Genomic DNA, 57,671 nt, shown 5'->3' on the forward strand with positions numbered 1-57,671 from the left:
ATTGATGCGTCTCAGCGCCCCTTTCAGCTTGCGCAGATGCAGCTTGTCGTGCTCGATGCGGTTCAGCTCCAGACGGCGGGCCTCCTCGATGCTGGCACGATCAATTTCATCGGCCATCTCGTTGGTATCGGTGGCGATGGCCTGGCTGGCTTGGGAGTTGAGACGCTCTTCGAGCTCGAGGATTTGTCGCTCGATCTGACCCTTGTAAAAGGCCAGTTGGTCTTCAGTCATGAAATCACACATAGGGTTTGCTACCAGTCAGTTTCCCAATTTTTCCCATTTATGGGGGCTGTCGGCCCGCAGACCAAGCCCCTGTAGTCCGATTTGCACCAAATCCATGCAGGAGAGTGCAAATCAGGGCGGGCCTTGTACCAAAAAAATGCGGGTATGCAAAGCAAATAGGATAAGGATTGTGCGCCCTTGCAAAGAAATGGGCCCGTTCCGACAGGGGTTGACTGAGTATCGAGCAGGTTCTGTCCAGCCTTGGCATCGGGCTTGCAGTGGGCTTATCGTGGTACAGGGTGTTTAGTATTTGGTGCCGACTTGGTCATTATATCGGCCGTTGTTTATAGTTTTTTAAACACCACCGCTTGACAATGGCCTTTGTCACGGGCTTTTATGGTGAGGTCGATTACATTTTCTTAACAAGGGTGTTCCTTATATTAGACACCCTTGCCTATGACAACCGTAGAGTCGGGGTTTAACATGGACAGTATCAAGGGCTGGATGGAGAGCAATCGCATCACGGAAGTGGAGTGCCTGTTCCCGGATTTCACCGGCAATGCCCGAGGCAAGATCATTCCAGCCAACAAGTTTCTGCGCGAAGGGGGCATGCGGCTGCCCGAGGTCATCTTCACCCAGACGGTGACCGGCGAGTACCCGGATGACGACAGCATGATTGACCCGCTGGAGCGGGACATGCAGCTCTATCCCGATCCCAACACCATTCGTTTCGTGCCCTGGGCACTGGAGCCCACGGCTCAGGTGATCCACGACTGTTTCGACATCAATGGCAAGCTGATCGACATAGCGCCGCGCTCCGTGCTGCGCCGGGTCTTGTCATTTTACGAGAAGCAGGGCTGGAAGCCGGTGGTGGCCCCCGAGCTCGAATTCTATCTGGTCAAGCGCAACGAAGACCCCGACTATCCGCTGGTGCCGCCGGTGGGCCGCAACGGCCGCCCCGAGACGGCGCGCCAGTCGTTCAGCATAGATGCGGTCAACGAATTCGATCCCATCTTCGAGGACATGTACGACTACTGCGAGGCCCAGGAGCTGGAGGTGGACACCCTGATCCACGAGTCCGGCGCCGCCCAGATGGAGATCAACTTCCTGCACGGTGACGCCATCGATCTCGCCGACCAGGTGTTCCTGTTCAAGCGCACCATGCGGGAGGCGGCCCACCGCCACGGCATCTATGCCACCTTCATGGCCAAGCCCATGAGCGATGAGCCGGGCTCCGCCATGCACATCCACCAGAGCCTGGAAGACGCCGAGGGGCGCAACCTGTTTGGCACCAGCGAAGGGGGCAACTCCGAGCAGTTCATGCACTTCATCGCCGGCCTGCAGAAGTACACCCCGGCGGTGACCGCCCTGCTGGCGCCGAACGTCAACTCCTACCGCCGCCTCACCTTCGGCGAGAGCGCGCCGCGCAACGTGCAGTGGGGCGTGGAAAACCGTACCTGCGGCCTGCGGGTGCCCTTCTCCGAGCCGAGCGCGCGCCGGGTCGAGAACCGCTTCGCCGGTGCCGACGCCAACCCCTATCTGGCGCTGGCCGCCACCCTGGCCTGCGGCTACCTCGGCATGCTGGAGAAGCTGGAGCCGATGCAGGAGATGAAGGCGAGTGCCTATGACCTGCCCTACAGCCTGCCCCGCTCCCTGGAGGAGTCGCTCAGCCATCTGGAGCAGTGCGAGCCCATCAAGGACATGCTGGGGGAGCGTTTCATCCGCGCCTTCGTCGCGGTCAAGCGCAAGGAGTACGAGACCTACTTCGGGGTGATCAGCCGCTGGGAACGGGAATTCCTGCTGCTGAACGTCTGACCCGTCTCGGGAGGGGCGCAGATCCCTCCCGTCACTCTCAAAGCAAGATGGCACTGGCTCGTGAGGGGCCGCCGATGGCGCCCGCTCGCGGCCGCACCGTGCCCGTGGGCCAGCCCATGGATGCCTGCACGACGATCGCTTAAATCGAAGGAACCGAGGAGCAAGCAATGAAGCAGACCACCCGCGAGTGGCAACAGCTGGATGCCAGCCACCACCTGCATCCCTTCACCGACTTTCAGGCCCTGAACAAGAAGGGCAGCCGCATCATCACCAAGGCCGAGGGGGTCTATCTGGAAGACTCCGACGGGCGCCGCATCCTGGACGGGATGGCGGGCCTGTGGTGCGTCAACCTGGGTTATGGCCGCCAGGAGCTGGTGGATGCCGCCACCAGACAGATGCAGCAACTGCCCTATTACAACCTCTTCTTCCAGACCAGCCATCCCCCCGCCGCCGAACTGGCGACCCTGCTGGCCGAGATCACGCCCCCCCATCTCAACCACGTCTTCTTCACCGGCTCGGGCTCGGAGTGCAACGACACCGTGCTGCGCATGGTGCGTCACTACTGGGCCAGCAAGGGGCAGCCCGACAAGCAGGTGATCATCAGCCGTCACAACGCCTATCACGGCTCCACGGTGGCGGGCGCCAGTCTGGGGGGCATGAAGGGCATGCATGCCCAGGGTGGCCTGCCCATTCCCGGCATAGTCCACATCGATCAGCCCTATCACTTCGGCGAGGGGGAGGGCATGAGCGCCCACGAGTTCGGCCTGGCCCGTGCCCGCCAGCTGGAAGAGAAGATCCTGGAACTGGGGGTGGACAAGGTGGCGGCCTTCATCGGCGAGCCTATCCAGGGGGCCGGCGGCGTCATCATTCCGCCCGACAGCTACTGGCCCGAGATCCAGCGCATCTGCGACAAGTACGGCATCCTGCTCATCGCCGACGAGGTGATCTGCGGTTTCGGTCGCACCGGCCACTGGTTCGCCAGCGAAGGGTTCGGCATCAAGCCTGACCTCATGTGTCTGGCCAAGGGCATCACCTCTGGCTACCTGCCGATGGGGGCCGTGATGGTGGGGGACAGGGTCGCCAAAGTGCTGGTGGAAGAGGGGGGTGAGTTCAACCACGGCTTCACCTATTCCGGTCATCCGGTGGCCTGCGCCGTGGCCATTGCCAACATCCAGCTTATGCAAAGTGAGAGCATAGTTAAGCGCGTTCATGATAGTATCGGCCCCTATTTGCAGCGCCGCTGGAGCGAGCTTGCCGATCACCCGCTGGTGGGAGAAACCCGGGCTAAAGGCCTGGTCGCCGCGCTGGAAATAGTCCAGGACAAACAGACTAAACGTCGTTTCCCGGCCGAACTGCACGCCGGGATGACCTGTCGGGAGTTCTGTTTTAACAATGGCTTGGTGATGAGGGCTGTCGGCGATACCATGATCATATCGCCCCCCTTGGTGATCACCGAGGAACAGGTGGATGAATTGGTCAAACTGGCCAGGCTCAGTCTGGATCTGACGGCTGCAAAGCTGCAGGAATAGGCTGAAACCGGGCAGATTGGCTTACGCATACAATTTGCTTAGGAGACAAGGACTATGTCTTTTAAAAAGGGAATGATGGCTGCTTCCGTGGCGCTGGTCATGATGAGTACCGGGGCGATGGCCGACGAGAAGGTGCTGCACGTCTACAACTGGAGCGATTACATAGCGCCGGATACCCTGGAAAACTTCCAGAAGGAGACGGGCATCAAGGTGGTGTACGACGTGTTCGACAGCAACGAGGTGCTGGAAGCCAAGTTGCTGGCGGGCAGTTCGGGTTATGACATAGTCGTGCCGTCCAACCCCTTCCTGGCCAAGCAGATCAAGGCAGGCGTCTTCCAGAAGCTGGACAAGTCCAAACTCTCCAACTGGCAGAACATGGATGTCGATCTGCTCAAGGCGCTCGAACCGAGCGATCCGGGCAACCAGTACTCCATCCCTTACCTGTGGGGCACCATTGGCTACGCCTACAACGCCGAGAAGGTGAAGGCCGTGCTGGGTGCCGATGCGCCTGTGGATTCCTGGGATCTGGTGTTCAAGCCGGAGAACATGGCCAAGTTGAAGGAGTGCGGTGTCTCCTTCCTCGACTCGCCGACCGAAATGCTGCCGGCCGCCCTGCAATACTTGGGCTTCAAGCCGGATAGCCAGAAGCCGGACGAGTTGAAGAAGGCAGAGGAGCTGTTCCTCTCCATCCGCCCCTATACCGCCTACTTCCACTCCTCCAAGTACATCTCGGATCTGGCCAACGGCAACCTCTGCGTGGCGGTGGGTTACTCAGGTGACCTGCAGCAGTCCAAGGCACGTGCCGCCGAGGCCAAGAACGGTGTCAGCCTGACTTACACCATTCCGAAAGAGGGGGCTGGCAGCTTCTTCGACATGATCGCCATCCCGGCGGATGCCAAGAACGTCGAGGCAGCCCACACCTTCATCAACTATCTGATGAAGCCGGAAGTGATCGCGAACATCACCAACGTGGTGCAGTTCCCGAACGGCAACAAGGCCGCCACCCCGCTGGTGGACGAGGCGATCCGTACCGATCCGGGCATCTACCCGACGGCGGACACCCTCAAGAAGATCTACACCTTCCCGGATCTGCCGGCCAAGGTGCAGCGTCTGATGACCCGCAGCTGGACCAAGATCAAATCAGGTAAGTAAGTGACGAGTACCCCTCCCGGTCCGCAGTTCGGCCGGGAGGGTGGTGACCACCCGACAGGTTGGACGGCGCGTATGGATGCGCGACTGGCAAAATCACACAAATGAGGACTGATACGTGCACATGACCAAGATGGCAACGCTGGCCCTGACCCTGGGGTTTGCAAATCTGACCCAGGCAGCCCCTGTGGTTCATTTTTACAACTGGTCCGATTATATCGGCGAGACCACCCTCAGTGACTTTCAGCAGAAGACCGGGATCAAGACCGTCTACGACGTGTTTGACTCCAACGAGACCCTGGAGGGCAAGCTGCTGACCGGACGAACCGGTTACGATCTGGTCGTGCCTTCCAACAATTTCCTGGCCAAGCAGATCCAGGCGGGGGCCTTCCAGAAGCTGGATCCCGCCCTGCTGCCCAATCTGGCCAACCTGGATCCCCTGCTGCTCAAGCAGCTCGACAAGGTGGATCCGGGTCATCAGTACGCCGTGCCCTATCTGTGGGGCACCAACGGCATCGGCTACAACGTCGACAAGGTGAAGGCGGTGCTCGGGGTCGACAAGATTGACTCCTGGGCCGTCATCTTCGAGCCGGAAAACATGAAGAAGCTCTCCCAGTGCGGGGTGGCCTTCCTCGACTCGGCGGACGAGATGATCCCGGCGGCCCTGAACTACCTCGGCCTCAACCCCAACAGCCACGACCCTGCGGATCTCAAGCGTGCCGAAGAGCAGTTGCTCAAGGTGCGCCCCTATGTGACCTACTTCCACTCCTCCAAGTACATAGGCGATCTCGCCAATGGCGACATCTGTGTGGCGGCGGGTTTCTCCGGCGACATACTGCAGGCGGCGGCCCGGGCCGACGAGGCGGGCAAGGGAGTCAAGATTGCCTACAGCATCCCCAAGGAGGGGGGCAATCTGTGGTTCGACATGATGGCGATCCCCTCCGATGCCACCAACGTCAAAGAGGCTCACGCCCTGATCAACTACATTCTCGAGCCGCAAGTGATCGCCAAGGTGAGCGACTACGTGGGCTACGCGAACCCGAACATCAAGGCGGGAGAGTTCATGGACAAGGCCGTGCGCGATGACGAGTCAGTCTATCCCCCCCAGGCGGTGCTGGAGCGTCTGTATGTGCAGGAAGCACATCCCCGCTCGGTGCAGCGCCTGATCACCCGGAGTTGGACCAAGATCAAGTCCGGAACCTAACCTTGGCGCCCATCCCGGGGCGCCAGATTGTATTGATGGATCGGCCCCGGCCGGTATCACCTTTGGGAGTTTGGTAATGGCGATAGCCTCCAGTGCCTACAAGAAAGCCCTCGAGGGCAGCCAGCAGCGTAAAGAAGTGCTGGTCAAAATAGACAGGGTAAGCAAGCAGTTCGACGAAACGCTGGCGGTCGACAACGTGTCTCTCAACATCCACAAGGGCGAGATCTTCGCCCTGCTGGGTGGGTCAGGCTCCGGCAAGTCCACCTTGCTGCGGATGCTGGCCGGGTTCGAGCGCCCCACCGAAGGGCGGCTGTTCCTGGATGGGGTCGACATTACCGACATGCCGCCTTATGAGCGTCCCATCAACATGATGTTCCAGTCCTATGCCCTGTTTCCTCACATGACGGTGGCGCAGAACATCGCCTTCGGCCTCAAGCAGGATGGCCTGCCCAAGGCAGAGGTCGACGCCCGGGTGGAGGAGATGCTCAAGCTGGTGCAGATGACCCAGTATGCCCGTCGCAAGCCGCATCAGCTCTCCGGTGGTCAGCGCCAGCGGGTTGCCCTGGCCCGGTCGCTGGCCAAGCGCCCCAAGCTGCTGCTGCTCGATGAGCCCATGGGGGCGCTGGACAAGAAGCTGCGCTCCAAGATGCAGCTGGAGCTGGTGGAGATCATCGAGCGAGTCGGCGTAACCTGCGTCATGGTGACCCACGATCAGGAAGAGGCCATGACCATGGCGGAACGGATCGCCATCATGCACCTGGGTTGCATCGAGCAGATCGGCAGCCCGATGGACATCTACGAGACCCCGGCCAGCCGGCTGGTGTGCGAGTTCATCGGCAACGTCAACCTGTTTGACGGCCTGCTGGTGGAAGATGAGCAGGACCACGCTACCATCGCCTGCGCGGATCTGGAGCAGCCCATCTACGTGGGCCACGGCATCAGCTCCCGCGCCGAGAACAAGAAGGTGACCTACGCCCTGCGGCCGGAAAAATTGCTGATGAGCCTGCACAAGCCGGAGGAGATCGAGCATCCGGACTTCAACTGGACCAAGGGTGAGGTCTATGACATCGCCTATCTGGGCGGCCACTCGGTTTATCACATCCAGCTGCCCTCGGGCAAAATCGTTCAGGCTTTCATCGCCAATGCCGAACGCCACGGCAAGCGGCCAACCTGGGATGACCAGGTGTTCCTCTATTGGGAAGATGACAGCGGCGTGGTGCTGCAATCATGAAGGCATTGAGACGACTCAAGCAGATGGGGGGGCGCCAGCTGGTGATCGGCATCCCCTTCTTCTGGCTGTTCCTGTTCTTCCTGCTGCCCTTCGTCATAGTGGTGAAGATCAGCTTCGCCGAAGCGGATGTGGCGATACCGCCCTACACCGACGTGGTGAGCTGGGCAGACAATCAGCTCACCATTCTGCTCAACATGGGCAACTACCTGCTGCTGCAGGAGGATGAGCTCTATATCGCGGCCTATCTGGGCTCCCTCAAGATGGCCTTCATCAGCACCCTGCTGTGTCTGTTGATCGGCTATCCCATGGCCTACTCCATCGCGCGGGCCAACAAGGAGACCCAGACCGTTCTGCTGTTGCTCATCATGATGCCGACCTGGACCGCGATCCTGATCCGGGTCTACGCCTGGATGGGCATCCTCAGCAACAACGGCCTGCTCAACAGTTTCCTGCTGGGGATAGGGGTGATAGACGAGCCGCTGCAGATCCTCAACACCAACCTGGCGGTCTATATCGGCATCGTGTACTCCTACCTGCCGTTCATGGTGCTGCCGCTCTACGCCAACCTGGTCAAGCATGACCAGAGTCTGCTGGAGGCGGCCTCCGATCTCGGCGCCCGCAATCTGACCCGGTTCTGGCAGATCACAGTGCCCCTCTCCAAGAACGGCATCATCGCCGGTTGCATGCTGGTCTTCATCCCCGTGGTGGGCGAGTTCGTCATCCCCGAGATGCTGGGCGGCCCCGAGACCCTGATGATCGGCAAGGTGCTGTGGCAGGAGTTCTTCAACAACCGCGACTGGCCGGTGGCGTCCGCCCTGGCGGTGGTGATGCTGGCGGTGCTGATCATTCCGATCATCCTGTTCAACCGCAACCAGGCCAAAGAGCTGGAGGGCAAGGTATGAAAACTGGACTGTTGATTGTCCCCGAGCCATCCCTGTTCAACCATAACCAGGCCAAAGAGCTGGAGGGTAAGGTATGAAGACGGCGCTGTTGATTGTCCCCGTACCATCCCTGTTCAACTACCACCAGGCGAAGGAAGTGGAGGGGAAAGTATGAGGCGCTTTGGTTTTGCCAAGCTTATGCTCTGGCTGGGGCTGCTGTTCATCTACCTGCCCATGATCATCATGGTCATCTACTCCTTCAACGCCTCCAAGCTGGTGACGGTATGGGGCGGCTGGTCCCTGAAGTGGTACTTCGGCCTGCTCGACAACAAGCAGTTGATTGGCTCAGTGTTCCGCTCCCTGGAGATCGCTCTCTACACCGCCATCGCCGCGGTGGCGCTGGGGACAGTGGCCGCCTTCGTGCTGACCCGGATCCCGCACTTCCGTGGCCGCACCCTGTTTGGCGGCATGGTGACGGCGCCCCTGGTGATGCCGGAGGTGATAACGGGTCTGTCGCTGCTGCTGCTGTTCGTGGCCATGGCCCAACTGGTGGGCTGGCCCGCCGAGCGGGGCATGTTGACCATCTGGATTGCCCACACCACCTTCTGTACCGCCTACGTGGCGATCGTGGTGTCGGCGCGGCTGCGGGAGCTGGATCTCTCCATCGAGGAGGCGGCCATGGATCTTGGCGCCAAACCCTGGAAGGTGTTCTTCCTCATCACCATTCCCATGATAGCCCCGTCGCTGGCGGCGGGGGGCATGATGTCGTTCGCCCTGTCGCTGGATGATCTGGTGCTGGCGAGCTTCGTCTCGGGTCCGGGTTCCACTACCCTGCCGATGGAGGTGTTCTCGGCGGTGCGCCTCGGGGTGAAACCCGAGATCAACGCGGTGGCCAGCCTGATCCTGCTGTCGGTGTCGCTGTTCACCTTCGGCAGCTGGTACCTGATGGCGAGGGCGGAGAAACGCCGCCGTGCCGAGATTGCCATGACCACCCAGATGCAGGCCGTCGCCTGACCCCGGGGCTGTTGAGGCCGTCACGCGGCTTGCGCCGACGGCTCAACAGCCCCTAAGATCCGCATTCTCTCATCCGTCAGGAGCATGGAATGCGGATCTCCCTCTTTATCGGCCAGAGCGCCGAGATGAATGCCGAACTCACCCCCGGACTCGTCAGTGCCATCGACAAGCATGAGGCAGGGCATCCCCTGTGGTGCAGCTTCTCGGGCCTGGAGGGCGATGAGCAGAGCGACAAACGCCATCACGGTGGCCCGGATCGCGCCCTGCACTACTATCCCGCGGATCACTACCCCTGGTGGAAGAGCTGGCAAACCGCGCTGGGCCTGCCTGCCCCCCGCACCCCTTGGCAGCCGGCGGCCTTTGGCGAAAACCTCTCCGGTCTCGGCTTGACCGAGGCGCAGGCCTGCATCGGCGACGTCTATCGCCTCGGCGAGGCGCTCATCCAGATCAGCCAGCCGAGATCTCCCTGCTTCAAGCTCAATCAACGCTTTGGCTACTCACACCTCTCCCAGGTGATGCAGCTCAGCGGCCGCTGCGGCTGGTTGCTGCGGGTGCTGGAGGAGGGGCGCGTGGCCCCGGTGGAGGAACTGCTGCTGATGGACAGGCCCTATCCCGAGCTGACGGTGAAGCGCACCGCCGACATCCTGTTCAACCAGGCCCGCCACGAAGGGGACCTGCAACTGCTGCTGGACAACCCGGCACTCTCTCCCAACTGGCGCCAGCATGCGGCTCACTGGCTGGAGCACGGGGTCGTTGCCGATTGGAGTCGGCGTCTGCTGGGACCGGCCGAGTTTCAGCTGCCGCCAAAGGCGTAACTTAGCACCTGGACGAGCCCGGCGCTCCGTATCGCCATGAAACGCTGGATTATTGAGCGTAAAGCCCTTTTTTTACGGCAGATGCAAAAAAAGGCTTGTGTCATGTCGGGGCTTTCGGTAAATTCTCGCCCCGCAGACATCGGTGTGTAGCGCAGCTTGGTAGCGCACTTCGTTCGGGACGAAGGGGTCGGAGGTTCGAATCCTCTCACACCGACCACATTAGAAAAGGCCGCTCATTGAGCGGCCTTTTCGCATTTGGATTTTACCTTTGCCGTTCTCGGCAGACGGGGCAGGAGCGGCATACGGGGTCGATTGTCTGGTGCTGAATGTCGCCCATTAAAAGGGCCACCGCTCGGTGGCCCTACAGGTGGAGTCTGATCCTGACTCCGGCACTCTAGATTGTGGCAATCTCGTTGTGGGTCTTGTCGATGGTGCCCTCCTTGCGCCCTGGGCGCATGATCAGATATGCCAGTGTTGATGCCGCAATGCCTTGAAGCCGTGCTGAGTTTGCAGAGCCGCATGCTTGGGGTACTCACTAATGAAATGTGCTATTCCCTCCATCAGTTGTGACCGCAGAGAAGACACGGGCTCGTGCCAGGCCTGCAGGCAGAGATGACCGGGGATCAGCTGCTCTCGATACGCTTCCAGCAGCTGTTCTGGCCAGGGCTCGATATGGGAATCATGACGCAGTAAATAATGGGCGGCGGGTTCACGGGCATAGATGAACTGAACTTGGGCCAGGTCGCGTTGGCTTAGCGTTTGGCTGCCGATATGGCAAGTCAGATATTTCCCCGTCTTCAGATTCAGGAAGTGACCGCGTTGCCGACAGGCAATGATGCGATACCAAGGCAGGGGTGAACAGAGAGAATACCCCTTCAGCTCCTGTTCCAACCAGTGACGGCACTCGGGCGTCTGCACTTCTTCGCGCATGGACTCGAGCTGTGTCAACAAGGCTCTGGATGGTTGGGTAGCCAGCATCGCGCTCATCGTCTGCAATCCTCCCTCTGCACACAATCCCGACTTCCAGTATGGACCCTGACCGGTGGAGGGGGTAACAATTCTAATGATTAAAATCAGCTTAGAAGCGCACTTTTTATGCAATAAAGGCCATTAGCCGACCAGGTAGGTGCCGGTACCAAAGGCGATATGAGTCCCTTCTTCGTTGTGCAGTTCCATGCGGGCAACGGCCACCTTGCTGCCCGCCCGTATGATGTGGGCGGTGGCGATAAACTCGTTGCCGCGACCGGGGCGCAGGTAGTCCACCCTCAGGTCTATGGTGCCGAGGCGGGAGAAGCGCTCCTTGAGGTAGCTGGGGGAGAAGTCCTCCAGCTCGTCGATGCAGGAGGCGGCGACTATCATGCCGCCCGCCACGTCCAGCAGGCTGGCGGTGACGCCGCCGTGCAGTATGTTGTGAAAGGGGTTGCCGATCAGCTTGTCATCCATCTTGATGCGCAGCTCCACCTTCTCGAAGTCATAGTGGGTCACCTGCATGCCGATGAGCTTGTTGAACGGCATCTTCTCGGCGAACAGGTTGGCAATGCCACTGAGCGCCATTTTCTTCAGCATGTGTTTCATTCTCTGATACCGATCCCTGTCATCAAAGCCGAGTAAAAACTCCAGCCAGTCTGCAACACTTCCTTAACAGTCGCAATGGCAGGTTTATTGTGGGCGGCGGCTGCTTTAGAATGGCGACCCCAAAGGAGAGCCCATGACCGCCATTGCCGACACCTTGCCCGATCCCCCCCTTGCCCTGCTGCAGGCGGTCTTCGGCTACCAGCAATTTCGGCCGGGCCAGCTCGAGATCATCGAACAGATAGTGGCGGGGCGCGATGCCCTGGTGCTCAAGCCCACCGGTGGCGGCAAGTCGCTCTGTTACCAGATCCCGGCCCTGCTGCGGCCCGGTCTCGGGGTGGTGGTCTCCCCCCTTATCTCGCTGATGAAGGATCAGGTGGACAGCCTGCGCGCCAACGGCGTGGCGGCTGTCTACATCAACTCGGCCCTGAGCCGGGAGGAGATGATCCAGAACTTTGCCGCCATGCGTCGCGGCGAGATCAAGCTGGTCTATGTCTCCCCCGAACGGCTGCTGCAGCACGAGTTTCTGGATCGGCTGGCAGAGCTGCCCCTCGGGCTGTTCGCCATCGACGAGGCCCACTGCGTCTCCCAGTGGGGCCACGATTTTCGGCCCGAATACGCGGCGCTGGGGCGGCTCAAGCAGTGGTTCCCCCAGGTGCCCGTGGTGGCGCTCACCGCCACCGCCGACGAGGCGACCCGCAGCGACATGCTGCACCGGTTGGAACTCAATGATCCCTTTATCCACACCGCCAGCTTCGACAGGCCCAACATCCGCTACAGCCTGGTGGAGAAGTTCAAGGGGGCCGAGCAGCTGCTGCGCTACGTGCAGAGCCAGAAGGGCAACTGCGGCATCGTCTATTGCTCCAGCCGCAACCGGGTGGAGGAGGTGGCAGAGCGGCTCTCCCGCCACGGCTGCAAGGCATCGCCCTATCATGCGGGCCTGCCGCTGGATCAGCGGCTGCGCACCCAGGATGCTTTCCTCAAGGACGACGTCGAGATAGTGGTGGCGACGGTGGCGTTTGGCATGGGCATCGACAAGCCCAACGTGCGTTTCGTGGTGCACTACGACATCCCGAAGAACATCGAATCCTACTATCAGGAGACCGGCCGAGCCGGCCGTGACGGCACCCCCGCCGAGGCGCTGCTGCTCTACGATCCCGCCGACATAGGCCGGGTGCGGCGCCTGCTCGACAACATAGAAAACCCCCAGCAGTTGCAGGTGGAGCAGTACAAGCTCAACGTGATGGCGGCCTTCGCCGAGGCGCAGACCTGCCGCCGTCAGGTGCTGCTCAACTATTTTGGCGAGTACAACGACAAGCCGTGCGGCAACTGCGACATCTGCCTGGATCCCCCCAAGAGCTATGACGGCACCGAAGATGCCCAGAAGGCGCTCTCCTGCGTCTGGCGGGTGGGGCAGAACTTCGGGGTGGGTTATGTGGTGGAGGTGCTCAGGGGCTCGCTCAACCAGCGCATCAAGGATCACGGCCACGACAAGCTGTCGACCTACGGCATCGGCAAGGATCAGAGCCACGAATACTGGATGAGCGTGATCCGCCAGCTGATCCACAAGGGGTTGCTGACCCAGAACATCACCCGCAACCTGGTGTTGCAGCTGACCGAGGCGGCCCGCCCCGTGCTGCGCGGCGAGACGACGCTGGCCCTGGCGGTGCCGCGGCTGCAGCCCATCTCCAGCCGCAAGGAGAAGCGCAGCGGCCTGCTCGACAACGCCAACTACGATAAGCGGTTGTTCAAGGAGCTGCGCGGTCTGCGCAAGCAGATTGCCGAGGATGAAGAGGTGCCGCCCTACGTGGTGTTCAACGACGCTACCTTGGTGGAGATGGCCCAGCTGATGCCGATGACCGAGGACGAGATGCTGGCTATCAACGGTGTCGGTCACCGCAAGCTGGAACGCTTCGGTGAGGCCTTTATGAACCTTATCATCGAGTATTGCCGGCGCTAGGAGCACAACAGGGGTGGAGGTCGATGCCGAGATGCTGACGGTCATCGGCGTCGGTCACCGCAAGCTGGAACGCTTCGGTGAGGCCTTTATGGACCTTATCATCGAGTATTGCCGCCGGTAGGGTCGATTAGCGCAGCGTAATCGACCGCATCGGGGATAGGGCGTCGTCGGGCTACTTCAGGCTGGCGTAATAGGCCGCCAGGTTCTCCATGTCCGCCTCGGTCAGCATCGCCATGAAGGGTGCCATCAATGGCTCGGTGCGGCTGCCCTCCTTGAAGGCTTTCATCTGTTTCAGCAGATAGGCAGCGTTCTGTCCGGCCAGATGAGGATAGACGGGGACACTCGCCTTGCCATCCACCCCATGACAGGCGGCGCAGACAGTCGCCTTGGCCTTGCCCGCGTCGATGTCGGCGGCCTTGACCTGATGTCCCCAGGCCAGTGCCAGCAGCGGCAGGGCATATATCCATTTTTGCATTGTTTTCTCCGTGAAATGAAATAGCGCGATCGCCTGTTAGCCTGTGCGGGCAGACGGCGGTATAAAGAGTGACACGAGCATACGCAGGGACGAATCACGCCACCATGAAGTTGATCAACACTTTCGCCACCGAACTGCCCTGGGCCTGCGAGCCCGTGGCCCCTCAGCCCCTGCGTGAGCCCAGGCTGCTGCACCTTAATCAGGGGCTGCTGCGGGAGCTGGGGCTCGGTGAGGTGAGCGAGGCAGACTGGCTCGCCTGCTGCGGACTGGGGCAGCCGTTGCCGGGCATGCAGCCGGTGGCCCAGGTCTATGCGGGCCATCAGTTTGGCGGCTACAGCCCGCGTCTGGGGGATGGCCGCGCCCTGCTGCTGGGGGAGCAGCTGGCGCCGGATGGCCAGCGCTGGGATCTGCACCTGAAGGGGGCGGGCAAGACGCCGTTTTCCCGCTTCGGCGACGGCCGCGCCGTGCTGCGCTCCAGCATCCGCGAATACCTCGCCTCAGAGGCGCTCCATGCCCTCGGCATCCCGACCACCCGGGCCCTGGTGCTGGTGGGCAGTGACGAACCCGTCTACCGGGAGCAGGTCGAGAGCGGGGCGACAGTGCTGCGCACAGCGCCTAGCCACCTGCGCTTCGGCCACTTCGAGTATTTCGCCTGGAGCGGTCAGGGGGAGAAGATCCCGGCTCTTATCGACTATGCGCTGCGTCACCACTTCCCCGAACTGGAAAGCGGTGCCGAGCTGTTCGCCGAGGTGGTGCGGCGCACCGCGCGCCTCATCGCCAAGTGGCAGGCGGCGGGCTTCTGTCACGGGGTGATGAACACAGACAACATGTCCCTGCTCGGACTGACCCTGGATTACGGCCCCTACGGCTTTATCGATGCCTATGTGCCCGACTTTGTCTGCAACCACTCGGATCCGGGGGGTCGCTACGCCCTGGATCAGCAGCCGGCGGTGGGCTACTGGAACTTGCAGAAGCTGGCTCAGGCGCTGGCGGATCAGGTGGATGGCGACGCCCTGGCGGCATCCCTGGCCCAGTACGAGCATCAGCTGATGCTGCACTACTCCGAGCTGATGCGTGAAAAACTGGGGCTGGAAAGCTGGGAGGATGAGGACCCTGCCCTGTTCCGCCAGCTGTTCCAGTTGCTGGCGGCGCATCGGGTGGACTATCACCTCTTCCTGCGCCGTCTGGGTGAGCTGACGTCTCAGGGGGAGTGGCCCGCCTCCCTGCTGGCGCTGCTGCCGGATCCCGCCCCCTGGCAGGGATGGCTCGACGCCTATCGACAGCGGCTCATTCGGGAGGGTAGCCAGGATGGGGCGCGCAAGGCGCGGATGGATGCCGTCAATCCCAAGTACGTGCTGCGCAATGCCCTGGCCCAGCAGGCGATAGACGCCGCCGAAACGGGGAACATGGCGCCGTTCGAGCGGCTGTTTGCCGCCCTGCAGCCCCCCTTTGACGAGCAGCCGGAATACGAGGATCTGGCGACCCCGGTGCCCCAGTGGTATTGCGGTGGCGAGCTCTCTTGCAGCAGTTGAGGAACAACAGATGAACTGGCGTGTCATGCAGACAGATCGGGAGGCAGGGGTGGTGTTGCTGGCCTGCCCGGGCCTTGACTGGGACAACTTCCCGGCTCTTGCCGAGGAGCTGGTCGAGGGGTGGGAGCTTATACCGCTCGAGCGGGAGTGGGGAGCGGATCGCCACAGCTGGCTGCTGGAGTTCGAAGGCAGCCGGTTGCGGCTGGAGTATGAGCAGCACAGCGGCTGCTGGCTGGAGGCGGCGCACCCGGACGACAGGGAGGTGGTGCTCTGGCTCGGCCGTCAGCACTCAGCCGTCTCATAGCATAAGGATTGAACTATCCGCGTCGGGGCGTATAATCTCGCCCCTCAATTATCGCCATGGTGGCGGTATGGGTTCCCTAACCCCATTAACCAAAAAGGTCACAATATGAATCTGACCCCTGCTCAGCACCAGACGGCGCTGGTGCGTCTCTCTTTGTTCCACATCCTGATCATCGCCAGCAGCAACTACCTGGTGCAGCTGCCGATCACCATCTTTGGCTTCCACACCACCTGGGGTGCCTTCAGTTTCCCGTTCATCTTCCTGGCCACCGATCTGACGGTGCGGATCTTCGGCGCCGGACTGGCCCGCAAGATCATCCAGACCGTGATGCTGCCGGCCCTGGCCGTTTCCTATGTGCTCTCCGTGCTCTTCTTCGAGGGCAGTTATCAGGGCATGGGCAACCTGGCGGAGTTCAATCTCTTCGTGGCGCGCATCGCCCTGGCCAGCTTTATGGCCTATCTGGTGGGCCAGTTCATGGACGTGGTGGTGTTCAACCGCCTGCGGCTGCTAAGGGCCTGGTGGGTGGCACCGGCCGCCTCGACCCTGTTCGGCAATCTGGTGGATACCATCGCCTTCTTCAGCATCGCCTTCTGGCGCAGCACGGATCCCTTCATGGCCGAGCACTGGGTCGAGATCGCGACCGTGGATTACGTATTCAAGCTGCTGATAAGCCTGGGATTGTTCGTGCCACTCTACGGCGTGCTGCTGCGCTATCTCAGCCGCAAGCTGGTGGGGGAGGCCGGCCTGGCCAGTCTGCAAACGGCCACACGACAAGCCTGACGAGATTGACCACCCGCGCGGTGGTCATTTTTTTGCACTTTTTACAAATAAGGCTTGCACAGTTAAATGAGAATGATTATTGTTACCTTGTTTTCCGGGAAAGACTTCATTCGTTCCAACGTGATGGACTTCTTGTGAAGGCACGACATTGCTCACATTGCTTCCAGTTAAGGGGCCAGTTGTTTACTGGCCCTCTTTTTTTGTCTGTTTTTCAGCAAGTTGCAGCCATAAAAAATGGGAGCCAAGGCTCCCATCTTCAGTCTGTGTCTGCTTATTCGATGTCGAGCGCATCGGGGGAGAGGATCACCCCTGTGGTGTCGGCGTAGAGGTGATCGTCCGGCAGGAAGGTGACACCGCCGAAGTTGACCGGCAGATCCGTCTCTCCCACATCCTTGTGGTCGGCACCGACCGGGATGGCGGCCAGGGCCTGGATGCCGATGTCGAGATCTTCCAAGATGTCGACCTCGCGCACGCAGCCGTAGCAGACGATGCCTTCCCACTCGTTTTCCGCCGCCGTGGTGGCGATCTCGCTGTCGATCAGGGCCCGACGCATGGAGCCGCCGCCGTCGATCAGCAACACGCGGCCGACGCCGTTCTCTTTGACGACTTCACGGATGAGACCGTTCGATTCGAAGCATTTGACCGTGGTGATGACGCCGCCGAAAGAGGCACGGCCGCCGAAGGAGCAGAGCATGGGTTCGAGTACATCCACCATGTCCTGATAGATGTCGCACAGTTCTGAAGTGTTGTATTCCATTGTGTCAGATCCACCGCTGGAAACAGGTGGATCCAGTATAAGGAGTGGGGTCGGCATTTCAACGACTATTCCTTGCCCGGAGGCGGGAATCCCCGTTTTTGTCGCGGTGGCGCCCCCCGAATTCCTATGTGGGACAAAGACCTGCATCCTGGATGGCGCGCGTCGGAACCACCAGATTGCCGGGCATCCTGGTGGCGAGCATCGGAAGTTAGAGCAGGAACAGGGTCGCGAGACCGAGGAAGATAAAGAAGCCGCCGGTGTCTGTGATGGCGGTGATCATCACGCTGGCCCCCACCGCCGGGTCTCGCCCCAGCCGACTCATGGTCATGGGGATGATGACCCCCATCAGGGCCGCCACCAGCAGATTCAGCACCATGGCGAGCGTCATGACGGCGCCCAGGGCCGCATCCTGATAGAGGAAGTAGGTAGCGACCCCCATGGTGCCGCCCCACACCAGGCCGTTGATCAGAGCCACTCCCAGCTCCCGCCACAGCAGGAAGGAGACGTTGCCTGGCTGGATGTGCTGCAGCGCCAGGGCCCGCACTATCATGGTGATGGTCTGGTTGCCTGTGTTGCCGCCAATCCCCGCGACTATGGGCATCAGGGCCGCCAGCGCCACCAGCTGCGAGATGCTGTGCTCGAACAGGCCTATGACCCTGGAGGCCACGAAGGCGGTGCAGAGGTTGAGGGCGAGCCAGGCCCAGCGGGTCTTGACCGCCTTGGCGACAGGGGCGAACACGTCTTCTTCCTCGCTGATCCCCCCCATGCGGCGCAGATCGGTGTCGCTCTCCTCATAGACCAGGTCCACCACTTCGGCGACGGTGAGCCGTCCCATCAGCTTGCCCTTGCCATCCACCACGGCGGCGGAGACGAGATCGTCCCGCTCAAAGGTACGAGCCGCCGCCTCGTCGTTGTCTTCCGGATCGAAGGTGACGGGGTTCTTCTCCATCACGTCTTCCACCCTGGTATCCGGCTTGTGCAGCAGCACTGTGGTGAGGGGCAGCTCCCCCTGCAACCGGTTGCGCCTGTCGGTGACGAACAGCTTGTCGGTGTTGGCGGGGATCTTGCCGAGCTGGCGCAGATAGCGCTGCACCGTCGCCAGGCTTATGTCGGCCCGCACCGTGATCAGCTCGAAGTCCATCATGGCGCCGACAGTGTGCTTGCCGTAGCGGATCACCTCCCGCACCCGGTCGCGCTGGTCGGGGGCCATGGAGGTGAGCAGCCGACCCATCAGATTGCGGGGCAGGTATTGGCCGAGGTAGATCTGATCGTCGATGTCCAGGGTGCGCAGGGCGTGCAGCAGCGCCTTGTCGCTCATGCCGCTGATGAGGCTGTCCCACACCGTCTCCGACGCCTCCACCAGGATCTGGCCGTGGCGCTCCGGGTCAACCTGCTGCCACAGCACCTGGCGCTCGTCCGGCGGCAGAGACTCCAGGGCATCGGCGACGTCGGCGGCCGGCAGGCTGTTGACCAGACGCGTCAACTCGCTGGTCTGATTCCGCAGCTCGGCGTCCTGCACCCCTTGGGGATCGAGCAGGCTGTCGGTGAGGGCATCGTCGGCCAGCAGCAGGGTAAGGATGCGGGCTCTGTCGTGTTCACGCTGTTTGGCGCTGTTCTTGGGGGGGAGAGACATGCAGCAAGATTCCTGAATTCGGTTGGCCGGATGGCCTTGCTACATAGGATACCAAATTCAAAACAAGAGGTTATGACAGTAAATGCAGGATAAAGAAACGCCACCCCAAGGTGGCGCTTTCAATATTGGCGTTGGGCGCAGTCTCAGGCCGATGCCGCGATCCGCGCTGCGTCATTGCCCTGGCCGAACCAGGCGAGCTTGTCCGCCAGCGTCACCACTGAACCCACCATGATAAGGGCTGGGCTCTCGACCCCGACCGCCAGCTCGGGTAACTGGTCGAGGGTGCCGCGAATGACCCGCTGGCTCGGCTGGGTGCCGCGTTCGATCAGCGCCACCGGGGTGTCGCCCCCCTTGCCGTGGGCCAGCAGTTGCTCACGGATCACGGCGCAAGACGAAAGCCCCATATAGAACACCAGGGTCTGTTTGTCCTTGGCCAGCAGGGGCCAGTCGAGATCCCGGGCGCCCCCTTTGCCGTGGGCGGTGACGAAGCGCACGCTCTGGGCGTGATCTCTGTGGGTCAGCGGAATGCCGGCGTAGGCGGCGCAGCCGCTCGCCGCCGTGATCCCCGGCACCACCTGAAAGCCGATGCCAGTACCAACGAGCGTCTCCAGCTCCTCGCCGCCACGGCCGAAGATGAAGGGGTCACCTCCCTTCAGCCGCACCACCCGCTGGCCCTTCTTCGCCTCCTCCAGCAAGAGCTGGTTGATGCCCTCCTGCGGCACGCAGTGGTGGCCCGCCTGCTTGCCGACGAAGATGCGCTTGGCATCCCGACGCACCAGCGCCATCACCTCGTCGGAAACCAGCCGGTCATAGACCACCACGTCCGCCTGCTGCATCTGGCGCAGGGCGTGCAGGGTGAGCAGGCCCGGATCGCCGGGGCCAGCACCGACCAGCACGACTTCGCCGTGAGCCTTGCTCTCCTCGGCAAACAGGCTGTCGGCCAGCTGATTGGCCGAGGCGCCATCCCCCCGCGCCAGCGCCTGCCCGAGCCGATCCGCCCCGAGCAGCCGTTCCCAGAAGCGGCGCCGCTCGCCCATGGTGGCGAAGCGGGCCTTGACCCGCTCCCGCAGGCCACCGGCGAAGGCCGCTACGGCACCCAGATGCTGGGGCAGCAGGGCTTCCAGTTTTTCCCGCAGCAAGCGGGCCAGCACAGGCGCCTTGCCGCCGGAGGAGATGGCCACCATCAGCGGCGAGCGATCGATGATCGACGGCATGATGAAGCTGGAGCGTTTCGGGTCATCCACCACGTTGGCGAAGATCCGCGCCTGATTGGCGCTCTGGTAAACCAGCGCATTCACCTCGCGCCGATCGGTGGCGGCCACCACCAGCCACTTGCCCGCCAGTTGTTCCGATGCAAATTCACCGGCCAGCCACTCGATGCTGCCGTTGGTAGCCAGTTCCGCCAGCTCGGGGTCGAGCTCGGGCGCGACCACTGTGAGCTGGGCACCGGCATCCAGCAGCAGGCGCGCCTTGCGCTCTGCTACCTCGCCGCCGCCGACCAGCAGCACGGGTTTGTTGTCGAGTCGGCAAAAGATGGGCAAGTAGTCCATGGGGCCTCCGGATCAGGCGGTTTGGGTCTGGCTGGCAGTGGAGGTGGTCTCGCTCACCGCGACCGGGCGCTCAGCCTTGGGGGTGGCATACCAGTAGCCGAGGCCCATGAAGAGGGCGCCGGAGACGGTGTTGCCGAGGGTCACCCACAGCAGGTTGTGGCCGATGCCGCCCAGGGTGTAGGCCTCGGAGTGGGCGCCAAACCAGGAGAGAGCGAACAGGGTCATGTTGGCGATGGAGTGCTCGTAGCCGGAGGCGATAAAGGCCAGCAGGCACCACCAGATGGCGATGAACTTGGCGGCACCCTCGGTGCGCAGCGCCATCCAGATGGCGAGGCAGACCAGCCAGTTGCAGAGGATCCCCTTCATAAACAGGGTCAGCGCCGGTGCCTGGGTCTTGGCCAGCGCGACCTTGTGCGCCAGGCTGCCCGCGTCCGGCAGCAGGCTGCCGCCGTAGGAGTAGATCAGCGCCACTGCTATGGAGCCGAGCAGGTTGCCGGCCCAGGTCTGCGGCAGGATGCGCAGCAGGTCGGCCATGGCGATCTTGCCCGTCTTCACCCCGAAGGTGAGGAACATGGTGTGGCCGGTGAACAGCTCGGAGCCGGCGATGACAACTAAGGTGAGGGCTATGCCGAAGGTGGCCCCCATCACCAGCGGCCGGATGGCGGGATCCACCAGATTGCCGAGGGTGAAGATGAGTATGATGCCGAGGCCCACATAGGCCCCCGCCATGGCGGAGCTGAGCCAGAAGCCGAGCTTGTCGCTGCGCTCGAAGCGGTTGATGCGGGCCGCGTTGGCGGCGCACTTGTTGATGGTGTCTGTATACATGCTGGTTCTCTTTAAGCGGGCCGCCCGCGGGCAGCTCTGACTGTTTTTTCAACCCCTCCCTGCCTCCCCCTTGCTAAGGGGGAGGTGCTTTTTGCTCCCTCCCCTTTCGAAGGGGAGGGCCGGGGTGGGGTCTTATGTTAGACGGCGACCCAGACCTGCTGGTCGCGCACTTCGACGGCATAGCCCTGCACGGACATGGCCGCATTCTCGAGGCAGTGGCCGTCGCGCAGACGGAAGTGCTGCTTCTTGAGCGGGCTGGCGACCCAGAGCTCATCCTCGTGTTCACCTACGATGCCGCGCGACAGCACGTTGGCGGCGAAGAAGGGGTCCCGGTTGTCGATGGCGAACACCTCGGCGGCCACGCTCGGGCGGAACAGGGCAATCTGGCGCCCTTCCAGCAAGGCGCATACACCGGTTCCCGGCTGGATGTCGTTGAGTTGGCAGGCGAATTTCATGATTGAACCTCCACATCGAGCGAAACAGGCATATTCTGGCGACCTTCAATGAGTGCACAGACGCCGGTTCCCGGTAGGATTTCGTTGAGTTGGCAGGCTAATTTCATCATTTGGTCTCCACCTCGATCTGGTAGACGGGGATGCGCTCAGCCGGGGTGGCCGGTCTGTGCTGATCGCGCTCGGTGACAAACTGGACGTCCGGGTCGCGCTTGTCACTGTTGATGAAGTGGCTGAAGCGTTTGAGGGCTTCCTCTTCGTTGAGGGTGCGCGACCATTCGCACTCGTAGCTGTCGATCAGGGTCTGGATATCGCGCTCCAGCGTCTCGGCCAGTCCCAGCTTGTCGTCGACTATCACCTCGCGCAGGTAGTCGACGCCCCCTTCCAGATTGCCGAGCCAGACCGAGGTGCGCTGCAGTTTGTCGGCGCTGGTGACGTAGAACATCATAAAGCGGTCGATCAGCTTGATCAGGGTCTCGCGGTCCAGGTCCGAGGCGAGCAGGTCGGCGTGGCGCGGTTTCATGCCGCCGTTGCCGCCCACATAGAGGTTCCAGCCCGCGTCGGTGGCTATGATGCCGACGTCCTTGCCCTGGGCTTCCGCGCATTCGCGGGTACAGCCGGAGACACCGAACTTCATCTTGTGGGGGGTGCGAATGCCTTTGTAGCGGTTCTCGAGGAAGACCCCGAGGCCGACGCTGTCCTGCACGCCGAAGCGGCACCAGGTGCTGCCGACGCAGGTCTTGGCCATGCGCAGCGCCTTGGCGTAGGCCTGACCTGTCTCGAAACCGGCCGCCAGCAGTTTGCGCCAGATGGCGGGCAGATCATCCTTCTGGGCCCCGAACAGGCCGATGCGCTGGGCGCCGGTGATCTTGGTGTAGAGCTTGTAGTCGCGGGCCACTTCGGCCACCGCCAGCAAGCCTTCCGGGGTCACTTCACCACCGGCCATGCGCGGGATGACGGAGTAGCTGCCGTCCTTTTGCATGTTGCCGAGGAAGATGTCATTGGTGTCCTGCAGCTGGGTATTGAGCGGGCTCAGCACATAGTCGTTCCAGCAGGAGGCGAGGATGGAGCCGACGGTCGGTTTGCACACCTCGCAGCCATGGCCTTGACCGTGTTTGGCCAGCAGCTCCTCGAAGCTCTTGATCCCCTCCACCTTGACCAGGTGGAACAGCTCCTGACGGGAATGGGGGAAGTGGCCACAGAGGTGGTTGTTGACCTCGATGCCCTGCTTCACCAGCTCGGCGTTGAGCACCTGGCTGATGAGGGGCACGCAGCCGCCGCAGCCGGTACCGGCCTTGGTGTGCTGCTTGATGGCTGCCAGGGTGGTGTGACCCTCGGCCACGGCCTGGGCGATGTCGCCCTTGGAGACGTCGAAGCAGGAGCAGATCTGGGCGCTTGCGGGCAGGGCGTCCACTCCCAGGGTCGGCTTGGCCCCGGCGTAGGCGGGCAGGATCAGGGTATCCGGGTGGCTCGGCAGCGGCATGGCGTTGAGCATCAGCTGCAGCAGGTTGCCGTAGTCATCCACGTCACCCACCAGCACGGCGCCGAGCAGACGGCTGTTGTCTTCGCTCACCACTATCTTCTTGTAGACGCCGGCCTGGTCATCCTGGAACACATAGCTGTGGCTGCCAGGGGTGCGGCCGTGGGCATCTCCAATGGAGCCGACGGAGACGCCGAGCAGCTTGAGCTTGGCGCTCATGTCCGCCCCTTCGAAACGGCTGTCGCCGCCGAGCAGATGGTCGACGGTGATCTGGGCCATCTTGTAGCCGGGCGCCACCAGGCCGAAGAAGCGGCCCTGCCAGGCGGCGCATTCGCCGATGGCGTAGATGTCGGGGTCGGAGGTGAGGCAGTGATCGTCGACAGCTACGCCGCCACGCTCGGCTATGGCCAGTTCGCAATAATGGCCGAGGGTGTCCTGCGGGCGTATGCCGGTGGAGAAGACCACCACGTCTACTTCCAGTTGGCTGCCGTCGGCGAAGGCGAGGCGGTGTGTGGCCTCCTTGCCGCCGTGCATCAGGATCTCGCTGGTGCTCTTGCTGGTGTGCACCTGCACCCCCATGGATTCAATCTTGCGGCGCAGCAGCTGGCCGCCCTGACCGTCGAGCTGCTCGGCCATCAGCACAGGGGCAAACTCCACCACGTGGGTCTCGAGACCCAGTGCCTTGAGGGCGCCGGCGGCTTCGAGGCCAAGCAGACCGCCCCCGATCACCACCCCGCTCTTGCCGCTCCTGGCGGCGCTGCGAATGGCTTTCAGATCCTCTATGGTGCGGTAGACGAAGCACTCGTGGTGCTGGCTGCCCTGGATGGGCGGCACCCAGGGGTAGGAGCCGGTGGCCAGCACCAGCTTGTCGTACCCGACCACAGTGCCCTTGTTGGAGTGCACCTCGCGGTTGGCCCTGTCGATTTTTTTCACCGCTTCGCCGAGCAGCAGGCGGATGCCGTGCTTGTCGTAGAAGCCGGGTTTGACGAGGGAGAGATCTTCGCTGGTGTGGTGGGAGAAGTAGGAGGAGAGATGGACGCGATCGTAGGCGGGACGGGGTTCTGCACCGAAGACGGTGATCTCGAACCGGTCCGGATCGGCCCGCTCGATCAGCTCTTCGATGAAGCGGTGCCCCACCATGCCGTTGCCCACAACGACCAGTCTGACTTTGCTCATAGTTGCCTCAAGTTTGGAGTAATAAAACATCATTCTGAGGCTAGGCTACCGAGTCGGCGGGGGCGGTCGATTGATGCAAATCAAGTGTCTATTTATATATCTCCTCAGGGGTAATTCGAGGAAATTCAAACTTATACATAAATGGGTATACCAGTTGATGGTTTCCGTGCCCGGCGCGGCCCCGGTTGAGTTCCGGCCTGGCGGGCAAGAGGCCGACCCCTGGCAGGGGCCGGGTCATCAGGCGATATGGCGGCGGAACATGGCCAGCGCCAGGGAGAGGGTGACACCGGCGATGGCGAGCAGGGGCCAGAGCAGGGGCCAGGCCGCCGACCAGCCGAGATCCTTGAGGAAGACCCCCTTGAGTAGCAGGATGAAGTGGCTGAGGGGATCCACGGCCGCCAGCCACTGGAACAACAGCGGCATGTTCTCGATGGGGGAGACATAACCCGAGAGGATCACCGCTGGCACCATGAAGGAGAAGACCCCGAGAAACGCCTGCTGCTGGGTCGAACAGAGGGACGAGACGAAGAGCCCTATCCCCGCCAGCGCCAGGCCGTAGCAGACCATGCCCGCCATCAGCAGCGTGGTGCTGCCGCCAAACGGCACCTGATAGAGGAAGCGGGCCGCCAGCGCGACTATGGCGCCCTGGCCCACCGCCACCAGAATGCCGGGAACCGCCTTGCCCGCCATGATCCAGCCCGGGGTGAGGGGAGAGACCAGCAACTGATCGAAGGTGCCCTCTTCCCGCTCCCGCGCCACCGACAGGGCGGTGACGATGAGGCAGCCTATGGTGGTGATGATGGCCACCAGGGAGGGGAGCACGTGCCAGCTGAACTCGATGTTGGGGTTGTAGAGGTGGCGCACCGCCAGTTCGGGCTGCGCCTTGCCCTCGCTCTGCCAGCGGGCGATCACCTGATTGATGTAGCCCGCCGCCACCTGACCCCCGTTGGAGCGTCGCCCGTCGATGATGAGTTGCAGCCTGGCCTGTTCGCCCCTGGCCAGACGGCGTGAGAAATCCTGCGGGATGATGAGGCCGATCAGCGCCTGCTGCCCGGTGATGGCATCTGTCATCCCCGCCTCGCCCGCCACCGGCACCACAGTGGTGAAGGCGGGCATGTGGGTGAGGCGCTCGATGAGCTCCCGGCTCTGCGCCCCCCCATCCTGGTCGTAGATGGCGAGCGTGTTGCCGGTCACCTCCAGGGTGGCGGCGAAGGGGAAGAGGGCGGTTTGCAGCAGCACCGGCATGATGAGCAGGAAGCGCCCCTGGGTATTCCCCATCAGGGCCTGCAGCTCTTTTCGGATCAGCCACCAGAGTCGGATCAGCATGTTTACTCCAGGGTGCGCCGCGTCTTGCGGGCGGTGAGGGCCAGCCAGAAGGCGGCCAGCAGCAACAGGCAGACGCCGTTGACCAGCAGGATGGAGAGCACGTTGCCCGCCTGGTAGAGGGTCTGCAACGAGCTCGCGAAGTAGCGGGCCGGGATCAGGTGGGTGATGGCTCGCAGCAGGGGCGGCATGCTGGCGATTTCGAACACGAAGCCCGAGAGCATCATGGCCGGCAGGAAGGCTGCCGTCAGTGCGGCCTGGGCGGCGTTGAACTGGCTGCGCATCACTGTGGAGAGAAAGAGCCCGAGCCCGAGGGCGCTGCCTAGAAACAGGGTGGTGAGCACGAACAGGGCTATCAGCGAGCCGCGCCAGGGCACCCCCATCACGGCCACCGAGAAGAGCAGGCAGATGAGCATGGCGGCGATGCCGAGCCCGTAGTAGGGCAACAGCTTGGAGAGCAGCAGCTCTGTCTTGGTCACCGGGGTGGCGAGCAGCGCCTCCATGGTGCCGCGCTCCCACTCCCGGGCCACCACCAGGGAGGTGAGCAGGGCACCTATGATGGTCATCACCACGGCGATGGAACCCGGCACCAGGAAGTTGCGGCTCACCAGCGCAGGGTTGAACCAGGCGCGGCTCTCCACCGCCACTGGCAGGGAGACCCCCTCCCTGGCGAGCCACCCCTGCCAGATCCCCTGCACGTAGTTGGTGACGAAGTTCGCCGTGTTGGGTTCGGAGCCGTCGGTGAGCAGCAGGGCCTTCGGCGTGCCATCCCCCTGACCGGCCAGGGCGGCGGAGAAGCCGTCATCGATCACCAGCAGGCCGCGGATCTCGCCGCGCTCCAGGCTGGCGAGCAGCGCCGCCTTGCTCGGACCGCCGTGGATTTCCAGCGCCGTGGAGCCGCGAAGGGCCTGCTCCAGCCGCACCGCCGGGGCGCCGCTATCGGTGCGCCAGATGCCGAGCCGCAGGTGGTCCACGTCCAGGTTGATGGCGTAACCCATCACCACCAGCAGCACCACGGGCATGATGAATGCGATGAGGATGCTGCTGGGGTCGCGCACTATTTGCAGAGACTCCTTGCGGCACAGGGCCAGCAGTCGGCGGCGGTTGATGCTCATGCGTCCTCCTCGCTGGCCTGCTCGACTAGCGTGATAAAGGCCTCTTCCATTGTTGGCAATGAAGGGGTGGGCAAAGAAGTTGCTGCGTCTTTGGCCGCCAACCCCTTGAGTTCGTCCGGGGTGCCGAGCGCCAGCAGGCGACCGCGGTAGATGAGGGCGATGCGATCGCAATACTCCGCCTCGTCCATGAAGTGGGTGGTGACCAGCACGGTGACGCCGTGATCGGCCAGGGCGTTGATGTGGGACCAGAACTCCCGCCGGGTCACGGGATCGACCCCTGAGGTGGGCTCGTCGAGAAACAGCAGCGGCGGCTCGTGGAGCAGGGCGCAGGCCAGCGATAGGCGCTGGCGCAGGCCAAGGGGCAGGGATTCCGTCTGCTGGCCGAGCCAGGGGCCGAGGGCGAACGCCTTCACCATGGCGTCGATGCGCGTCTGCTGCTGGCGACCGAACAGGCCGTAGATGCCGGCGAAGAACGACAGGTTCTGGGCCACGGTGAGCTGCTTGTAGAGGGAGAATTTCTGGGCCATGTAGCCGAGGTGCTGACGCGCCGCCGAGGGGCTGCGGGCCAGATCGATGCCGGTCACCAGCGCCTGCCCGCTGCTTGGGCGCAGCAGGCCGCACTCCATCTTGAAGGTGGTGGACTTGCCCGCCCCGTTGGGGCCGAGCAGGCCGAAGATCTCCCCCCGGCGCACCGCGAAGCTGACGTCATCGGTGGCGGTGAAATCGCCGAAACGCTTGGTGAGGCTGCGCGCCTCGATCACCGCCTCCGGGGATACCCCCTCGGGCAGGCTGGCCTCGCGCATCAGCTGCGCCAGGCTGGATTCCCCACCCGGGCCGCCCCCCAGCAGATCGATAAAGGCATCCTCGAGCCGCGCAGGGGTCGGTACGAAGCCACCCTCCGAGAGGCCGAGCTCCGCCAGGGGAGGCGGCATCTGGCCCGGATGCAGCAGCAGGCGCACCCGCTCCCCCGCCACAGTGCCGTCCATCACAGCCGGGTGGGCCAGGGAGCGGCGCAACAGGGCGCGCCGCTCCCGGCCGTCCAGTTGCCCCGCCTCCAGCAGCCAGCAGCGGCTCGCCATGGCCCCCATCAGATCGGTTGGCGTGCCGCTGGTGCGCACAGCACCGTCCGCCATCAGCAGCACGTGGTCGCACAGCTCGGCTTCATCGAGGTAGGCGGTGCTCCAGAGCACCGTCATGCCTCCCTGGGCCAGCTCGCGCACCATCTGCCAGAGGGCGCGGCGGGAGATGGGATCGACCCCGACCCCGGGCTCGTCCAGCAGCAGCACGTCCGGGGTGCCGAGCAGGGCGCAGGCCAGCCCCAGCTTCTGTTTCATCCCCCCCGACAGCTTGCCCGCCGGCCGTGCGGTGAAGCAGGCGAGATCGGTGAAGGCGAGCAGGCGCGCAAAGGTGGGGCTGCGCTCTGGCTCCAATACCCCGCGCAAGTCGGCGTAGAGGGTGAGGTTCTCCTGCACGCTGAGATCCTCGTAGAGCCCGAACTGCTGGGGCATGTAGCCGAGGCGCTGACGCAGGGCATCCCCCTCGCGCACCGGATCCAGCCCCAGCACCCGGATTTCCCCGGCCTCCGGTACCAGCAGACCGGCCAGCAGGCGCAGCAGGGTGCTCTTGCCCGCGCCGTCCGGCCCCACCAGGCCCGTGATGCCGCCAGTCGGAATGGTGGCCGAGATGGCGTTGAGAGCCACCCGATCGCCGAAGCGTTTGGTGAGCCCCTCAATTGAGATGGCGCTGCTCATGGGGCCAGCCTGACGGTGACCGGCATCCCCTGGCGCAGGGCAGAGTCAGGATCCTGTACCACGATGCGCAGCCGGTAGACCAGGTGGGTGCGCAGGTCCGGCGTCTCCACGGATTTGGGGGTGAACTCGGCGGTGGGGGAGACAAAGCCCACCACCCCCTGATAGGGCTTGTCCGGCCGCGAGTCTGTGGTGAGAGTCACCCTGGCGCCGCTCGGGAAGTGGCCGAGCCAGGGCTCCTCCACATAGGCGCGCACCCAGACCGGCGCTGTCAGTGAGAGGTTGAAGGCGGTGGCCCCCGGCTGCACCATGCTGCCGGTCTCGATGGCGCGGGTGAGGAGGATGCCGTCGCTCGGGGCGGTCAGCACGGCGTCGGCGAGCGCCAGCTCTGCACTGGCCAGCGCGGCTTTGGCTCCTTGCAGCTGGGCATCGGACTGGGCTATCTCCTCCGGACGGTAGCCGGTCTCGAGCTGGCCGAGCTGCTCGCGGGCGGCGCGCACCTGGGCCTGGGTCTGATCCCGCTGGGAGCGGGCGCTGTCGAGCTGGCCACGGGAGATGGCGCCGGTCGCCGCCAGCGCGCTCTGGCGACGCCATTGCTGCTCTGCCTCCAGCGCAGCCGCCTCGGCGGCTGCCAGCTCGGCCCGCGCGCGATCGCGCTCTTCGCTGCGATACCCTTTGTGCATCAAGGCGTTGGTTGCTTCGATCGCGGCCAGATTGGCGCGGGCGCTGTCGCGCTCGTGGGCGAGGGGCACGGGATCGAGACGGGCCAGCGGTTGACCCGCTTTTACGCTATCCCCCTCATCGACCAGCACCTCGCTGACCCTGCCGCCGACCCTGAATGCCAGGTTCACATCGCGGATGTCGACGTTGCCGTAGAGGATGGAGCCGTCGGCCGGGCGACCCTGCCACCAGAGGTAGCCACCGATGACGGATAGCAGCAGGACCAGGATGGCGATGCGTTGTTTCATGCGGGATCTCCTTCGGGGCGGCGCAGGCCGCGCAGGGCCCATACCAGGCGTTGCCGGGCGGCCTCGGGGTTGTCTATCTGGGACAAAAACGGCGCCGCCTCCGGAGGCAGCCAGCCGAGCTGGCGACCACCGCCGGCGATCACCAGGGGCAGGCCCACCGAGCCCATGATGAAGATCATCAGCTGCAGCGGGTGGCCCGCCACCAGGGATCCCTCCGCCTGCGCCTTCTGAACCTGCTCGAGCAGCAGCAGGGGGTGGCGGCGCGGCAGGGTCAGCAGAAAGCGCTGGGCCGCGCGCTCGCCAGCCAGGGCATCGCCAAACAGGTGGTTGATGAAGCCGCGCTGGCGCGCTACCAGTCCGATCAACGCCTCCATGGTGGCCTCGAAGGTGGCGATGGCGGAGGGGTAGGAACCACGGGTAGCCACCGTCTTGAGTTCGTCATAGAGGGGGGCATACCAGAGCTCCACCAGCTCGTCGATAAAGGTGTCACGGTTGCCGAAGTGGTAGACGAAGGTGCCGAGATTGATCTCGGCCGCCGCCGCCAGCTCGCGTACAGTGAGGCCGCGCAGCCCCTTGTCGGTGGCGATCGCAAGGCCGGTATCGAGCAGTTTTTGACGAGTGGGGTGCATCTAGCAGCGCTCCTGTTGCACGGATTTTGATCTGAATTATACGCATGTATAAATTCGAGGGAAGAGGGCGGGTCGATCTTTTTTTGAACGAGGGGTGAGCGGCTCAGTGGACGGAGGGAAAGGGCGGGTGCAGCGGGCCGGAGCCCTCGGGATCCCGGGCAGCCGCGCCGTACTCCCCGGGCGGCCCGCAGGTGGAGTGGTCTGCCGCCGGGGGGGATCAGCTCTCCCTGGTGTCCCCTCCATAGGGGGCCTGGGCGCAGATCTCGCGAATGAGGGTGCGCAGCCAGCGGTGAGCCGGGTCGGCGTCCTGACTGGGGTGCCAGATCAGGGCGACCCTGATCCCCTGCAGGGGTAAGGGCAGGGGCAGGGTCACCAGATCGGCGTGCAGGGCGGCGCAGTGCCGCTCGGGCACGGTCGCCACCAGGTCGCTGCCCCGCACCAGGGCCAGGGCAGTGGCAAAGCCGGGGACCAGGGTCGCCGCCGCGCGTGTCAGCCCGAGGCGCGCCAGGGACTCGTCTATGGGGCCCTGCTCCTGCCCGCGCCGCGACACCAGTATGTGGCGGGCGGCGGCATAGCGGGCGGCGGTCAGGGGGCCCTCGCACAGGGGGTGGCCCGGCCGCACCACGGCGACGAAGTGGTCCTGAAACAACGCCTGGGTACGTAGCTCGGGCGCAGTCTCAGCACCTATGACGCCGGTTTCGAAATCCAGTTCGCCGCGGCGCAGGGGGCCGCTCTCCTTGTCGGGTTTGGCCAGGAAGTGCAGCCTGACCCCGGGGGCCTCGGTGGCGAGCCGGGCCAGCAGGGCAGGACCGACCGCCTCCACGAAGCCGTCGCTGGACCTCAGACGAAAGGTGCGTTCCAGGCTCGCAGGATCCACCTCCTGCTGGGGGCGCAGCACGGCGTGCGCATCCTGCACCAGCTGGCTGACCTGAGCGCGCAGGGCCAGGGCCCGCGGCGTGGGCACCAGACCCCGACCCGCCCGCACCAGCAGGGGGTCACCCGTGGTCTCCCGCAGCCTGGCCAGGGCCCGGCTCATGGCGGAGGGGCTCAGGGAGAGTCGTCTGGCGGCACCCGCCACGCTGCCCTCATCCAGCAGCGCATCCAGGGTCAGCAGCAGATTGAAGTCGGGGGTATTCATGGCATTGCCCTCGCCGAGCCGGGGATCCCGGGTGATGACCCATGACGGCCGGTTGGCTTCATCATACGCGAGAACCCCGCTCTTCATATGGCGTCTCGTGCAGCTATAAGTTGCAAGTCGTGCGTCTTCCGCCTGCTCATGCCCCCCGCTAGCCTTGTGGGCATCATCCTCTGCCGAAGATCATGCCATGTCATCACTCAATTCTCTCCCGACCCCTGCCACCCGCCGCCTCGGGCTGCTGGCGCTCGGCCTCGCCACCCTGCTGCCCATGCTGTCGGGGAGCCTGGCCAACATGGTGCTGCCCGCCCTGGGGCAGGCCTTTGCGGTGCCCTTTGCCAGCCTGCAGTGGGTGCTGGTGGCCTATCTGCTGGGGATCACCTGCCTGACTGTGGTGGCCGGCCGACTGGGGGACAGGTTCGGTCGGTGTCGTCTGCTGCTCCTGGGGTTGGGGCTCTTTGCGCTGGCCTCGTTGCTGTGCGCCCTGGCGCCGACCATAGGCTGGCTGATCGCGGCCCGTGCCCTGCAGGGGGTCGCTGCGGCCTGCATGCTCTCCCTGGCGTTGGCCATGGTGGGCCAGCTGGTGTCGCCGGCGCGGCGGGGCTGGGGTATGGGGCTGCTCGGTACCCTGTCGGCCTGCGGCACGGCGCTCGGCCCCTCCTTTGGCGGCCTGCTGACGGCCGGCTTTGGCTGGCAGGCCCCCTTCCTGCTGCTGGTGCCCCTCAGCCTGCTGGCGCTGGGCTGTGCCTGGCTCGGCTTGCCCCGGGACGGCTCCTCGCCACAAAAGGAGGGGATGAACCTCGCGAGCCTGTCACTGCTGGTGGCGGCCCTGCTCTGCTACGGCCTGGCGCTGACCCTGGGGGGGGCCCTGGCCCTCTGGTGGGGGGCGGGGGCCCTGCTGGTCACGGCCTCGTTCGTTCGCCGCGAGCGCCGCGCCCCTGTTCCCCTGCTGCCGCTGGCGTTGCTGGGGGCCCCGGGGCTTGGCAACGGCCTTGTCGCCAGCGCCCTGGTGGCCAGCGTCATGGTGCTGACCCTGCTCATAGGCCCCTTCTACCTGAGGGGGGTCTTCGGCCTCAGTCTCGGGACTGTCGGCCTGATGATATCGGGCGGACCCCTGCTGGCGGCCCTGACGGGCATGCCCGCCGGCTGGCTGGTGGACAGGCTGGGTGCGCGCCAGGTGGTCCGGCTGGGGCTGGCAGTCATGGGGACTGCGGCCCTCGCCCTGGCCGGGGCGGCGGGGCAGTTCGGCCCGCTCGGCTATCTGCTGCCCATACTGCTGCTGACCGCAGGTTATGCCCTGTTCCAGACCGCCAACAACAGTGCCGTGGTGGGTGGGGCGAGTGAGCAGACCCGGGGCGCAGTGGCCGGTCTGCTGACCCTGTCGCGCAATCTGGGTCAGCTGACCGGGGTGGCCGGGCTCGGCGGCCTGTTCGCCGCCCTGGTGGGTGAGCAGGACCTGACCCTGGCCAGCGAGCTGGTGTTCGGCACCAGGGCCCTCTTCGCCCTGAGCGCCCTGCTGATTGGCCTGGCGCTCTGGCTGGTGGGTCGCCGCCGGGAGGCGGTGCCGGTCAGCGCCTGAGCTGGAGCAGAAACGCATACAAAAACGCCTCCGCGAAGGGAGGCGTTTTATCGGGAGGGGCGAGCTTACAGAATATAGCGGCTCAGATCCTCGTCCTCGATCAGGGCACCCAGGTGGGCGTTGACGTAGTCGGTGTCGATGACGAAGGTCTCGCCGGACTTCTCGGAGGCGTCGTAGGAGATGTCTTCCATCAGCCGCTCCATCACTGTGTGCAGACGGCGGGCCCCTATGTTCTCGGTGCGCTCGTTGACCTGCCAGGCCGCCTCGGCCAGACGGCGGATGCCGTCCTGGGTGAACTCGATCTTGACCCCTTCGGTGGCCATCAGCGCCTGGTACTGATCGGTCAGGGAGGCGTTCGGCTCGGTCAGGATCCGCTCGAAGTCATGGGTGGTGAGGGCGGTCAGCTCGACCCGGATCGGCAGGCGACCCTGCAGCTCGGGGATGAGGTCCGACGGACGGGCCACCTGGAAGGCGCCGGAGGCGACGAACAGGATATGGTCTGTCTTGACCATGCCGTGCTTGGTGTTGACGGTGCAACCCTCGACCAGGGGCAGCAGATCGCGCTGCACCCCTTCGCGGGAGACATCGGGGCCCGAGCTCTCGCCGCGCTTGCAGATCTTGTCGATCTCGTCGAGGAAGACGATGCCGTTGTTCTCGACCGCGGCAATGGCCTTCTGCTTCAGCTCTTCCGGGTTGACCAGGCGGGCCGCCTCCTCTTCGATCAGCGCCTTCATGGCCTCCTTGACCTTGATCTTGCGCTTCTTCTTCTGCTGCTGGCCCAGGTTCTGGAACAGCCCCTGCAGCTGGTTGGCCATCTCTTCCATGCCCGGCGGGGTCATGATGTCGACGCCCATGGGGGTGGCGGCGAGATCCAGCTCGATCTCCTTGTCATCCAGCTGACCTTCCCGCAGTTTCTTGCGGAAGATCTGGCGGGTGTTGGAGTTGTCGGCCTTCTCCTCCTCGCCCCAGCTGTTGCGCGGGTTTGGCAGCAGGGCGTCGAGGATGCGCTCCTCGGCGGCTTCCTCGGCGCGGTATTTCATCTTCTCCATCTCGGTCTCGCGCACCAGCTTGATGGCGACATCGGTGAGATCGCGGATGATGCTGTCCACTTCCTTGCCCACATAGCCCACTTCGGTGAACTTGGTCGCTTCCACCTTGATGAAGGGGGCGTTGGCGAGCTTGGCCAGACGACGGGCGATCTCGGTCTTGCCGACCCCGGTCGGGCCTATCATCAGGATGTTTTTCGGGGTCACTTCATGGCGCATCTCTTCGCTGAGCTGCATCCGGCGCCAGCGGTTGCGCAGGGCCACGGCCACCGCGCGCTTGGCATCGGCCTGACCGATGATATGACGGTCCAGCTCGTGGACGATTTCTCTCGGGGTCATCTCGGACATGATGGAGTTCCTGTATCCGGGGCGGGCAGGGCCCACCCCTTGGAGAATGAGTTGGCTGACGGGCGCCCTTACTTGGCGCTGTAGTCCAGCACTTCGATGGTGTGGTTGCCGTTGGTGAAGACGCAGATGTCGCCCGCAATCTTGAGGGACTTCTCGACTATGGTCCTGGCATCCAGATCGGTGTTTTCCAGCAGGGCGATGGCGGCGGACTGGGCGAAGTTGCCGCCGCTGCCGATGGCGATCAGATCATGCTCCGGCTGCACCACGTCACCGTTGCCGGTGATGATGAAGGACTTGTGCTCGTCGGCGACCGCCAGCAGGGCTTCGAGGCGGCGCAGGGCGCGATCGGTGCGCCAGTCCTTGGCCAGCGCCACGGCGGCGCGCTCCAGGTTGCCCTGATGGGCCTGCAGTTTGGCTTCGAAACGCTCGAGCAGGGTGAAGGCGTCGGCGGTGCCGCCGGCAAAACCTGCCAGCACCTTGCCGTTGTAGAGACGATGAACCTTGCGGGCGTTGCCCTTCATGACGGTGTTGCCGAGGGAGACCTGGCCATCACCGCCGATCACGACCTGGCCGTTGCGGCGGACGGAAACTATGGTAGTCACTTTACTTACCTCGCTTGAGCCGAATGACGGCCGGACTGTGCATGGCAAGAAAGATGGGGATGGCAAACCGGCTTTTCAAGCCTGCCTGTTGTCGGGAGAAAGGGGGAGGCCATGCCGGCGAGGGAGAGGGGAGTCGAAAGGAGAAGGGCCGGGGTTGTCCCCCGGCCCTTCTTGACTGGCTGTGTGGCTAGCCTTTCTTGGGAATGCAGCCGCTGATGCCGGAGCCCTGCAGCTTGCGGTTGGCCGCATCGACCGCCGCCTTGCCGCTGAAGGGGCCCACCATCACCTTGTAGACGGTGCCATTGGCGCCATTGACCACCTGCAGGCTGGAGGAGAGGCCGGCACCGAAGGCGATGCGCGCCTTGAGCGATTCGGCGGAATCCTGCGAGCGCAGGGCGGCGCACTGCATCATGTAACGACCGCTGTCGGCTGCCGCCGTCTGGGTCGCCGCCTTGGCCCTGGCGGCTTCGGCGCGTTCCCGCTCCAGCTCGGCACGGATCTCCCGCTCCATCCGCTCACGCTCGGCCTTCTGGTCGATCACCTGCACTCGTGCGCTGGCGACCGGGGCACCGGTGGCCGGCTTGGTGGGTTGCACCGGCTGCGGCTGGAAGGGCTTCACCTGACCGATAGGGGTCCCCGGTTGGGGGATCTCGGTCGGTACCGGCTGCGGCAGCTTCTCGGGTTGCAGGGTGAGGGTCTCGGCAGGCGGTGGCGGCAGCACGCCCGGCTGGGGCGGCGGCTCTATGATGTCCACCTGCTTGTTCTCCAGCCGTTCGATGTAGCTCCACTTCTCCTGAGGCAGGGTATGACCCTGTGCCTTGGGTTTGTTGGCCTTCACCTGCTCTTCTATGGTGGGGGCATCCGCCCCCTTGCCGTTGATCAGGTAAAGGAAGGCGCCAAAGCCGACGACCAGGGCCCCGGCCAGCAGTGCCGGGATAACAGGAAAGCGGCGAGGTGCCGCTTTCTTGATGTTACGACCACCGGCCCGTCGTCTCGGGCTGTTGCCGACGTAATCCCGGGTCGCCATCTATTACATGCGCTCCAGGGTATGGATGCCCAGAACGCCGAGGCCCAGCTTGAGCACCTTGGCGGTGGCGGCACACAGCAGCAGGCGGCTGTTGCGGGTCGCTTCGTCCACGCCGTCCTTGTTGATCGGGCAGGCTTCGTAGAAGGTCATGAAGTTGCCGGACAGCTCGTACAGATAGGTGCAGAGCAGGTGCGGCATGCCCTTGTCCGCCACGCCGTTGACCGCGTCTGAGAACTGGATCAGCTTCTGGGCCAGGGTCTCTTCCGCCTCTTCGTTCAGGGTCACGTGGCCGGTCAGGGCCTCGGCATCTATGTTCGCCTTGCGGAAGATGGACTGGATGCGGGTGTAGGCGTACTGCAGGTAAGGGGCAGTGTTGCCTTCGAACGACAGCATCATGTCCCAGTCGAAGATGTAGTCGGTGGTGCGGTTCTTGGAGAGATCCGCATACTTGACCGCGCCCATGGCGATGGCGTGCACCACCTTGGCCTTCTCTTCGGCAGAGAGATCGCTGTTGCGGCTCTCCAGCAGGGCGCTCGCACGCTCTTCGGCTTCGTCCAGCAGCTCGACCAGCTTGACGGTACCGCCGGAGCGGGTCTTGTAGGGACGGCCGTCCTTGCCCAGCATCATGCCGAAGGCGTGGTGCTCGAGCGGTACGGATTCCGGCACATAGCCCGCCTTGCGGGTGATGGTCCAGGCCTGCATCAGGTGCTGGTGCTGACGGGAGTCGATGAAGTACATGACCCGGTCGGCGCCCAGAGTTTCATAACGGTACTTGGCACAGGCGATGTCGGTGGTGGTGTAGAGGAAACCGCCATCGCTCTTCTGGATGATGACGCCCATGGGCTCGCCATCCTTGTTCTTGAACTCGTCCAGGAAGACGACGGTGGCCCCTTCGCTCTCGACCGCGAGGCCCTTGGCCTTCAGGTCGGCCACTATCTGGGGCAGCATGTCGTTGTACATGGACTCGCCCATGATGTCCTTGTTGGACAGGGAGACATTCAGGCGATCGTAGTTGCGCTGGTTCTGCTCCATGGTCATATCGACCAGCTTCTTCCACATGGTGCGGCAGTACTCATCACCACCCTGCAGCTTGACCACATAGTTGCGGGCGCGCTTGGCGAAGTCCTCGTCCTCGTCGTAGCAACGCTTGGCCTGGGTGTAGAAGGCTTCGATATCCTTGAGCGCCATGTCGGAGGCGTGCTCGTTCTCCATCTTCTCCAGGTAGGCGATCAGCATGCCGAACTGGGTACCCCAGTCGCCGATGTGGTTGGCTCGGATCACCTTGTGGCCGAGGAACTCGAGCGCGCGAGCACCCACGTCACCGAGGACGGTGGAGCGGATGTGGTGCACCGCCATCTCCTTGGCCACGTTGGGGGCGGAGTAGTCCACCACCACTGTCTGCGGGGTCGGCAGCTTCACGTTGGCGTTGGCGCTGGTCACCATGGCCTCAACCTGACCGGCCAGCCAGCTCGGGTCGAAGAAGAAGTTGATGAAACCGGGACCGGCGATCTCGACCTTGGCGATCAGATCGGAGGCGGGCAGGTGCTCTATGATGGCAGCGGCCAGCTCACGGGGGTTCTTGCGGGCCGGTTTGGCCAGCAGCATGGCCAGGTTGGTGGCCAGGTCGCCGTGAGCCTTCTCCTTGCATCGGTCTACTTGCACCCGGGCTTCCAGGTCGGCCGGCAGGACGCCCGCTGACTTGAGATTGGCTACCGTTTGTTCAAGTAGATGATGAATATGCTCTTTCATAACTGACCACCGAGGTTGCGCGTCGAAAAATGACTGACTGGATAAGGGCGTGAATTTTACCCGCATCGGGCCGAGAAAACTATAGGAATGGCCCGACCCCCTTGGGGTGGCGGATATTTCACTGCGTTTTTCACCACATTGCAGAATATTGATTTGAATAAGTGGTGGTTATCCATTTTTACTGCATATCGAAGCGGCTTGTCCAGGCTATTTTCCCCTGATTGTTAAGGGGGTATTTATTCCAATTTGGTCTGAATGATCCCGCCCCGCTCAGCGGTCGTATCCTTGGAGGACGTTACTAGAGGACGACCCCGATGACATTGGTGCTGTTTCCACTCTCCGCTCACCTGCTGCCCGGCGGCATCATGCCGCTGCGGATCTTCGAGCCCAGGTATCAGCGCATGATAGCCGAGGTGCGGGAGCGGGAGTTTGCGCTCTGCATGCTGGACCCCCGCCAGCCCGACGCCCTGCGCAACATGTATCCCATCGCCACCCGGGTGCGGATCGTCGATTTCGATCTGCTGCCGGACGGTCTGCTCGGCATTACAGTGCTCGGAGTGGAGCGGGTCAGGATAGTCGATCTGTGGCAGGAGCCGGACGGCCTGAGGGTCGGCGAGGTGGAGCAGCTGCCCCCCTGGCAGAGCGGTCGGCTCAAGGCCGACCAGCACTCCCTGGCCAAGGCGCTGCAGGATGTGTTCAACGACTATCCGGAATACGCGGCCCTCTACCCCGAGCCCGACTGGGACGACGCCAGCTGGGTGGCCCAGCGCTGGCTGGAGGTGCTGCCCATCCCGGTGGAGCAGAAGCAGTGGCTGGTCGCGGCCAAGGACAATCAACCCGCCCTCTCCCTGCTGAGCGGCCTGCTGGTCGCGAGCCATTGAATTCCCGCCCCCTGTGATCCTTTTGCCCTGCCCGTCGTAATGGTGATGACAGCAACATTCAAGGGATGGCGCAATGACTTATACTGGCCAACCACAATCGGCTAAACGCAGGATATCGCCCCCCATGGACAACCCAGATGGCGATCTGACGTCTCTTCTCATCCGGGTGGCCGAGCATGGCGACAAGGTCGCCTTCGCCGCCCTGTTCCACCACTTCGCGCCGCGCATCCGCAGCTATGGGATACGCCATCTCGGCAGCGAGGCCAACGCCCTCGAGCTGGTGCAGGAGACCATGTTGCTGGTGTGGCAGAAGGCGCGGCTCTATCACCCCGAGAAGGGGGCGCCGACCACCTGGATCTACACAGTGATGCGCAACCAGAGTTTCGACATGCTGCGGCGCCGCCGCGCCAGCAAGGAGGATCTCTGCGCCGAGGAGCTGTGGCCGCTGCTGGAGTTCAGGGCCGAAGAGGAGCACCTGAGCGGCGGGGAGGACGCCGTGCTGACTCGCCAGATGGCAGATTACCTCGCCACTCTGCCGGAGCCGCAACAGCAGGTGGTGCGCGGCATCTATCTGCAGGAATTTTCCCAGCAGGAGCTGGCCGACAGGCTAGGCGTGCCGCTCGGGACCATCAAGTCCCGCCTGCGGCTGGCATTACAGAAACTGAAAGAGCAAGTGGAGCAAGGCCATGATTAAGACCCATCCGACCGAACTCATGTTGCGGGCCTTCGCCGCCGACGAGTTACCCCTGCCGTTGGCCGTCGGCGTCTCTGCCCATTGCGAGCTCTGCCCCGAGTGCGCCGCCCGTTTGCAGGCCTGTGAAGAGGCGCTGGCCGGCCAGTATCTGGAGTCGGCAGATCAGCCGGCAGCGATGAGCGAGACCATGCCGGAGGAACTCGATGCCATGCTGGCCGGCATACTGCAACAGCCTGTGGCCAGCCCGGCCGAGCTAGCGCAGTGCGCGCAGCCGGCGCCCGAGTTGCGGGTCGCGGGCCAATCCTACCGATTGCCACGGGTGCTGGCCCGCCACCATGCGCCCAAGTGGCGGCATGTGGGTGCCATTCGCCAGCACAGTTTGCCGCTGGACGAGATGGGGGCCCGCGCCAGCCTGCTCCATATCGAGGCCGGTGGCCGCATCCCCGAGCATACCCACAAGGGCTATGAGCTGACGCTGCTGCTGGCTGGCAACATGCAGGAGGGGGACATCTGCTATCAGGCGGGGGACTTCATCTGGCGCGATGCCAGCCATGCCCACAGCCCGCACACCCCGGACGGCTGCCTCTGCTACACGGTGCAGGATGCGCCGGTGCAGTTCACCAAAGGCCTGTCGCGGCTGCTCAACGGCATCAGCCATCGCCTCTACTGAGGTCGGCGGCAATAGAAAAAGGGACCATGCAGGTCCCTTTTTTCATGAGGCAATCCCTCGGGATCAGGCCACAAATACCAGGTAGACGGCGAAGGCCACCACGAAGCGGTAGATGGCGAACGGGATGAAGTCGAGGCGACGGATCAGCGCCAGGAAGGTCTTGATGGCGACCATGGCGACCACGAAGGCGGTGACGAAACCCACCGCAAACATGGGGAAGTCGGCCAGGGAGAGGAAGTCGCGGCTCTTGTAGAGGTCCAGGCCGCTGGCCGCCATCATCATGGGCACCGCCATGATGAAGGAGAACTCGGCCGCCGCATGGCGACTGATGCCCATCAGCATGCCGCCGCTGATGGTGGCGCCGGAGCGGGAGAAGCCGGGCCAGAGCGCCAGGCACTGGAACAGACCTATGCCGAACGCCTGCTTGTAGCTGATGTCGTCCAGGGTTTCGGCGGTGACGGCGGGGCGGAACTTCTCGGCGATGATGAGCAGTATGCCGCCGGCCACCAGGGCATACATCACGGTTTCAGGGCCAAACAGATGGGCCTTGATCCAGCTGTGGATGGCCAGCCCGATGATCACGGCGGGCAACATGCCGAGGATGATGTGTATCAGTGAGAGGGTGGCATGACCCTGTACCGGTTTCTGGCCAAAATGGATGCCGATGAGGCCGAACAGGCGGCGCCAGAACATGACCACCACTGCCAGGATGGACCCCAGCTGGATCACCACCTCGAAGGTGGCGGCCTTGGGGCCTTCGAAACCGAGCAGGTGGCCGACGATGATCATGTGGCCGGTGGAGGAAACGGGCAGAAACTCGGTCAGGCCTTCCACTATGCCCAGCACGAAGGCGACAAACAGGGCGTAGGATTCGGTCATGGTACAGATCTCTTGGTTGATGGGTCCGGATAAAATCAACCCCGATCAGGGTCGGGGCGGCCAATGATGGCGGAAAATCCCGCGGGCAACCAGAGAATATTGGGGGGACCTCTGCGGTTTCCGGCCCCTGTCCGGCGGCCGGCCCTGCTGCATGGCGCAGCACCAAGTGGCTGCCGGTTTAGTGGACCGGTCCCGGGCTTGGTCACCGCCCCGTCACCTTCTGACATGGCCAATCACGCCAGATGCCATCAGTTTGATGATCCCTCAGTGCTGCTAGCCCAGCACCGCCAGGATCTGTTGTTGCAGCGCCTCGTCCAGTGGCGGCAGGGCCAGGGCCTCGACCGCGCTCACTATCTGCTGGGGGCTGCTGGCGCCGATCAGGGCGCAGCTCACCACGGGGTCGCGAAGCACCCACTGCAACGCCAGCTGTGACAGGGGCTGGCCCCTTTGCTGCGCCAGGGCGTGGAGGGCGCGGATGCGGGCCAGCTTGTCCGCGGTGATCTGGTCTGGCTGGAGGAAGGGGCTGGCGCTGGCGGCACGGGAATCCGCCGGGATCCCATCCAGATAGCGATCGCTCAGCAGGCCCCCCGCCAGGGGCGAGAAGGCGACCACCCCCATCCCCTGCTCGCGGCAGACCGGCAGCGTCTCGGCCTCGATGTCGCGCTGGAACAGGGAGTATTTGAGCTGATTGACCAGGCAGGGGGTGCCGAGTTCGGCCAGCCGGGTCGCCGCCCTGGCGGCAAGCTCGGCCGGGTAGTTGGAGAGGCCGACATAGAGCGCCTTGCCCTGGCGCACCATGAGCGCCAGCGCCTGACAGGTCTCCTCCAGCGGGGTGCGGGGATCCGGCCTGTGGTGATAGAAGATGTCCAGGTAGTCGAGCCCGAGCCGGCGCAGGCTCTGGTGCAGGCTGGCAAAGAGGTACTTGGCGCTGCCGCCGTCGCCGTAGGGGCCATCCCACATCACATAACCCGCCTTGCTGGCGATGATGAGCTCGTCTCTGTAGGGGGCCAGACTGCGTTTGAGCACGCCGCCGAAGGTGGTCTCGGCGGAGCCTGGCGGTGGCCCGTAGTTGTTGGCGAGATCGAAGTGGGTGATCCCGAGATCGAAGGCCTGATGCACCATGGCCTTCACCCTGGCGGGATCGCTCCCGGCGCCGAAGTTGTGCCAGAGGCCGAGGCCTATGCCGGGCAGGCGCAGGCCGTGGCGACCGGCGGGGCGGTAGGGCTGGCGCTGGTAACGATCCGGCGCGGCGAGGTAGTGATCATCCATGTTCATCAAGGCTCCTGGGTTGGCTTGGTGGACTGTCGTTAGCAAGAGGAGGCGAATAGCCCCCCTCCTCTTCTTAAGGGGAGGGGTATCATCGCGCCTCCCCCTTTCGAAGGGGGGAGGTCGGGAGGGGGTCTTAGTCTGCGGGGATCAGACGGTAACGGGTCTGATGGCGGTAGTGCTGGCCCGGCAGCAGCCAGGGGTCGCCGAGCTCGGGTCGGTTCGGGCTGTCCGGCAGCTGTTGCGCCTCCAGGCAGAAACCGTCGTAATCCCGGTATGGCCGACTGCTGCGGTCCGGTGTGCTGGCCAGCCAGTTGCCGGTGTAGAACTGCAGGGAGGGTTGATTGGTATGGACCTCCATCGCCAGTTGCCCATCCCCCGAGACTACCCGTGCCGCCCATGCCTGCTCGGGGCCGTTCAGCAGAAAGGCGTGGTCAAAGCCCTTGGCCTGCTGCTGCTGGGGGTGGCTCAGCCAATCCTGCCCGATAAGGCGCTCATTGCGCAGATCGAAGGGGCCCTCCACCGGCGCTATGGCGAGCGGCAAACCGCGCTCATCGGTCGGCAGGAAGCGATCGGCATTGATGCGGATGGCATGATTGCGAATATCGGAGCGCCCATCGCTGCCGCCCTGGTGCCCATCGAGATTGAAGTAGGCGTGGCTGGTGAGGCTGACCGGGGTCGGCGCGTCCGTGCTGGCCCTGAAGTCGATCACCAGATCCTGTTGCTCCAGACGGTACTCCAGGGTCACCCTCAGGTTGCCGGGGAAGCCCTGATCTCCCGCCCTTGAAAGCAGGGCCAGTCTGACTCTGTCCGCCTCCCGCTCCTTGATCTGCCAGTGCTGGCGATGAAATCCCGCCCGCCCGCCGTGCAGGCAGTGGGGGGCCTGATTGGCGTCCAGGGACCAGCGCTCGCCCCCACGCACCAGCTCGGCGCCGCCGATCCGGTTGGCAAAGCGCCCCGCCACCGCCCCCAGCCACACCTGCTGGGTGGCATAGGCTTCATCGGCGCAGCCCAGCAACACTTCCCGCCGCACGCCGGCCACCGGCAGGCTGAGGGAGGTGAGGGTGGCGCCAAATTCGAGGCCGCGCAGGCGCAGCCCCTCCTCGTTTTCCAGTTCGAATGTCTTCATGGTTTGCCTGTTTCGATGGTCAGTGACCTGTCACTCATTTGCTTCCTGTTAGAGCCTGCCGGCCCCGGCGCTGGCGCGGCAGACGTAGCAGTCCGCCTTGAGGCCAAACTTGGCCGGATACTGGGCCTCGACCACGGCGATCACCTCGTCCACCTGCGCCGGGCGCAACAGGGCCACCACGCAGCCGCCGAAGCCGCCACCTGTCATGCGCACGCCGCCCTGGGTGCCGATCTCTGCCTTGATGATCTCCACCAGGCCGTCGATGGCGGGCACTGTAATCTCGAAGTCATCCCGCATGGCGGCATGGGACTGGCCCATCAGCTCGCCGAGTCGCACCAGATCGCCAGAGGCCAGCGCCTCGGCGGCGGCCAGGGTGCGGGCGTTTTCCCCCACCACGTGGCGGGCACGGCGGTAGCAGGCCTCGTCCAGCCCGGCCTTGCCCGCTTCCAGCGCGGCCAGATCCAGGTCGCGCAGGGCCTTGACCCCGTAGTGACGAGCGGCCGCTTCGCACTGCAGGCGGCGGGTGTTGTATTCGCTGTCCACCAGGCCGCGACGCACGTTGGAGTTGACGATCAGCACCGCCAGATCCTCGGGCATGGGGATGAGGCGGGTCTCCAGGGATCGGCAGTCCAGCAGCAGGGCGTGATCCTGCTTGCCGCTGGCGGAGATCATTTGATCCATGATGCCGCAGTTGCAGCCGACGAACTGGTTCTCCGCCTGCTGGCCGTTGAGGGCGATCTCGGCCTGGCTGATGTGAAGCCCCAGGGCCTCCTTGAAGGCCTGGCCTATGGCCACCTCCAGGGAGGCGGAGGAGGAGAGCCCGGTGCCCTGGGGGACGTTGCCGGAGACCACCAGGTTGAGGCCGCGCAGGGCATGGCCACGGGCCTGCAGATGTTTCACCACGCCGCGGATGTAGTCGCTCCAGCGCTGGTCCGGATGATGGGTGATGGGCTTGTCCAGATCGAACAGGTCCCGCTGGTTGCCGTAGTCGGCGGCGATCACGTGCACCAGGTTGTCGCTGCGCAGGCCGATGGCGACGCAGGTCTCGTAGTCGATGGCGCAGGGCAGCACGAAGCCGTCGTTGTAGTCGGTGTGCTCGCCGATGAGGTTGACGCGACCGGGGGCGCGCACCAGCAGGTCGGGTTGTTGCTCAAACTGCTCGACAAACACGGCGCTGACGCGTTGGCTCGGGGTCATAGGGCCTCCTCATTGGCTTGATTCTTGGCGTTGTAATGGATGGGGCTGAGGGCACGAAGCCGCTCTGCGGCTTGTTCCGGGGTCAGGTCCCGCTGGGTTTCGGCCAGCATCTCGAAGCCCACCATAAATTTGCGTACCGTGGCGGAGCGCAGCAGGGGCGGGTAGAAGTGGGCGTGCAGTTGCCAGGCCTCGGGGCAATCGGAGCGCGGGGGGGCGAAGTGCCAGCCCATGGAGTAGGGGAAGCTGCACTCGAACAGGTTGTCGTAGCGACTGGTGAGCTCCTTGAGCGCCACCGCCAGATCCTCTTGCTGCTCCCGGGTGAGATCCAGCATGGAGGGCACATGGGCCTTGGGCAGCAGCAGGGTTTCGAACGGCCAGGCTGCCCAGAAGGGCACTACCGCCAGCCAGTGCGTCGTCTCCACGACGATGCGCGAGCGATCCGCCAGTTCCCGCTCCACATAGTCGAGCAGCATGGGGCGGCCATGCTCGGCCAGCCAGTCGCGCTGGTGCTGCTCTTCGCGGGCTATCTCGTTGGGCAGGAAGTCGCAGCCCCACAGCTGGCCATGGGGATGGGGGTTGGAGCAGCCCATGACGGCGCCCTTGTTTTCAAAGACCTGCACCCAGTCCCACTGGCTCGACAGCTCGGCTACCTGGCTCATCCAGGTGCTGATCACCGCCTCTATGGCGGGCAGCGCCAGCTCGGGGAGTGTCTTGCCGTGATCCGGCGAGAAGCAGATGACCCGGCTGGTGCCGCGGGCGGCCTCCAGCTTGAGCAGGGGATCCTGCTGGCCGCCAGCGGCCGGAGTGTCCTGCATCAGGGCGGCGAAGTCGTTGGTGAAGACGAAGGTCTCCCGATAGTCGGGATTCTGGTCGCCGGTGACGCGCTTGTTGCCCGCGCAGAGGAAGCAGTCCGGATCGTGGGACTGGCTCGGTGCCTGGCTTATTTTTTCGACCTGACCCTGCCAGGGGCGCTTGGCCCTGTGGGGGGAGACCAGCACATACTGGCCGGTCAGCGGGTTGAAACGGCGGTGGGGGTGATCAACAGGGTTGAACATCATCACTCCAATCAATGAGTTGAGAAAATCGTAACGGGCAGGCCGGCAGGCCTACTCCTCGTAACCGTTCGGGTTGGCGAACTGCCAGCGCCAGCTGTCGGCGCACATGGCCGCGAGATCCCGGGTGGCATGCCAGCCCAGCTCGCGCTCGGCCTTGGCGGGGTCCGCCCAGCATTCGGCGATGTCGCCCGGGCGCCTCGGTTCGATACGACAGGGCAGGGGGCGGCCGCATGCCGCCTCGAATGCCGCCACCATCTGCAGCACGCTCTGGCCCTGGCCGGTGCCCAGGTTGTAAGGGTGGACACCGCCTCGCCCCGCGCAGTGGTGCAGCGCCTTGACGTGCCCCTCGGCGAGATCCATCACATGGATATAGTCGCGCACCCCTGTGCCGTCCACGGTGTTGTAATCGTTTCCAAAGACCGAGAGGCAGTCGCGACGGCCTATGGCTACCTGAGTGATATAGGGCATGAGATTGTTGGGCATGCCCTGGGGATCCTCCCCCAGGGTGCCGGACTCGTGGGCGCCGACCGGGTTGAAGTAGCGCAGCAGCGTCATGCTCCAGTGGGGTTCGGCGGCCTGCAGATCCTCGAGGATCTCCTCGATGATCAGCTTGGATCGGCCATAGGGATTGGTGGCGCTGCGGGGGAAGTCCTCCCGGATGGGCGTGCTGGCCGGGTCGCCGTAGACGGTGGCCGAGGAGCTGAACACCAGGTTGTGAACCCCGGCCCGCTTCATCGCCTGCAGCAGCACCAGGGTGCCACTCAGGTTGTTCTCGTAATATTCGAGGGGGATCCGGGTCGATTCGCCGACCGCTTTCAGGGCGGCGAAGTGGATCACGGCGTCTATCTGCTGCTCGGCGAAGATGCTGTCCAGCAGGGCCGGGTCACGGATGTCCCCCTGATAGAAGCGGGGCATCTGGCCGCTGATGGCGGCGACCCGCGCCAACACGGCGGCCTTGCTGTTGCAGAGGTTGTCCACCACCACGGGCTCCATGCCTGCCGCCTGCAAGGCCAGGCAAGTGTGGCTGCCGATATAGCCGCAACCGCCGGTCACCAGTACTCTCATCCTCTTCTCCACCGTTCGTGCCTCACGCAAGGAAAGCCTGAGCAGGAGTCTAGCCGAGGGGCTGACGGACAAACTGTGAACTGGTTAACAAATATGTGTAAACGATTACACTTGTTGGTGTGGTTATAAATGCATCGTCATGGCTTTTCCCCCTGTTATCAGTGACATTGCCCGGTATAATGGCGCCATATCGAACCGTGAAATAAGTGAAAACAGCATGAGCACCATCAAGGATGTCGCCCGTTTGGCCAATGTATCGGTGGCAACGGTTTCACGGGTGATGAACAACTCACCCAAGGCCAGCGCCGCCTCCCGCGAGGTGGTGCAGAAGGCCATGGCCGAGCTGGGCTACACCCCCAACGCCAACGCCCGGGCCCTGGTCAGCCAGACCTGCGACACCATGGGTGTGGTGGTGGGTGACGTGGCGGATCCCTTCTTCGGTGCCCTGGTCAAGGGGGTCGCCGCGGTGGCGGTGGAACAGGGCTTGCACCTGCTGATGGGTAATGGTTTTCACCGTGCCCAGCAGGAGCGGGAAGCCATCGACCTGCTGATCGGCAAGCGCTGCGAGGCGCTGGTGGTGCACAGCAAGGCGCTCAGCGACGAGGAGCTCATCGACTACGCCCTGCGGGCCCCCGGCATGGTGCTGATCAACCGCGACATCCCGAGCCTGAGGGGGCGCTGCATCGCCCTCAACAACCGGCAGGGGGCCGCCACCGCGACCCGCCATCTGCTGGAGCTGGGGCACCGCCACATCGCCTTCCTCAGCTCGGATCACGCCATCGAGGATGCCCTGCTGCGCCATCAGGGTTATCAGGATGCCCTGGCCGAGGCGGGGTTGAGCGCCGATCCCGAACTGGTGGAGAGCGGCATGCCCAATGAAGAGGGGGGAGAGCGCGCCATGCTCAACCTGCTGGCCAAGGGGCTGCCCATCACGGCGGTGGTGGCCTACAACGACGCCATGGCGGCAGGGGCCATCTCGGTGCTGGCGGACAACGGCCTCAAGGTGCCGGAAGAGGTCTCGGTGGTGGGCTTCGATGACATCATCTATGCCAGATACCTGAGACCCAAGCTCTCCACCATGCGCTATCCCATCGAACTCATGGCCGCCCAGGCCGCCAAGCTGGCGTTGCAACTCGCCGCAGGGGAGAGCGAGACGGTGCAGAGCCGGATCTACACCCCGACCCTTATCAACCGGCACTCGGTGGCGCCCGTCAGGCTCTGATCGCTTCATCTTCCCGCCGCCGTCATGGCGGTGGGGTGAAGGCGGCGGAGGCACGTCTACCGGCTCAGGCTTCTGCTAAGCGCCCCAGTCTCTAATCAACCGCCACTCGGTGGCGCCCGCCCGACTCTGAGCGCTCTGCCCCCTTGCCGCTGTCATGGCGGTGGAGTGGGGTGCAGAGGCACCGCTGCAAGCCGCATCTCTGATGACACGCCCTGAAAAATCTCCATTCGAAGCTCAATCTCTCTCTTTTCCCCGGTTTCCCCCGTCCGGATCGCCCTGTTTCAGCCTGCCTATCCGGTAGGGAGATCTTTTACCTTCATTTAGCTGATTTTTACTCTGTTTTACTTAACAAAATCAGTGTAATCGTTTACATCTGTGTGAGCGAGATCGCCGATCACCGGGCAAAACTCCCCTACACTGCATGCGTTATCTGTTTCATGCAGGGAGAGAGAAGAATGCTCAGGGAGCTCAGGGAGATAGTGGCCCGTCAGGACTGGCAGACCCAGGCGATTACCTCGGTGAATCGTCTGCCTGCCCATACCCCCTTGTTCAGCTGGCGCAGCGAGGCCGATGCCCGTGCCGGGCTCCCTTCGCCGTCCCGCATGCTGCTCGATGGCGACTGGCGTTTCTCCTTCTTCGAGGCCCCCGAGCGGGTGCCAGAGGCGTGGCTGAGCGGGGATCTGCCCGGTGCGACCGCCATCAGGGTCCCCGGCAACTGGCAACTGCAGGGGTTTGATCGCCCCATCTATACCAACATCAAGTACCCCTTCCCCTGCGATCCGCCCCGGGTGCCGGCCGAGAATCCTACCGGCTGCTACTCCCGCGAGTTTGCATTGCCCGCCGGCTGGCTGGCCGGCGGCCAGACCCGCATCATTTTCGATGGAGTGGACAGCGCCTTCCATCTGTTCTGCAACGGCCGCTGGGTCGGTTACTCCCAGGACAGCCGGCTACCCGCCGAATTCGATCTCGGTGACTTCCTGCAGGCCGGTGCGAACCGGCTGGCCGTGCTGGTGCTGCGCTGGTCCGATGGCTCCTATCTGGAGGATCAGGACATGTGGCGCATGAGCGGCATCTTCCGCTCCGTCAGCCTGCTGCACAAACCCGAGCGCCGCCTGCTGGACGTGCGGCTGACCCCGGTGCTGGACGCCTGTTACCGGGATGCCCGCCTCAAGGTGGCGCTGCAGGTCAATGAGGGCGCCGGGCTGGCGGTGGAGGCCAGGCTCTATTTCGGCGAGACGCTGATCGCCGATCGGCGCCAGCTCCTCGGTACTGGCGCCATCGACGAGAAGGGCGCCTACACAGACAGGAGCGATCTGTGGCTGGAGGTAGCGGCGCCGCACAAGTGGAGCGCAGAGACGCCGCACCTCTATCGACTGACCCTGACCCTGCTGGACGAGCAGGGCGAGCCCATCGAGTGCGAGGCCCATGACGTGGGTTTTCGGGCGGTGGAGATCCGTGGCGGCCTGCTGAGGGTCAACGGCCAGCCGCTGCTGATCCGCGGCGCCAATCGCCACGAACACGATCCCGCTCTGGGCCATGTGGTGACCTCTGCCGCCATGGAGCAGGATCTGCGGCTGATGAAACAGCACAACTTCAACGCGGTGCGCTGCTCCCACTACCCCAACCATCCCGAGTTCTATCGACTGTGTGACCGGCTCGGCCTCTACGTGGTGGACGAGGCGAATCTGGAGACCCACGGCATGACCCCCATGGGGCGGCTGGCGCAGGATCCCGCCTGGAGCAACGCCTTCCTGGAGCGGGTGACCCGCATGGTGGCGCGGGACTTCAACCATCCCAGCATCATCATCTGGTCGCTCGGCAACGAATCCGGCTATGGCCCGGCCCATGACGCCATGTACCAGTGGGTCAAACGGGCCGATCCGAGCCGCCCGGTCCAGTACGAAGGGGGTGGGGCCGATACCCCGGCCACCGACATCATCTGCCCCATGTATGCCCGCACCCACCAGGATCAACCCTTCCCGGCGGTGCCCAAGTGGGCGCTGGCCAAGTGGATAGGCCTGCCGGAAGAGACCCGGCCGCTGATCCTCTGCGAATATGCCCACGCCATGGGCAACAGCCTGGGGGGTTACGCCCACTACTGGCAGGCGTTTCGCGATCATCCGCGCCTGCAAGGCGGTTTCGTGTGGGATTGGGTGGATCAGGGGCTCGACAAGCAGACCGACGATGGCCGCCATTTCTGGGCCTATGGCGGCGACTTCGGCGATTCTCCCAACGATCGCCAGTTCTGCTGCAACGGCCTGCTGTTCCCGGACAGGACGCCGCATCCCGCCCTGTTCGAGGCGAAACGGGCCCAGCAGCCCTTCGTTCTGTCCCTGGTCGGCCAGAAGCCGCTGACGGTGGAGATCGCCAGCGAATACCTGTTCCGCCCCACGGACAACGAAGTGCTGCGCTGGCAGCTGCTGGAGGATGGTGTGGTGCTGAGCCAGGGCGAATGCCCGCTCGCGCTGGTGCCCAGAGGCAGCGTGACGCTGACCCTGCTGGAGCGGCTGCCGGGCTTTGCCGCAGGCTCCCTGGCCTGGCTGGATCTGGCCATAGTGCAGCCCACTGCCACGACCTGGGCCGAGGCGGATCACGAGGTGGCGCGCCAGCAATGCATGCTGCCGACCCCTCTGGCCATGCCGGTGACCCGGGCGCCCGCCCCATTGAGCGAGCAGTCGGACCACTGGCTGGTGCGTGCCGCAGGCAGCGAGTGGCGGCTGGACAAGGCCAGCGGCCGCATCGTCAGTTGGCAGAAACAGGGCCGCGAGCGGCTGCGTGAGGCCATCGCCGATCACTTCTACCGGGCGCCGCTCGACAACGATATCGGTACCAGCGAGGCGGATCACGCGGATCCCAACGCCTGGATTGCCCGCTGGCAGGAGGCCGGGCTCAATGATCTGCAGCACCGCTGCCTCGGCCTGGAGGCTAACCCCGATAAGGGGACGCTGGTCGTATCCCACGGTTACTTCGTCGGGGAGTCGCTGCGGCTGCTGACCCGCTGGCACCACAGCTTTGCTGCCGACGGCGCCATGGCGCTGCGCATCGAGGTGGAGGTCGCCGCCGACATGCCGTCGCTGCCCCGGATCGGCGCCAGGCTCTGGCTGGCCGACGACGTCGATGAGCTGAGCTGGCTGGGGCGCGGTCCCCACGAGAACTATCCGGACAGGCTGCTTGCCGCAGACATGAATCGCTGGCAATTGCCGCTCGCGGCCCTGCATACCCCCTATGTGTTCCCGACCGACAACGGGTTGCGCTGCGATACCCGCGAACTGCAACTGGGGGATCTGGCGGTAGAGGGGCGTTTCCACTTCAGCGTCAGCCGCTACAGCCAGCAGCAGCTGGCCCAGGCCCGCCACCAGACCGACTTGGTAGCCCAGGGGGGAGTGCACCTCTGCCTGGATGGTTTCCACATGGGTGTAGGGGGGGATGACTCCTGGAGCCAGAGCGTGCGGCCCGAATTCTGGTTGCTCCCTGCAAGTTACAGTTGGAACTGTGTTCTACACTGAGTCTGGGGCTCATGATGAAAATGGATTCTAAAGGGTCTTATTGTAAGTTATCTAATTGATTTTAAATTGCTTTATGTCTATGTAACAGAGTGTAAACGTTTTCATTTTGTTGCCATGATCACAGACCGTCACACAACAAACTGATTACATTAGGCTGGCGCCAGTTCAAACGGTGTACAGCATTCCCTACAAAAACAGATATTAGAGATCGGAGCATAACAATGAAAAAACTCACGACAGTTGCCACCTTGCTGATGGGACTGATGGCGGGAGCCCAAGCCCAGGCCGATACCCGTATCGGGGTCACCGTCTACAAGTATGACGACAACTTCATGGCGGTAGTGCGCAAGGCCATCGAGAAGGAAGCGGTAGCCAATCCCGGTGTGGAGCTGCTGATGAATGACTCCCAGAACGACCAGTCCAAGCAGAACGACCAGATCGACGTGCTGCTGGCCAAGGGTGTGAAGGCGCTGGCCATCAACCTGGTTGACCCGGCGGCGGCCCCTGTCGTGATCGAGAAGGCTCGTGCCGACGAGATCCCCGTGGTGTTCTACAACAAGGAACCGAGCGCGGCCGATCTGGCCAGCTATGACAAGGCCTACTACGTGGGTACCGACTCCAAGGAGTCAGGCATCATCCAGGGCCAGCTGATCGCCAAGCACTGGAAGGCACACCCCGAGTGGGATCTGAACAAGGATGGCGTCATCCAGTTCGTGCTGCTGAAGGGCGAGCCGGGCCACCCGGATGCGGAAGCCCGTACCACCTATGTCGTCAAGACCCTGAATGACGGCGGCGTCAAGACAGAGCAGCTGCACATGGATACCGGTATGTGGGATACCGCCATGGCGAAAGACAAGATGGACGCCTGGATCTCCGGCCCCAACGCCAACAAGATCGAAGTGGTCATCGCCAACAACGACGGCATGGCAATGGGCGCCGTTGAATCTCTGAAAGCCCAGGGCAAGAGCGCCATCCCAGTGTTCGGCGTCGATGCCTTGCCGGAAGCCCTGGCCATGGTCAAGAGCGGTGCCATGGCAGGTACTGTGCTGAACGATGCGGCCAACCAGGCCAAGGCCACCTTCGAGCTGACCAAGAACCTGGCGGAAGGCAAGCCGGCCGGTGAAGGCACCAACTGGAAGATCGACAACAAGGTCGTCCGTGTGGCCTACGTGGGCGTTGATAAAGACAACCTGTCCCAATTCGAGTAATTCCCCCCTCCAGGGCAAGGGAGATCCCCTTGCCCTTTTTTCAACCAGATGTGATGGCTGATATGACAACACGGCAACAATCAGAATGGCTGTTGGAGATGATTGACGTCAGTAAGAGCTTTCCTGGCGTCAAGGCACTCGATAATGTCAATTTACGGGTCCGTCCTCATTCTGTGCATGCGTTGATGGGCGAGAATGGCGCAGGGAAGTCCACGCTGCTCAAGTGCCTGTTCGGCATCTACGAGAAGGATCAGGGCAAGATCTTCTTCAAAGGCGGGGAGGTCAACTTCACCTCGTCCAAAGAGGCGCTGGAAAATGGCGTATCCATGGTGCACCAGGAGCTGAACCTGGTATTGCAACGCACCGTAATGGACAACATGTGGCTCGGTCGCTACCCCACCAAGGGTTGGTTCATCGACCACGGCAAGATGTATGACGACACCAAGCGCATCTTCGACGAGCTGGACATCGACATAGACCCGCGGGTCAAGGTCGGCACCCTCTCCGTCTCCCAGATGCAGATGATCGAGATCGCCAAGGCATTCTCCTATGACGCCAAGATCGTCATCATGGACGAACCCACCTCCTCCCTGACCGAGAAAGAGGTCAACCACCTCTTCAAGATCATCAACAAGTTGAAGGAGAAGGGGTGCGGCATCGTTTACATCTCCCACAAGATGGAAGAGATCTTCCAGCTCTGTGACGAGATCACCATATTGCGGGATGGCCAGTGGGTGGCGACCCAGCCGCTCGAGGGCATGACCATGGATCAGATCATCGGCATGATGGTCGGTCGTGAGTTGACCCAGCGCTTCCCGGAAAAAACCAACCAGCCCAAAGAGGTGATCCTCGAAGTCGAGCACCTGACGGCCAAGAATCAGCCTTCCATCAAGGACGTGAGCTTCAACCTGCACAAGGGGGAGATCCTCGGCATCGCCGGCCTGGTGGGGGCAAAGCGCACCGACATAGTCGAGACCCTGTTCGGCATCCGCGATCACAGCGACGGTGTCATCAAGCTGCATGGCAAGGAGGTTGCCAATCGCAACGCCCATGAGGCGATCCAGAACGGTTTCGCCCTGGTGACCGAGGAGCGCCGCTCCACCGGGATCTACTCCCGTCTCGACATCGCCTTCAACTCCCTGATCGCCAATATGGACAGCTACAAGGGATCCATGGGGCTGCTCAGCGACAACAAGATGAAGAGCGATACCCAGTGGGTCATCGACTCCATGCGCGTCAAGACACCGACCCAGCAGACACAGATCGGCTCCCTCTCCGGTGGTAACCAGCAGAAGGTCATCATAGGCCGCTGGCTGCTGACCCAACCGGAAATCCTGATGCTCGACGAGCCAACCCGTGGCATCGACGTAGGTGCCAAGTTCGAGATCTACCAGCTCATTCTGGAGCTTGCTAAGAAGGACAAGGGGATCATCATCATCTCGTCCGAAATGCCCGAACTGCTGGGGATCACGGATCGCATCATGGTCATGAGCAATGGCCGGGTCGCGGGGATCGTCAACACCAAAGAAACTGACCAGAGCGAGATCCTGCGCCTGGCATCTCTGTACCTATAAAGACAGGAAGACATTATGGAGTCGGCTAAAAATTTCAATCTGATGCAGGCGCTCAAAGAGAACGCCATCTACCTGGTGCTGCTGGTGTTGCTCATGATCATAGTGATCCAGGAGCCCTCCTTCCTCAGCCTCACCAACCTCAGCAACATCCTGACCCAGTCCTCGGTGCGGGTCATCATAGCCCTGGGGGTGGCGGGCATCATCATCACCCAGGGGACGGATCTCTCGGCCGGTCGTCAGGTCGGTCTGGCGGCGCTGATCGCGGCCACCATGCTGCAGGCGCTGACCAACGTCAACAAGGTGTTCCCCAGCCTGGGTGAAGTGCCCATTCCGGCGGTGATCCTGCTGGTCTGTGCCGTGGGTGCCCTGATCGGTCTGGTCAACGGTCTGATCGTGGCCTACCTGAACGTGACGCCCTTCATCACCACCCTGGGCACCATGATCATCGTCTACGGCATCAACTCGCTGTACTTTGACTCCGTGGGTGCCTCCCCGGTGGCCGGCTTTGACCCCCGCTTCTCCAGCTTCGCGCAGGGCTTTATCCGGATAGGGGGGTTCAAGCTCTCGTACCTCACCTTCTACGCGGCCATCGCCAGCGTCTTCGTCTGGGTGCTGTGGAACAAGACTCGCTTCGGCAAGAACATCTTCGCCATCGGCGGCAACCCGGAAGCCGCCAAGGTCTCCGGCGTCAACGTGGCGGTCAACCTGGTGATGATCTACGCCCTGGCCGGTGTCTTCTACGCCTTCGGCGGCATGCTGGAAGCGGGCCGGATCGGCAGTGCCACCAACAACCTCGGCTTCATGTATGAACTCGATGCCATCGCGGCCTGCGTGGTGGGTGGGGTCTCCTTCGCCGGTGGTGTGGGAACGGTCGCCGGTGTCATCACCGGGGTGCTCATCTTCACCCTGATCAACTACGGCTTGACCTACATCGGGGTCAGCCCCTACTGGCAGTTCATCATCAAGGGCGGCATCATCATTCTTGCCGTGGCCCTGGACTCCATGAAGTACGCCAAGAAGAAGTAAGCATTGGCAGAGAGGGCCGGGCATGTTCCGGCCCTTTCTATTTGGAGGGACCCACCCCATGCCATTCAAAGTCAAGATTAACGTCCTGCTGCTGCTCGCCATCCTGGTCACCATCGGTACCGCCTGGTTCAGCGTCAATCACTTCATCAGTGGCTACATTCGCACCCAGGCGACCCAGAACATCAACGAGCAGATCACCCTGGTCAAGGAGAAGCTGGCCGGTGACATCAACCAGAAGGTGCTGTTGGCGGCGAACCTCAACCTGGGGGTGACCAGCGTCAAGAAGGCGCTGCAGGAGACCGGCTTTCACAACATCGTCAAGCTGATCGGCGATATGGCGTTCGATGTGAACGGGGTCATCGACGACAAGGCCAGGGTCGAGGCTCTGCGCCAGCTGATCCCCGCCGCCAACAACCAGATCACCGTCAGTTCGCTGGAGCAGTTGGACGGCAAGCCGGTCATCTCCATTCTGGTGCCCCGGGGTGCCGATTCCGCCTACCTCTATTACCTCGACATGAGCGAGTTCAAGGCGCTGCTGGCCAAGGTGAGCGGGGAGGGGCGCTACTTCTCCCTGGCGGACAGTCAGGGCCAGGTGCTCTACAGCAGCAAGCCACAGGGAGAGAGCGAGTCTCGCCCCAATTCGCTGGATATCCGCGGTAGCAGCTGGACTCTGACCGGCTATATCGATCTCGACTACATCCGGGCCATGACCCAGGCGCTCAACGGCAAGATCACCCTGGCCCTGCTCGGGGTAGCGGCCCTGGTGCTGGTGATCTCCATGGTGGCCCTCAACCTGGCCTATCGCCCCATCCTCTCCCTGCGTGACCTGGTGCAGGAACTCTCTCGGGGCAGCGGCGATCTGACCCGCCGGCTCGCGGTGACCAGCACGGATGATCTCGGCCAGATCTCGGCCGGCATCAACCGCTTCATCGAGCGGTTGCAGGAGATGATGGGAGAGGTACGGGAAGCCAGCGGCCAGCTCAACGAAGGGATCTCGGGTCTGGCCAGGCAGACGGGCTCGGCCCAGGGGCTGCTGGCCGAGCATGTGCGGGAGACGGAACAGGTGGTCACCGCCATCAACGAAATGAGCCGCACCGCGGTCTCCGTTTCTGAAAGCGCGGCCAGCACGGCCGAGCTGACCGGTCAGAGCCAGCAGCTCGCGAGCCAGTCGCGCCGGGTGGTGGATCAGGCCATGGCCAGCGTCACCGCACTGGTGACCGAGGTGGAAACCACGGCCCACTCCATTGCCGCCATGCAGCAGGATGTGCAGCAGATAGGCTCCATCCTCGGGGTCATCGGCGGTATCGCCGAGCAGACCAATCTGCTGGCCCTCAACGCCGCCATCGAGGCCGCCCGGGCCGGTGAGCAGGGGCGTGGCTTTGCCGTGGTGGCCGACGAGGTGCGCTCCCTGGCGGGCCGTACCCAGCAGAGCACTGCCGAGATCCAGACCATGCTGACCCGGTTGCAGCGGGGCACCCAGACTGTGGTGGCGGCCATGGGCAACACCCGGCAGAGCTGTCAGGATGCGGCAGAGAACACCAGCAAGGTGAATGCGTCGCTGGATCTGATGGCGGGGGAAGTGGTGGAGATCAACGATCTCATCAGCCATATCGCCACGGCGGCGGAGCAGCAGAGTGCGGTCGCCGAAGAGATCAACCGCAACATGAGCGCCATCGCCGAGGTGATCACCCAGCTCAAGGGCAATGGCGAGCGGACGGTGGAGAGTTCGACCTCGATGCAGCACACCTATGACAGGCTGCGGGAGATAGTGGGGCACTTCCGGCTGGAATAAGGTCGGTTGGACTGGTGATGGGCACCCTGGCCGTTGGCGCCGGGGTGGCAAGCTCACCGGAAAAGCATGAAAAATGCCAAAAAAGATGGGGGCGACTTGCGTCGCCCCCGATAGTCTTATCGCTCATATCCTTGAACGAAGTTGCTCCCTGCAATCCCTGACTATACCTCTTCCTTTAGGTTTCCCCTTCCCAATCCTTTGGGGTGTCCTTTAGCCATCATGGCCTGACGAGTCATCCGTTCCCGTCGCACTTTCTCCGTCCTGGGAGGTGTCCTTTACCACATCCTGTGGTGAGTCCATTTGCCCAACCCTGGCAGCCAATCTTCCTGATCGACTTCATTGCGTCCGTGCAGGAGTAACTATAAGGATTTCCCGGGGGACGACAACGGCACGTTGAAAAACGTTTTTTCGAAACTCGTTTCCCGAGAAATCATAATGATATCATTTCGTTTTAAATCATTGGGTTGTGATTTTTTGGTGCGGTTTTTTTGCTCTTATCTTCCGACTATGGCGAGAATTTTTGAGGCGCTTGGCTTACGCCGGCTATGGCGAATGTCTCACACCTCGTTTAACTGAGGTTCAGGAAAGTCATCAGGGTCAGAGTCGATCGCGGATAGCCGAGCCGAGGTCGTCAGCATCCGGGGTCAGTGGCGCCTGTGCCGGGGCGGCTGAGGAGCGAGCATAGACCGGCAGCATGGGGTCCTTGGCTGGAAGCGAGTGAAGAGGCGGGCTATCGGGGGAGGGGATGCATCCCGGTGTTCGGGGTTGGCAACTCAAGGGGAGGAACCCTCCCCCTGGATGCAGTATCAGTGGTGCTGCTGACCGCCATACCATTGGCACAGATAGGCGGGGATCAGCATCTGGGGGGCCTGGTCAACATGG

At 63.4% G+C, this 57,671-nt stretch carries 49 protein-coding genes and 1 tRNA gene (2 of these 50 only partly in view); 23 read left to right on the forward strand and 27 right to left on the reverse strand.

The features are described from left to right. Positions 1–243, reverse strand: partial view of a TraR/DksA C4-type zinc finger protein gene (locus ACB030_RS08765; RefSeq protein ID WP_025328724.1) — the 5' portion only. Its footprint begins 144 nt before the window's first position; only the first 243 of its 387 coding nucleotides appear in the window; the start codon lies at positions 241–243; the stop codon falls past the left edge of the window. 462 nt (positions 244–705) lie between these two features. Here ACB030_RS08765 and ACB030_RS08770 point away from each other — a divergent pair, with 462 nt between their 5' ends. The 9 genes from ACB030_RS08770 (at position 706) to ACB030_RS08810 (ending at position 10,077) form a co-directional block, all read left to right on the forward strand. Continuing rightward, positions 706–2,037: a glutamine synthetase family protein gene (locus ACB030_RS08770; protein WP_106885487.1), complete on the forward strand. Its 1,332-nt coding sequence runs from the start codon at positions 706–708 to the stop codon at positions 2,035–2,037. A 167-nt stretch (positions 2,038–2,204) separates the two neighbouring features. After that, positions 2,205–3,566: an aspartate aminotransferase family protein gene (locus tag ACB030_RS08775; protein ID WP_371159119.1), complete on the forward strand. Its 1,362-nt coding sequence runs from the start codon at positions 2,205–2,207 to the stop codon at positions 3,564–3,566. Positions 3,567–3,620: 54 nt separating this feature from the next. Further along, positions 3,621–4,718, forward strand: coding sequence for an extracellular solute-binding protein (locus ACB030_RS08780; RefSeq protein WP_025328722.1), 1,098 nt, complete (start codon positions 3,621–3,623; stop codon positions 4,716–4,718). Positions 4,719–4,839: 121 nt separating this feature from the next. Further along, positions 4,840–5,919 (forward strand): polyamine ABC transporter substrate-binding protein, encoded by a 1,080-nt coding sequence (locus ACB030_RS08785; protein ID WP_371159121.1) that lies wholly within the window; start codon positions 4,840–4,842, stop codon positions 5,917–5,919. A gap of 76 nt (positions 5,920–5,995) precedes the next feature. Then, positions 5,996–7,150 (forward strand): polyamine ABC transporter ATP-binding protein, encoded by a 1,155-nt coding sequence (potA, locus tag ACB030_RS08790; RefSeq protein WP_005328474.1) that lies wholly within the window; start codon positions 5,996–5,998, stop codon positions 7,148–7,150. Beyond that, positions 7,147–8,052, forward strand: coding sequence for an ABC transporter permease subunit (locus ACB030_RS08795; RefSeq protein WP_371159124.1), 906 nt, complete (start codon positions 7,147–7,149; stop codon positions 8,050–8,052). Before potA ends, ACB030_RS08795 begins: the two co-directional genes overlap by 4 nt. Before the next feature lie 150 nt (positions 8,053–8,202). After that, complete coding sequence (locus ACB030_RS08800; protein WP_371159126.1) at positions 8,203–9,045, forward strand: ABC transporter permease subunit; 843 nt, start codon at positions 8,203–8,205, stop codon at positions 9,043–9,045. A gap of 89 nt (positions 9,046–9,134) precedes the next feature. Beyond that, positions 9,135–9,860 carry an MOSC domain-containing protein gene (locus ACB030_RS08805; protein WP_371159128.1) on the forward strand — a complete coding sequence of 242 codons (726 nt, stop codon included), beginning with the start codon at positions 9,135–9,137 and terminating at the stop codon, positions 9,858–9,860. Between the two features lie 140 nt (positions 9,861–10,000). Beyond that, a tRNA-Pro gene (locus ACB030_RS08810) sits at positions 10,001–10,077 on the forward strand. A gap of 242 nt (positions 10,078–10,319) precedes the next feature. Here the strand turns inward: ACB030_RS08810 and ACB030_RS08815 are convergent. Together ACB030_RS08815 and ACB030_RS08820 are read right to left on the reverse strand one after the other, a co-directional pair. Next, entirely contained in the window at positions 10,320–10,847 is a 528-nt protein-coding gene (locus ACB030_RS08815) for a hypothetical protein (RefSeq protein WP_163148366.1), read from the reverse strand. 123 nt (positions 10,848–10,970) lie between these two features. Next, a complete protein-coding gene (locus ACB030_RS08820) occupies positions 10,971–11,435 on the reverse strand; it encodes a thioesterase family protein (protein WP_371159130.1) in 465 nt (154 codons plus the stop codon). Positions 11,436–11,568: 133 nt separating this feature from the next. Between ACB030_RS08820 and recQ the strand changes: the two genes are divergently transcribed. Further along, entirely contained in the window at positions 11,569–13,392 is a 1,824-nt protein-coding gene (recQ, locus tag ACB030_RS08825) for an ATP-dependent DNA helicase RecQ (RefSeq protein WP_371159132.1), read from the forward strand. 172 nt (positions 13,393–13,564) lie between these two features. Here the strand turns inward: recQ and ACB030_RS08830 are convergent, their stop codons facing one another. Then, positions 13,565–13,867 carry a cytochrome c gene (locus ACB030_RS08830; protein ID WP_371159134.1) on the reverse strand — a complete coding sequence of 101 codons (303 nt, stop codon included), beginning with the start codon at positions 13,865–13,867 and terminating at the stop codon, positions 13,565–13,567. A gap of 104 nt (positions 13,868–13,971) precedes the next feature. On the opposite strand from ACB030_RS08830, the gene ACB030_RS08835 reads away from it, so the two are divergent. The 3 genes from ACB030_RS08835 to ACB030_RS08845 all read left to right on the forward strand — a co-directional run bounded on the left by ACB030_RS08835 (position 13,972) and on the right by ACB030_RS08845 (position 16,483). Then, on the forward strand, positions 13,972–15,399 hold the full coding sequence (locus tag ACB030_RS08835; RefSeq protein ID WP_371159136.1) for a YdiU family protein: 1,428 nt from the start codon (positions 13,972–13,974) through the stop codon (positions 15,397–15,399). 10 nt (positions 15,400–15,409) lie between these two features. Next, a complete protein-coding gene (locus ACB030_RS08840; RefSeq protein ID WP_371159138.1) occupies positions 15,410–15,703 on the forward strand; it encodes a DUF3630 family protein in 294 nt (97 codons plus the stop codon). Positions 15,704–15,808: 105 nt separating this feature from the next. Next, positions 15,809–16,483, forward strand: a complete 675-nt coding sequence (locus tag ACB030_RS08845; RefSeq protein WP_247627556.1) for a 7-cyano-7-deazaguanine/7-aminomethyl-7-deazaguanine transporter — start codon at positions 15,809–15,811, stop codon at positions 16,481–16,483. Positions 16,484–16,754: 271 nt separating this feature from the next. On the opposite strand, the gene rraA is transcribed toward ACB030_RS08845, so the two are convergent. From rraA to ACB030_RS08905, 12 genes are all read right to left on the reverse strand, one after another. Next, positions 16,755–17,240: a ribonuclease E activity regulator RraA gene (gene rraA / locus ACB030_RS08850; protein ID WP_005328442.1), complete on the reverse strand. Its 486-nt coding sequence runs from the start codon at positions 17,238–17,240 to the stop codon at positions 16,755–16,757. Between the two features lie 208 nt (positions 17,241–17,448). Next, positions 17,449–18,873: a magnesium transporter gene (mgtE, locus tag ACB030_RS08855; protein ID WP_371159141.1), complete on the reverse strand. Its 1,425-nt coding sequence runs from the start codon at positions 18,871–18,873 to the stop codon at positions 17,449–17,451. Positions 18,874–19,016: 143 nt separating this feature from the next. Continuing rightward, positions 19,017–20,423, reverse strand: coding sequence for a siroheme synthase CysG (cysG, locus tag ACB030_RS08860; RefSeq protein WP_371159143.1), 1,407 nt, complete (start codon positions 20,421–20,423; stop codon positions 19,017–19,019). Between the two features lie 12 nt (positions 20,424–20,435). Continuing rightward, entirely contained in the window at positions 20,436–21,248 is an 813-nt protein-coding gene (gene nirC, locus ACB030_RS08865; protein WP_371159145.1) for a nitrite transporter NirC, read from the reverse strand. A 137-nt stretch (positions 21,249–21,385) separates the two neighbouring features. After that, entirely contained in the window at positions 21,386–21,703 is a 318-nt protein-coding gene (nirD, locus tag ACB030_RS08870) for a nitrite reductase small subunit NirD (protein ID WP_371159147.1), read from the reverse strand. Positions 21,704–21,809: 106 nt separating this feature from the next. Further along, complete coding sequence (nirB, locus tag ACB030_RS08875; RefSeq protein ID WP_371159149.1) at positions 21,810–24,356, reverse strand: nitrite reductase large subunit NirB; 2,547 nt, start codon at positions 24,354–24,356, stop codon at positions 21,810–21,812. A gap of 237 nt (positions 24,357–24,593) precedes the next feature. Next, positions 24,594–25,682 carry an ABC transporter permease gene (locus tag ACB030_RS08880; RefSeq protein ID WP_371159150.1) on the reverse strand — a complete coding sequence of 363 codons (1,089 nt, stop codon included), beginning with the start codon at positions 25,680–25,682 and terminating at the stop codon, positions 24,594–24,596. 2 nt (positions 25,683–25,684) lie between these two features. Beyond that, a complete protein-coding gene (locus ACB030_RS08885; RefSeq protein ID WP_371159152.1) occupies positions 25,685–26,794 on the reverse strand; it encodes an ABC transporter permease in 1,110 nt (369 codons plus the stop codon). Next, positions 26,791–28,545 (reverse strand): ATP-binding cassette domain-containing protein, encoded by a 1,755-nt coding sequence (locus tag ACB030_RS08890; RefSeq protein WP_371159154.1) that lies wholly within the window; start codon positions 28,543–28,545, stop codon positions 26,791–26,793. Before ACB030_RS08890 ends, ACB030_RS08885 begins: the two co-directional genes overlap by 4 nt. Further along, positions 28,542–29,510, reverse strand: a complete 969-nt coding sequence (hlyD, locus tag ACB030_RS08895; protein WP_371159156.1) for a secretion protein HlyD — start codon at positions 29,508–29,510, stop codon at positions 28,542–28,544. Before hlyD ends, ACB030_RS08890 begins: the two co-directional genes overlap by 4 nt. Next, complete coding sequence (locus ACB030_RS08900) at positions 29,507–30,139, reverse strand: TetR/AcrR family transcriptional regulator (protein ID WP_371159158.1); 633 nt, start codon at positions 30,137–30,139, stop codon at positions 29,507–29,509. Before ACB030_RS08900 ends, hlyD begins: the two co-directional genes overlap by 4 nt. Before the next feature lie 217 nt (positions 30,140–30,356). Next, positions 30,357–31,277, reverse strand: coding sequence for a LysR family transcriptional regulator (locus tag ACB030_RS08905; RefSeq protein ID WP_371159266.1), 921 nt, complete (start codon positions 31,275–31,277; stop codon positions 30,357–30,359). Between the two features lie 187 nt (positions 31,278–31,464). Here ACB030_RS08905 and ACB030_RS08910 point away from each other — a divergent pair, with 187 nt between their 5' ends. Further along, a complete protein-coding gene (locus ACB030_RS08910; protein ID WP_371159160.1) occupies positions 31,465–32,853 on the forward strand; it encodes an MFS transporter in 1,389 nt (462 codons plus the stop codon). A 65-nt stretch (positions 32,854–32,918) separates the two neighbouring features. On the opposite strand, the gene hslU is transcribed toward ACB030_RS08910, so the two are convergent. From hslU to argS, 4 genes are all read right to left on the reverse strand, one after another. Beyond that, on the reverse strand, positions 32,919–34,247 hold the full coding sequence (gene hslU / locus ACB030_RS08915) for an HslU--HslV peptidase ATPase subunit (protein WP_005328414.1): 1,329 nt from the start codon (positions 34,245–34,247) through the stop codon (positions 32,919–32,921). 68 nt (positions 34,248–34,315) lie between these two features. Next, complete coding sequence (gene hslV, locus ACB030_RS08920; protein ID WP_025328697.1) at positions 34,316–34,849, reverse strand: ATP-dependent protease subunit HslV; 534 nt, start codon at positions 34,847–34,849, stop codon at positions 34,316–34,318. Positions 34,850–35,036: 187 nt separating this feature from the next. Then, positions 35,037–35,876: an SPOR domain-containing protein gene (locus ACB030_RS08925; RefSeq protein ID WP_371159163.1), complete on the reverse strand. Its 840-nt coding sequence runs from the start codon at positions 35,874–35,876 to the stop codon at positions 35,037–35,039. Positions 35,877–35,879: 3 nt separating this feature from the next. Beyond that, positions 35,880–37,625, reverse strand: coding sequence for an arginine--tRNA ligase (gene argS / locus ACB030_RS08930; RefSeq protein WP_371159165.1), 1,746 nt, complete (start codon positions 37,623–37,625; stop codon positions 35,880–35,882). A gap of 314 nt (positions 37,626–37,939) precedes the next feature. Between argS and ACB030_RS08935 the strand changes: the two genes are divergently transcribed. The 3 genes from ACB030_RS08935 to ACB030_RS08945 all read left to right on the forward strand — a co-directional run bounded on the left by ACB030_RS08935 (position 37,940) and on the right by ACB030_RS08945 (position 39,870). Further along, complete coding sequence (locus ACB030_RS08935; protein WP_371159167.1) at positions 37,940–38,506, forward strand: LON peptidase substrate-binding domain-containing protein; 567 nt, start codon at positions 37,940–37,942, stop codon at positions 38,504–38,506. A 124-nt stretch (positions 38,507–38,630) separates the two neighbouring features. Continuing rightward, the gene (locus ACB030_RS08940) at positions 38,631–39,200 is read left to right on the forward strand and encodes a sigma-70 family RNA polymerase sigma factor (protein ID WP_205642931.1); all 570 of its coding nucleotides are present in this window, start codon (positions 38,631–38,633) and stop codon (positions 39,198–39,200) included. Beyond that, positions 39,193–39,870: a ChrR family anti-sigma-E factor gene (locus tag ACB030_RS08945; RefSeq protein ID WP_371159170.1), complete on the forward strand. Its 678-nt coding sequence runs from the start codon at positions 39,193–39,195 to the stop codon at positions 39,868–39,870. The genes ACB030_RS08940 and ACB030_RS08945 overlap by 8 nt, the downstream gene beginning before the upstream one ends. Positions 39,871–39,933: 63 nt before the next feature. Here the strand turns inward: ACB030_RS08945 and bacA are convergent, their stop codons facing one another. The 6 genes from bacA to galE all read right to left on the reverse strand — a co-directional run bounded on the left by bacA (position 39,934) and on the right by galE (position 46,461). Continuing rightward, a complete protein-coding gene (gene bacA, locus ACB030_RS08950; protein WP_205642932.1) occupies positions 39,934–40,749 on the reverse strand; it encodes an undecaprenyl-diphosphate phosphatase in 816 nt (271 codons plus the stop codon). A gap of 273 nt (positions 40,750–41,022) precedes the next feature. Then, entirely contained in the window at positions 41,023–42,018 is a 996-nt protein-coding gene (locus ACB030_RS08955; protein ID WP_371159268.1) for an aldo/keto reductase, read from the reverse strand. 133 nt (positions 42,019–42,151) lie between these two features. Then, complete coding sequence (gene galM, locus ACB030_RS08960) at positions 42,152–43,144, reverse strand: galactose-1-epimerase (RefSeq protein ID WP_371159172.1); 993 nt, start codon at positions 43,142–43,144, stop codon at positions 42,152–42,154. Between the two features lie 48 nt (positions 43,145–43,192). Further along, the gene (gene galK / locus ACB030_RS08965; RefSeq protein WP_371159174.1) at positions 43,193–44,341 is read right to left on the reverse strand and encodes a galactokinase; all 1,149 of its coding nucleotides are present in this window, start codon (positions 44,339–44,341) and stop codon (positions 43,193–43,195) included. Then, complete coding sequence (locus ACB030_RS08970) at positions 44,338–45,396, reverse strand: UDP-glucose--hexose-1-phosphate uridylyltransferase (protein ID WP_371159176.1); 1,059 nt, start codon at positions 45,394–45,396, stop codon at positions 44,338–44,340. Before ACB030_RS08970 ends, galK begins: the two co-directional genes overlap by 4 nt. A gap of 51 nt (positions 45,397–45,447) precedes the next feature. Beyond that, positions 45,448–46,461, reverse strand: a complete 1,014-nt coding sequence (gene galE, locus ACB030_RS08975; RefSeq protein WP_371159178.1) for a UDP-glucose 4-epimerase GalE — start codon at positions 46,459–46,461, stop codon at positions 45,448–45,450. Between the two features lie 217 nt (positions 46,462–46,678). Between galE and ACB030_RS08980 the strand changes: the two genes are divergently transcribed. The 6 genes from ACB030_RS08980 (at position 46,679) to ACB030_RS09005 (ending at position 56,789) form a co-directional block, all read left to right on the forward strand. Beyond that, entirely contained in the window at positions 46,679–47,683 is a 1,005-nt protein-coding gene (locus ACB030_RS08980) for a substrate-binding domain-containing protein (protein WP_163148389.1), read from the forward strand. Positions 47,684–48,138: 455 nt separating this feature from the next. Then, positions 48,139–51,189, forward strand: coding sequence for a beta-galactosidase (locus tag ACB030_RS08985; protein ID WP_371159181.1), 3,051 nt, complete (start codon positions 48,139–48,141; stop codon positions 51,187–51,189). 221 nt (positions 51,190–51,410) lie between these two features. After that, the gene (gene mglB, locus ACB030_RS08990) at positions 51,411–52,397 is read left to right on the forward strand and encodes a galactose/glucose ABC transporter substrate-binding protein MglB (RefSeq protein WP_371159183.1); all 987 of its coding nucleotides are present in this window, start codon (positions 51,411–51,413) and stop codon (positions 52,395–52,397) included. A 53-nt stretch (positions 52,398–52,450) separates the two neighbouring features. Then, complete coding sequence (mglA, locus tag ACB030_RS08995; protein ID WP_371159185.1) at positions 52,451–53,971, forward strand: galactose/methyl galactoside ABC transporter ATP-binding protein MglA; 1,521 nt, start codon at positions 52,451–52,453, stop codon at positions 53,969–53,971. Between the two features lie 15 nt (positions 53,972–53,986). Then, positions 53,987–54,997: a galactose/methyl galactoside ABC transporter permease MglC gene (gene mglC / locus ACB030_RS09000; protein WP_025328670.1), complete on the forward strand. Its 1,011-nt coding sequence runs from the start codon at positions 53,987–53,989 to the stop codon at positions 54,995–54,997. A 58-nt stretch (positions 54,998–55,055) separates the two neighbouring features. Next, positions 55,056–56,789, forward strand: coding sequence for a methyl-accepting chemotaxis protein (locus ACB030_RS09005; RefSeq protein WP_371159187.1), 1,734 nt, complete (start codon positions 55,056–55,058; stop codon positions 56,787–56,789). A gap of 806 nt (positions 56,790–57,595) precedes the next feature. Here ACB030_RS09005 and ACB030_RS09010 read toward each other — a convergent pair. Then, positions 57,596–57,671: the end of a hypothetical protein gene (locus ACB030_RS09010; protein WP_139437965.1), read on the reverse strand. It continues 101 nt past the right edge of the window; 76 of the gene's 177 nt are visible here — the last part of the coding sequence; its start codon lies beyond the right edge, outside the window — the gene reads right to left on this strand; it ends in the stop codon at positions 57,596–57,598.

This window comes from Aeromonas sp. S16(2024) (assembly GCF_041403065.1).
Classification (GTDB): domain Bacteria; phylum Pseudomonadota; class Gammaproteobacteria; order Enterobacterales; family Aeromonadaceae; genus Aeromonas.

Excerpts from the sequence above, each read along its gene's own strand:
- ACB030_RS08770 (WP_106885487.1), top strand. The coding sequence starts at position 706 with ATGGACAGTATCAAGGGCTGGATGGAGAGCAATCGCATCACGGAAGTG.
- ACB030_RS08775 (WP_371159119.1), top strand. The coding sequence starts at position 2,205 with ATGAAGCAGACCACCCGCGAGTGGCAACAGCTGGATGCCAGCCACCAC.
- ACB030_RS08780 (WP_025328722.1), top strand. The coding sequence starts at position 3,621 with ATGTCTTTTAAAAAGGGAATGATGGCTGCTTCCGTGGCGCTGGTCATG.
- ACB030_RS08785 (WP_371159121.1), top strand. The coding sequence starts at position 4,840 with ATGACCAAGATGGCAACGCTGGCCCTGACCCTGGGGTTTGCAAATCTG.
- potA (WP_005328474.1), top strand. The coding sequence starts at position 5,996 with ATGGCGATAGCCTCCAGTGCCTACAAGAAAGCCCTCGAGGGCAGCCAG.
- ACB030_RS08795 (WP_371159124.1), top strand. The coding sequence starts at position 7,147 with ATGAAGGCATTGAGACGACTCAAGCAGATGGGGGGGCGCCAGCTGGTG.
- ACB030_RS08800 (WP_371159126.1), top strand. The coding sequence starts at position 8,203 with ATGAGGCGCTTTGGTTTTGCCAAGCTTATGCTCTGGCTGGGGCTGCTG.
- ACB030_RS08805 (WP_371159128.1), top strand. The coding sequence starts at position 9,135 with ATGCGGATCTCCCTCTTTATCGGCCAGAGCGCCGAGATGAATGCCGAA.
- ACB030_RS08815 (WP_163148366.1), bottom strand. The coding sequence starts at position 10,847 with ATGAGCGCGATGCTGGCTACCCAACCATCCAGAGCCTTGTTGACACAG.
- ACB030_RS08820 (WP_371159130.1), bottom strand. The coding sequence starts at position 11,435 with ATGAAACACATGCTGAAGAAAATGGCGCTCAGTGGCATTGCCAACCTG.
- recQ (WP_371159132.1), top strand. The coding sequence starts at position 11,569 with ATGACCGCCATTGCCGACACCTTGCCCGATCCCCCCCTTGCCCTGCTG.
- ACB030_RS08830 (WP_371159134.1), bottom strand. The coding sequence starts at position 13,867 with ATGCAAAAATGGATATATGCCCTGCCGCTGCTGGCACTGGCCTGGGGA.
- ACB030_RS08835 (WP_371159136.1), top strand. The coding sequence starts at position 13,972 with ATGAAGTTGATCAACACTTTCGCCACCGAACTGCCCTGGGCCTGCGAG.
- ACB030_RS08840 (WP_371159138.1), top strand. The coding sequence starts at position 15,410 with ATGAACTGGCGTGTCATGCAGACAGATCGGGAGGCAGGGGTGGTGTTG.
- ACB030_RS08845 (WP_247627556.1), top strand. The coding sequence starts at position 15,809 with ATGAATCTGACCCCTGCTCAGCACCAGACGGCGCTGGTGCGTCTCTCT.
- rraA (WP_005328442.1), bottom strand. The coding sequence starts at position 17,240 with ATGGAATACAACACTTCAGAACTGTGCGACATCTATCAGGACATGGTG.
- mgtE (WP_371159141.1), bottom strand. The coding sequence starts at position 18,873 with ATGTCTCTCCCCCCCAAGAACAGCGCCAAACAGCGTGAACACGACAGA.
- cysG (WP_371159143.1), bottom strand. The coding sequence starts at position 20,423 with ATGGACTACTTGCCCATCTTTTGCCGACTCGACAACAAACCCGTGCTG.
- nirC (WP_371159145.1), bottom strand. The coding sequence starts at position 21,248 with ATGTATACAGACACCATCAACAAGTGCGCCGCCAACGCGGCCCGCATC.
- nirD (WP_371159147.1), bottom strand. The coding sequence starts at position 21,703 with ATGAAATTCGCCTGCCAACTCAACGACATCCAGCCGGGAACCGGTGTA.
- nirB (WP_371159149.1), bottom strand. The coding sequence starts at position 24,356 with ATGAGCAAAGTCAGACTGGTCGTTGTGGGCAACGGCATGGTGGGGCAC.
- ACB030_RS08880 (WP_371159150.1), bottom strand. The coding sequence starts at position 25,682 with ATGCTGATCCGACTCTGGTGGCTGATCCGAAAAGAGCTGCAGGCCCTG.
- ACB030_RS08885 (WP_371159152.1), bottom strand. The coding sequence starts at position 26,794 with ATGAGCATCAACCGCCGCCGACTGCTGGCCCTGTGCCGCAAGGAGTCT.
- ACB030_RS08890 (WP_371159154.1), bottom strand. The coding sequence starts at position 28,545 with ATGAGCAGCGCCATCTCAATTGAGGGGCTCACCAAACGCTTCGGCGAT.
- hlyD (WP_371159156.1), bottom strand. The coding sequence starts at position 29,510 with ATGAAACAACGCATCGCCATCCTGGTCCTGCTGCTATCCGTCATCGGT.
- ACB030_RS08900 (WP_371159158.1), bottom strand. The coding sequence starts at position 30,139 with ATGCACCCCACTCGTCAAAAACTGCTCGATACCGGCCTTGCGATCGCC.
- ACB030_RS08905 (WP_371159266.1), bottom strand. The coding sequence starts at position 31,277 with ATGAATACCCCCGACTTCAATCTGCTGCTGACCCTGGATGCGCTGCTG.
- ACB030_RS08910 (WP_371159160.1), top strand. The coding sequence starts at position 31,465 with ATGTCATCACTCAATTCTCTCCCGACCCCTGCCACCCGCCGCCTCGGG.
- hslU (WP_005328414.1), bottom strand. The coding sequence starts at position 34,247 with ATGTCCGAGATGACCCCGAGAGAAATCGTCCACGAGCTGGACCGTCAT.
- ACB030_RS08925 (WP_371159163.1), bottom strand. The coding sequence starts at position 35,876 with ATGGCGACCCGGGATTACGTCGGCAACAGCCCGAGACGACGGGCCGGT.
- argS (WP_371159165.1), bottom strand. The coding sequence starts at position 37,625 with ATGAAAGAGCATATTCATCATCTACTTGAACAAACGGTAGCCAATCTC.
- ACB030_RS08935 (WP_371159167.1), top strand. The coding sequence starts at position 37,940 with ATGACATTGGTGCTGTTTCCACTCTCCGCTCACCTGCTGCCCGGCGGC.
- ACB030_RS08940 (WP_205642931.1), top strand. The coding sequence starts at position 38,631 with ATGGACAACCCAGATGGCGATCTGACGTCTCTTCTCATCCGGGTGGCC.
- ACB030_RS08945 (WP_371159170.1), top strand. The coding sequence starts at position 39,193 with ATGATTAAGACCCATCCGACCGAACTCATGTTGCGGGCCTTCGCCGCC.
- bacA (WP_205642932.1), bottom strand. The coding sequence starts at position 40,749 with ATGACCGAATCCTACGCCCTGTTTGTCGCCTTCGTGCTGGGCATAGTG.
- ACB030_RS08955 (WP_371159268.1), bottom strand. The coding sequence starts at position 42,018 with ATGGATGATCACTACCTCGCCGCGCCGGATCGTTACCAGCGCCAGCCC.
- galM (WP_371159172.1), bottom strand. The coding sequence starts at position 43,144 with ATGAAGACATTCGAACTGGAAAACGAGGAGGGGCTGCGCCTGCGCGGC.
- galK (WP_371159174.1), bottom strand. The coding sequence starts at position 44,341 with ATGACCCCGAGCCAACGCGTCAGCGCCGTGTTTGTCGAGCAGTTTGAG.
- ACB030_RS08970 (WP_371159176.1), bottom strand. The coding sequence starts at position 45,396 with ATGTTCAACCCTGTTGATCACCCCCACCGCCGTTTCAACCCGCTGACC.
- galE (WP_371159178.1), bottom strand. The coding sequence starts at position 46,461 with ATGAGAGTACTGGTGACCGGCGGTTGCGGCTATATCGGCAGCCACACT.
- ACB030_RS08980 (WP_163148389.1), top strand. The coding sequence starts at position 46,679 with ATGAGCACCATCAAGGATGTCGCCCGTTTGGCCAATGTATCGGTGGCA.
- ACB030_RS08985 (WP_371159181.1), top strand. The coding sequence starts at position 48,139 with ATGCTCAGGGAGCTCAGGGAGATAGTGGCCCGTCAGGACTGGCAGACC.
- mglB (WP_371159183.1), top strand. The coding sequence starts at position 51,411 with ATGAAAAAACTCACGACAGTTGCCACCTTGCTGATGGGACTGATGGCG.
- mglA (WP_371159185.1), top strand. The coding sequence starts at position 52,451 with ATGGCTGATATGACAACACGGCAACAATCAGAATGGCTGTTGGAGATG.
- mglC (WP_025328670.1), top strand. The coding sequence starts at position 53,987 with ATGGAGTCGGCTAAAAATTTCAATCTGATGCAGGCGCTCAAAGAGAAC.
- ACB030_RS09005 (WP_371159187.1), top strand. The coding sequence starts at position 55,056 with ATGCCATTCAAAGTCAAGATTAACGTCCTGCTGCTGCTCGCCATCCTG.